The 57,358-nt window shown below is 63.0% G+C and carries 47 protein-coding genes and 3 pseudogenes (1 of these 50 cut by a window edge); 24 read left to right on the top strand and 26 right to left on the bottom strand.

What is annotated here, in order from left to right; translation table 11 throughout:
- The 5 genes from exoK to ACWTU8_RS12930 form a co-directional block, all read left to right on the top strand.
- Positions 1-281 carry the 3' portion of an endo-1,3-1,4-beta-glycanase ExoK gene (gene exoK / locus ACWTU8_RS12950; RefSeq protein ID WP_455849047.1) on the top strand. 589 nt of this gene lie to the left of the window's left edge, so only the last 281 of its 870 coding nucleotides appear in the window; the start codon falls outside the window, past its left edge; the stop codon is at positions 279-281.
- Positions 282-342: 61 nt separating this feature from the next.
- A complete protein-coding gene (locus ACWTU8_RS12945; protein ID WP_455848485.1) occupies positions 343-1,674 on the top strand; it encodes a UDP-glucose dehydrogenase family protein in 1,332 nt (443 codons plus the stop codon).
- A gap of 99 nt (positions 1,675-1,773) precedes the next feature.
- The gene (locus tag ACWTU8_RS12940) at positions 1,774-3,234 is read left to right on the top strand and encodes a GMC oxidoreductase (RefSeq protein WP_455848484.1); all 1,461 of its coding nucleotides are present in this window, start codon (positions 1,774-1,776) and stop codon (positions 3,232-3,234) included.
- Positions 3,231-3,680, top strand: coding sequence for a hypothetical protein (locus tag ACWTU8_RS12935; RefSeq protein WP_455848483.1), 450 nt, complete (start codon positions 3,231-3,233; stop codon positions 3,678-3,680). Before ACWTU8_RS12940 ends, ACWTU8_RS12935 begins: the two co-directional genes overlap by 4 nt.
- A gap of 62 nt (positions 3,681-3,742) precedes the next feature.
- On the top strand, positions 3,743-4,825 hold the full coding sequence (locus ACWTU8_RS12930) for a glycosyltransferase (RefSeq protein WP_455848482.1): 1,083 nt from the start codon (positions 3,743-3,745) through the stop codon (positions 4,823-4,825).
- A gap of 225 nt (positions 4,826-5,050) precedes the next feature.
- Here the strand turns inward: ACWTU8_RS12930 and ACWTU8_RS12925 are convergent, their stop codons facing one another.
- Positions 5,051-6,073, bottom strand: a complete 1,023-nt coding sequence (locus ACWTU8_RS12925; RefSeq protein ID WP_455848481.1) for a phosphoribosyltransferase — start codon at positions 6,071-6,073, stop codon at positions 5,051-5,053.
- Positions 6,074-6,111: 38 nt separating this feature from the next.
- Entirely contained in the window at positions 6,112-7,608 is a 1,497-nt protein-coding gene (locus tag ACWTU8_RS12920) for a lipopolysaccharide biosynthesis protein (protein ID WP_455848480.1), read from the bottom strand.
- Positions 7,609-7,798: 190 nt separating this feature from the next.
- On the opposite strand from ACWTU8_RS12920, the gene ACWTU8_RS12915 reads away from it, so the two are divergent.
- From ACWTU8_RS12915 to ACWTU8_RS12890, 6 genes are all read left to right on the top strand, one after another.
- Positions 7,799-8,971: a glycosyl transferase family 1 gene (locus ACWTU8_RS12915; RefSeq protein WP_455848479.1), complete on the top strand. Its 1,173-nt coding sequence runs from the start codon at positions 7,799-7,801 to the stop codon at positions 8,969-8,971.
- 25 nt (positions 8,972-8,996) lie between these two features.
- Positions 8,997-9,995 carry a glycosyltransferase family 2 protein gene (locus ACWTU8_RS12910; RefSeq protein ID WP_455848478.1) on the top strand — a complete coding sequence of 333 codons (999 nt, stop codon included), beginning with the start codon at positions 8,997-8,999 and terminating at the stop codon, positions 9,993-9,995.
- Positions 9,995-10,945 (top strand): glycosyltransferase, encoded by a 951-nt coding sequence (locus tag ACWTU8_RS12905; protein WP_455848477.1) that lies wholly within the window; start codon positions 9,995-9,997, stop codon positions 10,943-10,945. The genes ACWTU8_RS12910 and ACWTU8_RS12905 overlap by 1 nt, the downstream gene beginning before the upstream one ends.
- A complete protein-coding gene (locus ACWTU8_RS12900; RefSeq protein WP_029347698.1) occupies positions 10,935-11,903 on the top strand; it encodes a glycosyltransferase family 2 protein in 969 nt (322 codons plus the stop codon). The genes ACWTU8_RS12905 and ACWTU8_RS12900 overlap by 11 nt, the downstream gene beginning before the upstream one ends.
- A gap of 57 nt (positions 11,904-11,960) precedes the next feature.
- Entirely contained in the window at positions 11,961-12,857 is an 897-nt protein-coding gene (locus ACWTU8_RS12895) for a UTP--glucose-1-phosphate uridylyltransferase (RefSeq protein WP_127317314.1), read from the top strand.
- 269 nt (positions 12,858-13,126) lie between these two features.
- Positions 13,127-15,508, top strand: a complete 2,382-nt coding sequence (locus ACWTU8_RS12890; RefSeq protein WP_455848476.1) for a polysaccharide biosynthesis tyrosine autokinase — start codon at positions 13,127-13,129, stop codon at positions 15,506-15,508.
- Positions 15,509-15,809: 301 nt separating this feature from the next.
- Here the strand turns inward: ACWTU8_RS12890 and ACWTU8_RS12885 are convergent, their stop codons facing one another.
- Both ACWTU8_RS12885 and ACWTU8_RS12880 read right to left on the bottom strand, forming a co-directional pair.
- The gene (locus ACWTU8_RS12885; RefSeq protein WP_455848475.1) at positions 15,810-16,889 is read right to left on the bottom strand and encodes an acyltransferase family protein; all 1,080 of its coding nucleotides are present in this window, start codon (positions 16,887-16,889) and stop codon (positions 15,810-15,812) included.
- A gap of 100 nt (positions 16,890-16,989) precedes the next feature.
- Complete coding sequence (locus tag ACWTU8_RS12880) at positions 16,990-18,897, bottom strand: propionyl-CoA synthetase (RefSeq protein WP_455848474.1); 1,908 nt, start codon at positions 18,895-18,897, stop codon at positions 16,990-16,992.
- A gap of 215 nt (positions 18,898-19,112) precedes the next feature.
- Between ACWTU8_RS12880 and ACWTU8_RS12875 the strand changes: the two genes are divergently transcribed.
- Together ACWTU8_RS12875 and ACWTU8_RS12870 are read left to right on the top strand one after the other, a co-directional pair.
- The gene (locus ACWTU8_RS12875; protein WP_455849046.1) at positions 19,113-19,676 is read left to right on the top strand and encodes a DUF2259 domain-containing protein; all 564 of its coding nucleotides are present in this window, start codon (positions 19,113-19,115) and stop codon (positions 19,674-19,676) included.
- Positions 19,654-19,851, top strand: a complete 198-nt coding sequence (locus ACWTU8_RS12870) for a DUF2259 domain-containing protein (RefSeq protein WP_455848473.1) — start codon at positions 19,654-19,656, stop codon at positions 19,849-19,851. The genes ACWTU8_RS12875 and ACWTU8_RS12870 overlap by 23 nt, the downstream gene beginning before the upstream one ends.
- 371 nt (positions 19,852-20,222) lie before the next feature.
- Here the strand turns inward: ACWTU8_RS12870 and dhaK are convergent, their stop codons facing one another.
- The 13 genes and pseudogenes from dhaK to ACWTU8_RS12805 all read right to left on the bottom strand — a co-directional run bounded on the left by dhaK (position 20,223) and on the right by ACWTU8_RS12805 (position 31,193).
- Positions 20,223-21,209, bottom strand: a complete 987-nt coding sequence (gene dhaK / locus ACWTU8_RS12865) for a dihydroxyacetone kinase subunit DhaK (RefSeq protein WP_455848472.1) — start codon at positions 21,207-21,209, stop codon at positions 20,223-20,225.
- Between the two features lie 34 nt (positions 21,210-21,243).
- Positions 21,244-21,669 (bottom strand): hypothetical protein, encoded by a 426-nt coding sequence (locus ACWTU8_RS12860; protein WP_065006028.1) that lies wholly within the window; start codon positions 21,667-21,669, stop codon positions 21,244-21,246.
- An 8-nt stretch (positions 21,670-21,677) separates the two neighbouring features.
- Positions 21,678-23,264 carry a phosphoenolpyruvate--protein phosphotransferase gene (ptsP, locus tag ACWTU8_RS12855; protein ID WP_455848471.1) on the bottom strand — a complete coding sequence of 529 codons (1,587 nt, stop codon included), beginning with the start codon at positions 23,262-23,264 and terminating at the stop codon, positions 21,678-21,680.
- Positions 23,248-23,550 (bottom strand): HPr family phosphocarrier protein, encoded by a 303-nt coding sequence (locus ACWTU8_RS12850; RefSeq protein WP_095521149.1) that lies wholly within the window; start codon positions 23,548-23,550, stop codon positions 23,248-23,250. Before ACWTU8_RS12850 ends, ptsP begins: the two co-directional genes overlap by 17 nt.
- A gap of 21 nt (positions 23,551-23,571) precedes the next feature.
- Positions 23,572-23,961, bottom strand: coding sequence for a dihydroxyacetone kinase phosphoryl donor subunit DhaM (gene dhaM, locus ACWTU8_RS12845; protein ID WP_027151568.1), 390 nt, complete (start codon positions 23,959-23,961; stop codon positions 23,572-23,574).
- Complete coding sequence (gene dhaL / locus ACWTU8_RS12840) at positions 23,958-24,560, bottom strand: dihydroxyacetone kinase subunit DhaL (RefSeq protein WP_455849045.1); 603 nt, start codon at positions 24,558-24,560, stop codon at positions 23,958-23,960. The genes dhaM and dhaL overlap by 4 nt, the downstream gene beginning before the upstream one ends.
- Before the next feature lie 29 nt (positions 24,561-24,589).
- The gene (locus ACWTU8_RS12835; RefSeq protein ID WP_455848470.1) at positions 24,590-25,609 is read right to left on the bottom strand and encodes an ABC transporter ATP-binding protein; all 1,020 of its coding nucleotides are present in this window, start codon (positions 25,607-25,609) and stop codon (positions 24,590-24,592) included.
- Entirely contained in the window at positions 25,602-26,714 is a 1,113-nt protein-coding gene (locus ACWTU8_RS12830) for an ABC transporter ATP-binding protein (protein ID WP_455848469.1), read from the bottom strand. The genes ACWTU8_RS12835 and ACWTU8_RS12830 overlap by 8 nt, the downstream gene beginning before the upstream one ends.
- Positions 26,715-26,717: 3 nt before the next feature.
- Positions 26,718-26,924, bottom strand: coding sequence for a hypothetical protein (locus ACWTU8_RS12825; RefSeq protein ID WP_455848468.1), 207 nt, complete (start codon positions 26,922-26,924; stop codon positions 26,718-26,720).
- A complete protein-coding gene (locus tag ACWTU8_RS12820) occupies positions 26,921-27,871 on the bottom strand; it encodes a carbohydrate ABC transporter permease (protein WP_029347718.1) in 951 nt (316 codons plus the stop codon). The genes ACWTU8_RS12825 and ACWTU8_RS12820 overlap by 4 nt, the downstream gene beginning before the upstream one ends.
- Positions 27,868-28,815, bottom strand: a complete 948-nt coding sequence (locus ACWTU8_RS12815; RefSeq protein WP_455849044.1) for a carbohydrate ABC transporter permease — start codon at positions 28,813-28,815, stop codon at positions 27,868-27,870. The genes ACWTU8_RS12820 and ACWTU8_RS12815 overlap by 4 nt, the downstream gene beginning before the upstream one ends.
- Before the next feature lie 123 nt (positions 28,816-28,938).
- The gene (locus ACWTU8_RS12810) at positions 28,939-30,270 is read right to left on the bottom strand and encodes an ABC transporter substrate-binding protein (RefSeq protein ID WP_455848467.1); all 1,332 of its coding nucleotides are present in this window, start codon (positions 30,268-30,270) and stop codon (positions 28,939-28,941) included.
- Positions 30,271-30,504: 234 nt separating this feature from the next.
- A pseudogene (locus ACWTU8_RS12805) lies at positions 30,505-31,193 on the bottom strand (PIG-L deacetylase family protein).
- A gap of 402 nt (positions 31,194-31,595) precedes the next feature.
- Between ACWTU8_RS12805 and hrpB the strand changes: the two are divergent.
- From hrpB to nhaA, 4 genes are all read left to right on the top strand, one after another.
- Positions 31,596-34,175 (top strand): ATP-dependent helicase HrpB, encoded by a 2,580-nt coding sequence (gene hrpB, locus ACWTU8_RS12800; protein WP_455848466.1) that lies wholly within the window; start codon positions 31,596-31,598, stop codon positions 34,173-34,175.
- Positions 34,176-34,208: 33 nt separating this feature from the next.
- On the top strand, positions 34,209-35,534 hold the full coding sequence (locus tag ACWTU8_RS12795; RefSeq protein WP_455849043.1) for an ActS/PrrB/RegB family redox-sensitive histidine kinase: 1,326 nt from the start codon (positions 34,209-34,211) through the stop codon (positions 35,532-35,534).
- 64 nt (positions 35,535-35,598) lie between these two features.
- Positions 35,599-36,162 (top strand): ActR/PrrA/RegA family redox response regulator transcription factor, encoded by a 564-nt coding sequence (locus ACWTU8_RS12790; protein ID WP_082982096.1) that lies wholly within the window; start codon positions 35,599-35,601, stop codon positions 36,160-36,162.
- 208 nt (positions 36,163-36,370) lie between these two features.
- Positions 36,371-37,567, top strand: coding sequence for a Na+/H+ antiporter NhaA (gene nhaA / locus ACWTU8_RS12785; protein WP_455848465.1), 1,197 nt, complete (start codon positions 36,371-36,373; stop codon positions 37,565-37,567).
- A 134-nt stretch (positions 37,568-37,701) separates the two neighbouring features.
- Here nhaA and ACWTU8_RS12780 read toward each other — a convergent pair whose 3' ends face one another.
- Positions 37,702-38,202: an MmcB family DNA repair protein gene (locus ACWTU8_RS12780; protein WP_455848464.1), complete on the bottom strand. Its 501-nt coding sequence runs from the start codon at positions 38,200-38,202 to the stop codon at positions 37,702-37,704.
- Between the two features lie 172 nt (positions 38,203-38,374).
- Between ACWTU8_RS12780 and ACWTU8_RS12775 the strand changes: the two genes are divergently transcribed.
- Entirely contained in the window at positions 38,375-38,569 is a 195-nt protein-coding gene (locus ACWTU8_RS12775) for a DUF1059 domain-containing protein (RefSeq protein ID WP_455848463.1), read from the top strand.
- Between the two features lie 130 nt (positions 38,570-38,699).
- Here ACWTU8_RS12775 and ACWTU8_RS12770 read toward each other — a convergent pair.
- A pseudogene (locus ACWTU8_RS12770) lies at positions 38,700-38,932 on the bottom strand (hypothetical protein); the annotation flags it as partial.
- A 274-nt stretch (positions 38,933-39,206) separates the two neighbouring features.
- Between ACWTU8_RS12770 and ACWTU8_RS12765 the strand changes: the two are divergent.
- Positions 39,207-39,824, top strand: a complete 618-nt coding sequence (locus ACWTU8_RS12765) for a L,D-transpeptidase (RefSeq protein WP_455848462.1) — start codon at positions 39,207-39,209, stop codon at positions 39,822-39,824.
- Positions 39,825-40,021: 197 nt separating this feature from the next.
- Here the strand turns inward: ACWTU8_RS12765 and ACWTU8_RS12760 are convergent, their stop codons facing one another.
- The 3 genes from ACWTU8_RS12760 to trpS all read right to left on the bottom strand — a co-directional run bounded on the left by ACWTU8_RS12760 (position 40,022) and on the right by trpS (position 42,651).
- Positions 40,022-40,591, bottom strand: a complete 570-nt coding sequence (locus tag ACWTU8_RS12760) for a NifU family protein (protein ID WP_029347737.1) — start codon at positions 40,589-40,591, stop codon at positions 40,022-40,024.
- A 365-nt stretch (positions 40,592-40,956) separates the two neighbouring features.
- Entirely contained in the window at positions 40,957-41,448 is a 492-nt protein-coding gene (locus ACWTU8_RS12755; RefSeq protein WP_029347740.1) for a universal stress protein, read from the bottom strand.
- Between the two features lie 90 nt (positions 41,449-41,538).
- Complete coding sequence (gene trpS, locus ACWTU8_RS12750) at positions 41,539-42,651, bottom strand: tryptophan--tRNA ligase (RefSeq protein WP_455848461.1); 1,113 nt, start codon at positions 42,649-42,651, stop codon at positions 41,539-41,541.
- Between the two features lie 497 nt (positions 42,652-43,148).
- On the opposite strand from trpS, the gene ACWTU8_RS12745 reads away from it, so the two are divergent.
- Positions 43,149-43,394 carry a type II toxin-antitoxin system VapB family antitoxin gene (locus ACWTU8_RS12745; RefSeq protein WP_455848460.1) on the top strand — a complete coding sequence of 82 codons (246 nt, stop codon included), beginning with the start codon at positions 43,149-43,151 and terminating at the stop codon, positions 43,392-43,394.
- Here ACWTU8_RS12745 and murJ read toward each other — a convergent pair.
- Positions 43,391-45,004 carry a murein biosynthesis integral membrane protein MurJ gene (gene murJ / locus ACWTU8_RS12740; protein WP_455848459.1) on the bottom strand — a complete coding sequence of 538 codons (1,614 nt, stop codon included), beginning with the start codon at positions 45,002-45,004 and terminating at the stop codon, positions 43,391-43,393. The genes ACWTU8_RS12745 and murJ overlap by 4 nt on opposite strands.
- Before the next feature lie 46 nt (positions 45,005-45,050).
- Complete coding sequence (locus ACWTU8_RS12735; protein ID WP_455848458.1) at positions 45,051-47,852, bottom strand: [protein-PII] uridylyltransferase; 2,802 nt, start codon at positions 47,850-47,852, stop codon at positions 45,051-45,053.
- Between the two features lie 240 nt (positions 47,853-48,092).
- Between ACWTU8_RS12735 and ACWTU8_RS12730 the strand changes: the two genes are divergently transcribed.
- The 3 genes from ACWTU8_RS12730 to ACWTU8_RS12720 all read left to right on the top strand — a co-directional run bounded on the left by ACWTU8_RS12730 (position 48,093) and on the right by ACWTU8_RS12720 (position 51,967).
- On the top strand, positions 48,093-50,597 hold the full coding sequence (locus ACWTU8_RS12730; protein ID WP_455848457.1) for a heavy metal translocating P-type ATPase: 2,505 nt from the start codon (positions 48,093-48,095) through the stop codon (positions 50,595-50,597).
- Between the two features lie 43 nt (positions 50,598-50,640).
- Positions 50,641-51,042 carry a CopM family metallochaperone gene (gene copM / locus ACWTU8_RS12725; RefSeq protein ID WP_455848456.1) on the top strand — a complete coding sequence of 134 codons (402 nt, stop codon included), beginning with the start codon at positions 50,641-50,643 and terminating at the stop codon, positions 51,040-51,042.
- A gap of 79 nt (positions 51,043-51,121) precedes the next feature.
- Complete coding sequence (locus ACWTU8_RS12720) at positions 51,122-51,967, top strand: aldo/keto reductase (protein ID WP_455848455.1); 846 nt, start codon at positions 51,122-51,124, stop codon at positions 51,965-51,967.
- A 51-nt stretch (positions 51,968-52,018) separates the two neighbouring features.
- On the opposite strand, the gene mutS is transcribed toward ACWTU8_RS12720, so the two are convergent.
- Entirely contained in the window at positions 52,019-54,769 is a 2,751-nt protein-coding gene (mutS, locus tag ACWTU8_RS12715) for a DNA mismatch repair protein MutS (protein WP_455848454.1), read from the bottom strand.
- A 141-nt stretch (positions 54,770-54,910) separates the two neighbouring features.
- Between mutS and ACWTU8_RS12710 the strand changes: the two genes are divergently transcribed.
- Positions 54,911-57,190: an NADP-dependent malic enzyme gene (locus ACWTU8_RS12710; protein ID WP_455848453.1), complete on the top strand. Its 2,280-nt coding sequence runs from the start codon at positions 54,911-54,913 to the stop codon at positions 57,188-57,190.
- Positions 57,191-57,248: 58 nt separating this feature from the next.
- Here ACWTU8_RS12710 and ACWTU8_RS12705 read toward each other — a convergent pair.
- Positions 57,249-57,358, bottom strand: a pseudogene (locus ACWTU8_RS12705) (adenosine kinase); the annotation flags it as partial.

Genomic DNA, 57,358 nt, shown 5'->3' with positions numbered 1-57,358 from the left:
CCGACAAGGCTTTTAACGACTACGCCTTCGTCTGGGAGAAGGACCGGCTGCGCTGGTACGTCAACGGCCAACTGGTGAACACGATCACTGATCCGGCAAAGTTGCCCACTCATGCGCAAAAGATATTCTTCAGCCTCTGGGGCAGCGACACGATGAAGGAATGGCTGGGGCCGTTTTCGGATCCGGGTCGAAAACTCACCATGCAAGTGGACCGCGTCGCATTCACGGCGCTCGGCCAGCCATGCCAGTTTCCGGAATCGCTGGCATGCAGCATAAGGTAAAGACTAATCTGAACCGGCCGGACCGAAAGCGCTCCGAAGTCTTGAACAGGGATGAAACCAAATGAATTTGACGGTCTTTGGAATTGGCTATGTCGGTCTCGTGCAGGCGGCGGTGCTTGCCGAAGTCGGACACCAGGTGGTGTGCGTCGACATCGACGTGAAAAAGGTCGAGCGGCTCAATCAGGGCCTCATCCCGATTTTCGAGCCCGGGCTCGAAAACCTCGTCAAGGAGAACCACGCGGCCGGCCGCATCAAGTTCACCACCGATGCCGCGGCCGCCGTCAAGCATGGCCAGATACAGATGATCGCTGTCGGCACGCCTCCGGGCGAGGATGGTTCGGCCGACCTCAAATATGTGCTGGCCGTTGCCGAGGCCATCGGCCGGGAGATGGACGCGCCCAAGATCGTCGTCGGTAAGTCGACCGTGCCGGTCGGCACCTGCGAAAAGATAAAGGCCAGGATCGCCGCGACGCTGAAGGCGCGCGGCCGCGAGGATCTGGGTTTCGACGTCGCCTCCAACCCGGAATTCCTCAAGGAAGGCTCCGCGGTGGCCGACTGCATGAAGCCGGACCGCATCATCGTCGGCACCGACAGCGAGGATACCGAGGCAGTGATGCGCGAGCTTTACGCTCCGTTCAACCGCAACCACGAGAAGATGATCGTGATGGATGTGCGCAGCGCCGAGTTCACCAAATACGCGGCCAATTGCATGCTGGCGACCAAGATCAGCTTTATGAACGAAATGGCCAACCTGGCCGAGGAACTCGGCGCCGACATCGAGGAGGTCCGCAAGGGCATCGGCAGCGATCCGCGCATCGGCTACCACTTCATCTATCCGGGCCTCGGCTATGGCGGCTCATGCTTCCCCAAGGACGTGCGCGCCCTGATCAAGACCGCCGAAGGCGTCAAATTCGATGCCAAGCTGCTGCGCGCGGTCGAGGACCGCAACAACGAACAGAAGTCGGTCCTGTTCGACAAGGTGAACCGCTATTTCAAGGGCAATCTGAAGGGCAAGACCTTTGCGCTGTGGGGCCTCGCTTTCAAGCCCAATACCGACGACATGCGCGAGGCGCCGGCGCGTGTCTTGATGGAAGCGCTCTGGAAGGCCGGTGCCAAAGTGCAGGCTTACGATCCCGAGGCGATGCAGGAATGCCAGGCCATCTACGGACTGCGCGAGGATCTGCTTTTGTGCGGGACCAAGGAGGCAGCGCTGCGTGGCGCCGATGCGCTCATGATCGCCACCGAGTGGAAGAACTTCCAGGCGCCGTCGTTCGACGCGATGAAGGATGCGCTGATCACGCCGATCATCTTCGACGGCCGAAATCTCTACGACCCCAAGGTCATCGCTCGCTACGGCATCGAATATCACAGCATCGGCAGGATGGCGGCGTGAGATCATGCGGGAAAGGCCGGTGGCAAGGCCGGCTCGGACATCAGGAACGGTCACGAGGGCGCCGATGAACGCGCTCGTGTCAACAAGGGGTCTTATCTGATGGTGCTGGGCATCAGGCCGGAACAGATCGCCAACGAACATTTCGATGTTGTCGCTGTCGGTTCCGGTTTCGGTTCGGCCTTCTTCCTGCATGCGTTCGCCAAGCAGCGAAAGGCACGCATTCTGGTTCTGGAATGGGGCCGGCACAACACGCATGAATGGCAGCTCGAGCAGAACGTCAACACCGACATTGAGGACGAGACCACCTATAAAACCAACTCCGACAAGCCGTGGAACTACACCATCGGATTGGGTGGCGGAACGAATTGCTGGTTCGCGCAGACGCCGCGCTTTCATCCGAATGACTTCAGGCTGAAAAGCCTCTACGGCGTCGGCAACGACTGGCCGATCAGCTATGACGAGCTTGAGCCGTTCTACTGCGATGCAGAGGACGTCATGTCGATTTCAGGCGACCCCGACATGGCGGCGGTGATGCCGCGTTCCAGGCCGTTTCCCCAGCCGCCGCATCACATGTCGACGCCGGACCAGATGATGAAAGCGGCGCAGCCGGATCAGCATTTTGTCGTGCCGACAGCCAGGGCGCGCGTGCCGACCGCGCAGCGGTCTTCGTGCTGCGCCAACTTGCGATGCGGGTTATGCCCGGTCGACGCGAAATTCACCGCCAACAATGGCCTGATGCACGTCTTCGAGCATCCCGACGTTTCGGTCTGCCTTGGCGCTGAAGTGCGCCGGCTCGACCATGTCGGCGGATCTGTCCGTTCGGTCGCATTCGTGCATGGCGGCAAGGAATATTCGGTCAGCGGCGATCTTTTCATTCTGGGCGCCAATGCCATCCAGAGCCCGGCAATCATGTTGCGGTCCGGCCTGTCGGGCGAATTCGTCGGGCGCGGCCTGCACGAATCCTACGGATGGAATTTCGAAGCCTATCTCCACGGTGTCGACAATTTCGACGGAAGCACGATCACCACCGGCTTGAATTTCGGCCTTTATGACGGCCCTCACAGGGCGGGCCATGCGGCGGCGCTGGTCTATTTCGAAAACCGCTGGCAGCACGGGATGCGCCCCGAGAAGGGACGTGTCCGTCAGACGCTTCCTCTCATCATTGTCACCGAAGACCTGCTCGACCCGGAAAATCTCGTCGTTCTCGACGAGGATGAAAACGCCTTCGTCAGTTTCAAGGGAGTATCCGACTATGCCGTCAAGGGCATGGCGCAGGCGAAGGAGAACTTGGCGGCGCTTCTGGCTCCGCTGCCGGTCGAAGAAATTTTCGATCGCGGCATCCGGCCGACCGAGTCGCATGTCCAGGGCACGTTGAGGATGGGCTTGAGCCCGGCGGATTCGGTCGTAGACCAGGACATGATCCACCATCGGCTCAGGAATCTGGTTGTGGTCGGCTCGAGCACATATCCAAGCTGTTCCTGCGCCAATCCGAGCCTGACCGCGGCAGCCCTCTCCTTGCGGGCGGCGAGCCGGATAGCCGGAAAGGATATGGCCGGATGATCAAGGTTTCGCGACGCGCGGCACTGGCCATCATGGCTGGCGGAGTTGCTTCGACCGGCATCGCCTATGCCGCCGTTTCCTCGTTTTCGGACGAGGACCTGGTGCGCGTCACGCTCGAAAGATATTTCGGCAGGCTGAACATGCGCATCGAACATTTGCAGCAGTTCGTCCTGGAATTTCAGAAACGGAATCCCTGGATATTTCCAAACACAAAGCTGGGCGATGCGGTCACTCTGCTTGAGGAGCTGAAATTGGGCGCCGCACGCCGGTTTCTGCCCGAACAGAAAAAACAGGATCTGAGGCATTTCGACCGCTGGGTCATTGCCGAGTTCCATATGCTGACTGACTACGCCCGGCGCAGTTCGCCAACCGATCCGATCCGGTTCACCGGATGGCAGCCATGCACCAATCCGTTCGCCAATTTAGAGATGCAACAGGATGCCTGAGGCGGGTCGCAAACCATGCGCCATCGCCCGTAAACTTGAGAATGCGACAAGGAGCCGAAACCATGAAAGTGCTGTTTGCAGGCGGCAACGGTTACACGCCCCAGTTCAGTGGCGGTGTCCAGTCCAGCACCCATCATCTCGCCCAGCAGTTGCTCGAGCACGGGCATCAGGCTTCGGTGCTCGCCGCCCTGTTCGGCCAGGGTGTCTTTGGCTACAAGGCGCGCGCCAAGATGAAGCTTTTGAGGCAGCGCGCGGTCATCGACAGCTATCCGGGCTATCCAGTCGTGCGGGCCTGGTTTCCCTGGGAGGCGGCGGGTTTTGCGGTCGAAAAGCTGAGGCCGGATGTTGCCGTGGTCCAATGCCACAAGTCGGTTCCGATCGGCAAGGCGCTGCAGGCCGAAGGTGTGCCGCTGGTCGTCTATCTCAGGAATGTCGAGTTCCACGAATTGGGCGGGGATCTGCGCGAGCTGCATTCGGCGCTTTATATCGCCAATTCCGAGTTCACGGCGCGCACCTACAAGGCAAAATTCGACATCGATTCGACGGTCATACCGCCGACCATCAATCCCGCGCTCTACAGCACGCCGACGACAGGGGAGTTTGTCACGCTGATCAACCCCTATGAGGAAAAAGGTTTTGAGCTTGCGGTGCGCATCGCCGCCGCCTGTTCCGAAATCCCATTCCTGTTCGTCGAAAGCTGGAAGCTTGACGATGATCATCGGGCCAGGATCGAGCAGACGATCGCGCCCCTCGGCAACGTCACGCTGGAGAGCCGGACCAGCGATATGAAGACGGTCTACGGCCGCACGAAAATCCTGCTCGCTCCCAGCAAATGGGAAGAGGCCTGGGGCCGGGTGGCGTCGGAAGCCCATTGCAGCGGCATTCCCGTCGTCGGCTCGCGTCGTGGCGGCCTGCCCGAAGCGGTCGGCTCCGGTGGCGTGGTGCTGGATTACGACGCCCCACTGGCCGATTGGGTGGCAGTGGTCAGGCGTCTGTGGACCGACAGCCAGGAATATGGGCGGCTTTCGGCGGCGGCTCGTGAATTCTCCGAGCGCCCGGAACTCGATCCGGCGGGTCAGTTCGCGACCTTCTTCTCGATGCTCGACAGGGCGGCACGACAGCCTTCTTCGCGGCAAGCCGCCTAAAGCACTCGCAGGCAAACGTCTTCGTTTGGCGTCCGAAAAAAATACAATAAAACAAAGAGTTAGAGCGCGGTTTTGGTTCTACCAAAACGCAATGCGATCTAATGTAATGCATGTCGCGCAAACGTGCGCAGCGGTTTTGCGATAACTACATACATAAAACAAAGCTTAAAGCGCGTCGCATGAATCCGTTCGGACGCGACGCGTTTTAAGTCCCGAAGCCACAGTTTAAGCCGGTCGCTTGACCCGGCTCTTGAGCGTCTCGTAACCACGCTCGCCAAGCAGCGCGCGCGCAACGGTCTTGATCGCCGTTTTGCGCCCGTCAGGCGAACTGATCTCCCGCAATCTGCCGGGAAGGTTGCGCGCCGTCTGTCCAAGTGCCGGAAGCGACAACGTGTCGGGATAACTTAGCAGATGCGTTTCCACGCACAGCACCGGTTTACCGGAAAGCTTGGCGATCTTGAGCGCCTGCTGGTGCTCGCTCTCGATGAACAGGATGGCGTCGGATTTACGGTAGAAATCGGCTTTGAAGCTGCCATGCACGCCAAGCCGTTGCCGTTCCGCCTTGCTCGGCAGGTCAAGCATGATCAGCTTGTCGTATTCGATGCCGTGCTTTGCCAGCCATGCTTCGGTGAGCGCGCGATACTTCTCGAGCCGGCTGGTGACAAGCCAGCCGATCTTGCGGGTCGGGCCAAACAGAGGCAGTGCTTCGCTCAGGAATTTCTCATAAGCGGGGCCGTCGTCGTTTTCTGCTTCGGTTGGATCCAGGCAAAGCACGCCGTCAATGTCGACGCAGCATTGCGCGAGGAATTTGTGGTGCATGAAATTCCACTGGAACATCCTTGGATGCGGCACGACCTCGAGGACGAGGTCGGTTTCCTCGTACTCCGGCACCAGGCCGAACACTGCGGCAAACGTAAAGTCCGCCTTGATGCCGGCAGCCTCTATCCGGCTGCGTGCGTCGCGCATGGCGGCGCCGCCGCTGACGCTGTCGTCGATCACTAGGACCTTGTGCATGTCGGACGCCTGCCGGTCGAGCGCGGCGCGGCGTTTGGTGACCCCCGAAGTATAGATCTTTCCGGCCAGGAAACTGTCCAGATCGGTCATCGGGATGTTCGCCGTCAGGCTGAGCAGCGTGGCGGCGAGAATGCCGCTTCGCGGAACGCCGACCACCAGGTCGATATCGCGCGGCAACCGGTGAAGGTTCCTGACAATCGCATCGTTCATATCAGAGATCGATCGGTAGTGCATGGGATCAGACCTGGTCCTCGTATGGATGTCCGTGCAAGTTACTTCGCCTCGCTTGGTGCTGCCGCAGGCGCCCGTGCCGGCAGGAGCTTCAGGCCCTCCCGCAGCGCCTCGCGGCCGGAAGCAAACGCCAGCGCTGTCACGATGGTGATCATGTAGGACAGCGCCACCGCGCTCGCCATGGCGACGATGTGCTGTTGCGGCAGCAGCGGCTTGGCAAACCAGATCGCGGCAAGCGCCAGATGCGCGCCAAGCACGAAGGGCGTTGCCGCGCGAAGCATGTGGCTTGCCCGCAGCGGTCCGGTCTTGCCGATATAGAGCCACAGGAAAGGTGTTTTGAGATACTCGCTGATCGCATATGCGATCGCCACGCCCAGCGCGCCATAGGGAAGGCCGGCCAGGAAGGCCAGCACCGACGTCACCGCCGCTATGATGCCCCAGCGCATGAAATCGCCCGAGCGGCCCTGGCTGATGAAAAGCCATCCCGCCGGGTTGTTGAGCGGCTGCAGCAGCCCGGCAAAACCGAGCGCCAGGAAGATGCTGGAACTCTGCCGCCACTGCTCGCCGAGCACGAACGGTATCAGCACGTCGGACATGGCAGTGGCGAAGGCGACACCGGGAAGTGCAACCAGCAAGATCAGCGGCATGACGCGAAGATAGGCGCTGCGGTAGCGGTCCGGCTCGTCCTTCAGCCTGGAAAGAGCCGGCACCATGACCTTCGACAACGGATTGGTGATCTGGCTCAAGGGGAACAGAAGCAGCTTGTAGGCCCGGTCATAAAGCCCGAGCTGCGCTTCGCCCCAATATTTTCCGATCAGCACGTTGTCGAGATTGCGGGCAAAGAAATTGGTGAAATTGAACCCGGTGATGCCAGCGCCGAAATTGATCAGTTCGCTGATGCCGTCGACCTTGCGCGGCAGGCTGGGGCGCCATCGCGAGTTTGCCCAGAAGCAAAGCGTGGGCAGCACCGCTGCTGTCAGCGTGCCGGCAAAAAGCGCCCAGTAGGAACGGTCGATGAAAGTCCAGGCGATCGATACGACGAGGCCGGCGACGGCACTTGCGACGTCGATGAAGGCCAGGCGAGCGAACTGCATGCGGCGTGTCATCAGCGCCAGATGTTGGGCGCCCAGCCCATAGGCTATGATCTGCAACCCGAGTGCTGCCACCAGACCTGCCACCCGCGGTTCGCCGTAGAAAGCGGCGACCAGCGGTGCCGCGGCGGCAAGCACGCAAGCGAGCAATGCGCTGACCGCGACATTGACCCAGAAGAGGTAGTTGACCTCCTCATGCCTAATGCCGCTTTTCTGGATCGTCGCCTGGGTCAGCCCGAAGTCCTGGAACAGCGCGATGAAGGCAAGTACCGGCGCGCACATCGCCACCACACCGAAGTCCTGCGGCGACAGCAGTCGCGACAGGACGATAACGGAGACGATCTGCGTCGCAACCCGCACCGATTGCGCCAAAGCCGTGATGATAGCGCCGCGTCCGACCGATCTGCGGAGAGAGCCCTCTGGCGGGTCGAATGCATTGGCTTGCAAATTCAGGGTCCCTGATTTTTGTGCCGGTCCCGATGTTCCGACCCGCGCCCGATGCCAACATCAAACTACGGCAATAATTTTGCAGCGCAACAAAAAACGTTGATTTTTGCTACGCTGCACCAAAAATGTTGCGATGCAGCACGAGCTGTACTAGGATTCTTGTGGGCGGGCCAATAGCGGTCGAGTTTTCATGCTGCATGTCTTGTACTTGGTACACGACGTCTCCGACCCGGCAGTGCGCCGGCGGATCATAATGCTTAAGGCAGGCGGCGCCCAGGTCACACTGGCGGGCTTCCGTCGGACAGCAAGCCCGGTCGCCGACGTCGAAGGCTTGCGCCCGATCGACCTTGGCGCGACGCGCGACGGCCGATTCGCCCAGCGGCTGGCAGCAGTCACAAAGGCGGCGGTCTCGATCGGCTCGAAGCTCGGCTCAATGCCAAGACCGGACCTCATCATCGCGCGCAATCTGGAAATGCTCGCGCTTGCCCGGCGTGCCAGATCGGCGTTCCAGGCGACGGTGCCGATCGTCTACGAGTGCCTCGATATTCATCGCCTTGTGCTTCGCGACGACTCTTTGGGCAAGGCGATGCGCGGCGCGGAACGCTATCTGGCCAGGGATATAAAGCTGCTGGTGACCAGTTCGCCGGCGTTCATCGCCAATTATTTCAAGCCGTTTGGGCAGATTGCCGCGCCGGTCGAGCTGCTCGAGAACAAATATTTCGAGCCTGCCGCGGTTGCGCGGGATGATCGCATAGTGGCGGATGATCCCGTCGCTCCGCCTTGGCGGATCGGCTGGTTCGGTGCGCTCCGATGCCGCCGCTCCCTGGAGCTTCTGGCCGAATTTTCCCGACGGCTCGACGGTCGCTTCGAAATCATCCTCAGGGGCCGCCCGGCGCTTTCCGAATTTCCGGATTTTCACGGTTTTGTCGAAGCCGAGCCCTGGCTTTCGTTTGGCGGGCCCTATCGGAACCCCGAGGATATGGCCACGATCTACCGCGAGGTCCATTTCTCCTGGGCCATCGATTTTTTCGAGCAGGGGCTGAATTCCGAATGGCTGCTGCCCAACCGTCTCTACGAGGGCTGCCGCTTCGGCGCCGTGCCGATCTCGATGGCCAACACCGAAACCGGCCGGTTCCTCGACCGGCAGGGTATAGGCGTGCTTTTGCCTCAAGCCACGCCGGAGGCACTCGAAGCCGCCCTGGGGGATATGGACGAGCATCGTTTCGGGAAATTGCGGGCGCGTGTTCTTGCCCCCAATCCGCGAACCTGGAGCCATGATCGCAGCGATTGCCGGGCGCTCGTCGAAAAGCTTCGCGGGTTGACGGTTGTGCAGGGTCCGTATGCTGCCCAGGCACTGGCTTAGGATGGCTATCGATGGACATGGGCCGATGATGCCAACCGAAAAGCTTGCGCCCAGCCTGATCGTGATTCCGTGCCTGAACGAAGCGGCTCACATCGGTGCGCTTGTTCATGAGCTTCGACCGTCGGCCGAGAGGCTCGGTGCCCGGATTGTCGTTGCCGATGGCGGCAGCACGGACGGCACGAGGGCAATCGTCGAGGAGATTGCCGGGAAAGATCCGCGGATCATCCTTCTCCACAATGAAAAGCGCCTCCAGAGCGCGGCGATCAATCTCGCCGTTGCCAGTTACGGCGAGGGGGCTGAATATCTCATTCGCATCGACGCGCATGGCGGCTATCCCCCCGACTATTGCGATCGGCTGGTCGAGGAGGCGCTGGCCACCGGCGCCGATTCGGTCGTCGTCTCCATGCTGACCAGCGGCAGCGGCACGGTGCAGAAAGCGGTGGCGGCTGCACAGAATTCCAAGCTCGGCACGGGCGGCTCGAAGCACCGGCATCTCTCAGTGGGCGAGTGGGTCGATCACGGCCACCATGCGCTGATGCGGATATCGGCCTTCAAGGCGGTGGGCGGCTATGACGAGACGTTCAGCCACAACGAGGATGCGGAGTTCGACTATCGGCTCCGTCAGGCCGGTTACCGAATCTGGATGAGCGGCAAGACGCAAATGATCTATTACCCGCGCGCGTCGCTCGCCGGCCTGTATTTCCAGTATCTCGGCTATGGCCGCGGCCGCGCAAAGAACGTTCTCAAGCACCGCATGATACCGAAGGTCCGGCAGATGGTGCCGCTTCTGGTGTTCCCCGTTGTCCTTCTCTCTGCCTTTTTCTTCGTGCATTGGTTGGCGGTCGTGCCGCTTCTGGTGTGGGCGTCGGTTTGTCTCGGCTATGGCGTGTGGACTGCCATCAGCCAGCGCAATCCGGACAATGCGCTTGCTGGGATTTCGGCGATGGTCATGCATTTCGGCTGGTCCGTTGGCTTCTGGCTGCAACTGCTTGGACCGCGATCACAGAGTAGGAGGGTAGCGTGATGGGTGTGGCCGAAAAAAACCGCAGCATCGACATCTGCGTCTGCACGTTTCGGCGGCCGGAGCTTGCCGACACGCTTCGCTCCATAGCCGCCCTGGAGGTGCCTTCGGGATTCGACATCCGCGTCATCGTCGCCGACAATGATGACGGGCCGACGGCCGAGTTGCTGGTGGCGACGCTGGCGGAGACGTTGAAGCTGCCGATTAGCTATCGTCATTGCCCGGCGCGCAACATCTCGATCGCCCGCAACGCCTGCCTCGACGCCAGCATGGCGGATTTCGTCGCCTTCCTCGACGATGACGAAACGGCATCGTCCAGATGGCTCGCCGAACTGGTTGCGACGGCGGAAGTGAGTGGCGCTGCCGCCGTGCTCGGACCGGTGCGGGCGCGCTATCGGCCGGATGCGCCCGCCTGGATGCGCCGCGGCGATTTTCACTCCACCCTGCCGGTCTGGGTGGGCGGCGAGATCCGCACCGGCTACACCTGCAACGTCCTGCTCAGGATGGGTGCCGACAGCCTCCGCGGCCGGCGGTTCAGCCTGGCGCGTGGCCAGACCGGCGGCGAGGACACCGAATTCTTCGACCATATGGTCAAGGCCGGCGGTCGCATCGCCTTTTCGCCGCAAGCCTGGGTCGATGAAGTGGTGCCGCGCGCCAGGGCCGCATTCGACTGGCTCCGCCGCCGCCGGTTCCGCGTCGGGCAGACGCATGGGCACCTCCTGGGGCGCGACGCGAGTGGCCTCGCGCTGGTCAGGCAAGTCGGCCTCGCCTCGGCAAAGGCGGTCTACTGTTTCGCATTGGCAATACCGGTCGCCATCAATCCCGTGCGCAGGAACCGCAGCGTGCTTCGGGGCATCATGCATATCGGCGTCGTGAGCGGTCTCGTCGGTGTGCGTGAAATCCGCCAATACGGCCTGCCATCGCCGCAGGAAGGGGGCAAGCGTGCAGCCTGACGTCACCTTTGTCATTGCCGCCTACAATGCGGAGCTGACCATCGAGCGGGCGATCGCCAGCGCCATCGCCCAGCGCGATGTCAGCGTTGAGGTGATCGTCGTCGACGATCAGTCGCGCGACCGGACGCTCGATCTGGCGCGATCCTACCCCGAGGATATCGTGCGCGTCGTCGCCCTTGCACAGAACCGTGGTCCCGGCGGCGCCAGGAATGCCGGCCTTGAGCTTGCCCGCGGCCGGTGGGTCGCGGTCCTCGATTCCGATGACGCGATCTATCCCGGGCGGATCTGCACCATGATCGACCGCGCGGAGAAAGCGGGCGCCGAGATCGCGGTCGACAATCTCCAGGTCGTTCGCGAGGACGGCGTTGCCGAAGAGACGATGTTCCCGGCCGACTATCTCGAGGGCTTAAGTGAAATCTCGCTAGCGGACTATATCGCCGGCAATGTGGTCTTCGAATCCAGGTTCAATCTCGGCTATCTCAAGCCGATCTTCCAGCGACGCTTCCTGAACGAAAACGGGCTTCGCTATGACGAAGGCCTGATCATCGGCGAAGATTACATCCTGCTGGCCAGTGCTCTGGCCAAGGGCGGCAAATGTGTGGTCGAGCCGACGACCGGCTACGTCTACCATATCCGGACCGGCTCCATTTCCCGCGTGCTCGAACTTCATCACGTCGAGGCGATGCGCAAGGCCGATCTCGCCTTCGCCAGAACCCATTCGATGGACGCCAAGGCCGAGGCCGCTTTCGCAAGGCGCACACGCAGCCTGCGCAAGGCGGCGTCGTTCCTGTCGCTAGTCCAGCACATCAAGGCGCGGTCCCCGCTCAAGGCGGTGTGGACGGCGCTCAGCGATCCGGCGGCCGTTCGGCATATGAGCATGCCGATCGCCGTTCGGCTGCGAAGGGTGGCGGCACAATTTGCCGTGGGTGCGGGGGAGGTGAAAGGTGCAGGCAGGTGAAAACAGTTTTCGCGGCCTGCGACAGGTTGAAGTCGATCTCCTCAGAAGGAATATCCAATGAAAAAAGTCAGGAAGGCAGTCATACCGGTAGCGGGGCTTGGAACGCGATTCCTGCCGGCGACCAAGTCGATGCCGAAGGAAATGCTGCCGGTCGTCGACAGGCCTGTCGTGCAATATGCGGTGGACGAGGCGTTCGAAGCCGGCATCGAGCACATTGTCTTCGTGACGGGCCGCAACAAGGCAGTCATAGAGGATTATTTCGACCTGCATCCAGAATTGATCGGGACTTTGGAGCAGACCGGCAAGACGGCGCAGCTTCAGGCGCTCGAAAGCCTGCTTCCCGTGGCTGGTGCGACGAGCTTCATCCGGCAGCAGTCGCCGCAAGGTCTCGGCCATGCGGTATGGTGCGCCCGGGAAGTCATCGGCGATGAACCTTTCGCATTGCTGTTGCCGGACATGGTGTCCTTCGGCGGGCGTGGATGTCTCGCTGAAATTGCCGACCTCTATGCACAGACCGGCGGAAACGTCATCGCCGTCGAGCGCTGCGATCCGACCGAGACCAGCAAATACGGCATTGTCGGCTGCGGCGCCGATGTCGGCTCGGGCTTCGAGGTCACCGCCATGGTCGAAAAGCCGGCTCCAGCCAATGCGCCGTCGAATTACTACATCAACGGCCGCTACATCCTGCAGCCTGAGATATTCGCGTTGCTCGGCAATCAGCAGCGCGGCGCCGGCAACGAAATCCAGCTGACCGACGCCATGGTTCGCCTTGCGCAGAGCCAGGCTTTCTTTGCCCAGCCCTTCAACGGCCGGATGTTCGACTGCGGCTCGAAGGAAGGGTTCATCCAAGCCAATATCGCCTTCGCGCTGGCGCGTGACGACATGAAGGGGCCAATCTTCGAGATGCTTGAGGAGTTTGTCCGGTCGCATGAGCGCCGGGTGGAAGCCGCATAATGCTCATTTTTTGGGAGCATTAGCATATGGACGGTGACGCAAGACATGCCGATGCGCTTGGCGGCCCGGGTTTCGCGTTGTCTGGCATGAAGCTTGCGTCGTATATGTGCTGATGCTCCCGATCTTGCTTCAGCGCCTGCAAACGAGAGCATCGGACCCAAAAGTAGAGGCGGTTTTGGGAAATCCGATGCTCAAACAAGAGATAGAGCGGCGGCACAGGTCGACTTGAGGGACCGCCGCTCTAGATGCAAAGTAGAATTGGACCGAAGATGAATTATGCCAATTTTCCTCTCGACAAGAGGAAACCATTGCCGAGTTCGGATGCAGTCAGCGCCGACGACTTCATCGATGTCGAGCGCTTGCTCAGCATGGCAGCAAGGCAGGCAAAGGTGGTTGCGGCATGCGCTGCCATCGGTCTTTTTCTGGGCGTGCTCTATTTGCAGACCACGCCTCCCACCTACATGGCGACCAGCCGCGTGCTTATCGACGAAGGATTGAATAAGGTCGTTGACGAGGTGTCGGCGGCGTCGGTCAGCATGCAGACCGATTCCGCCATTCTGAGCCAGATCGAAATTCTTCACTCGGCGAGGTTGGCGGCGGTGGTCGTCGACAAGCAGAAGCTCGATCAGAACGACGCTTTCTTGTATCCTCCCACATCGGCCGTTTCGAAGGCGGCCGGCTTTGTACGCGGCGTGATCCGGTACTTCCGTCCCAGCCCCGCCGTGGGCACCACCGACGTCACCCAGCTTGATCCGGCGACGCGTGACGCGATGATTGCCTCGTCACGCCGCGATTACGCGATCCTCAAACTGCAAAACGAAGTGCAGGCCGAGCGCATCGGCCGAAGCTATGTGATCTCCATCGCTTATCAAGCGACGGATCCCGCACTTGCGACCGCGATCACCAAAGCCTACGCGGACGCCTACCTCGCGGATCAGCTCGATGCGAGCTTCGATGCGACCGAGCGCGCGGCGGTCTGGCTGCAAGGCCGGCTGACGGAGCTTCGTGAAAGTTCCCAGGCAGCGTCGCTCGCCGTCGAGAAGTTCAGGGCCGAACACGGATTGGCCGTCGACGACGGCCAGTTGATCAGCGACAAGCAACTGTCGGACCTCAATGGCCAGCTCATTGAGGCGCAGGCCGATACCGCCCGCGCCAGCGCCCGCTACCAGCAATACAAGTCGATCGTCGAAAGCGGTTCGGACAACGCATTCAGGGATGCCGCCATATCCGCCGACCAGCCAAGCAACTCGATCATTTCAACGCTCAAGACCCGCTATCTCACTGTCGCCAAGCGGCAGCAGGATATCGAAGCCAATTTCGGGGCTGAGCATCCCCAGGCGGTCGCACTTGCCAAGGAAAAGGCCGACATATCAGCGCAGATTTTCGGCGAGCTGAAGCAGTTGACCGAAAGCTACCGCAACGAATACGAAGTTGCTCTCGCGCGCGAGACGGCGCTCCGCGCAAATGTCGCGTTAGCGGCGGGCAAGAGTTCCATCGACAACCAGTCGCAGGTCAAGCTGCGCGAATTCGAGCAGAAGGCGACGGCGCTCTCGACGCTCTATCAGACGTTCCTTGGCCGCTACGAAGAAGCCTCCCAGCAGCAATCCTTCCCGGTTGGCAAGATCCGCGTCATCTCGGAGGCGACGCTGCCGCAGTCCGCGGCAACCCCGCGCACGTCCATAGTGCTGGGACTTTCGCTTGTGCTTGGCGTGATGATGGGGGCCGCGGTTGGTGGCCTGAATGAATTCAGGGAGCGGTTCTTCAGGACCGGCGAAGACGTTCGCGATCGCGTCGGCCTCAAATTCCTCGGCTACCTGCCGATCATTGGCAGCAAGGTCGCCAAGGACGACAAGCGCGATGATGGTCAGGCAGACGTCAAAACTGCCCAATCACCGTCGGCTGCTGAAAGACGCGCGCGCATGCGGGTGAGCATAGACGCCCCGGCATCGATGTTTTCCGAAACGCTTCGCAGCGCCAAGATTGCCTTCGACGTCGTGATGGAAGGGCAAGGCAGCCGGGTCATTGGCGTGATCTCGGTTCTTCCCGGTGAGGGCAAGTCGACCGTGGCGGCGAATCTGGCAGGACTGCTTGCTGCCAACGGGTCGAAAACCCTGCTGGTGGACGGCGATCTGCGCAACCCCGGCCTCAGCCGCAGCCTTGGCATGGAGGCCGAGCAGGGCCTGATGGAAGCGGTGGTGAGCGGGCAGACCTGGCAGTCCGTCGGCAAGATCGACCGGCAGACCAAGCTGGCGATCGTCCCGGCTGTGCCGCGCGGTCATTTCTCGCACACGAGTGAGCTTCTGTCGTCGGCCGGGATGCGGCGTTTCATCGACAATGCCAAGGAGACCTTCGAGTACGTCATCGTCGATCTGCCGCCGCTCGGCCCGGTGGTCGATGCCAAGGCCTTTGCTCCGCTTGCCGACGGTTTCGTGCTCGTAACCGAGTGGGGGCGCACGCCGCGTGCGATGGTGCAATCCATACTGAGTTCGGAACCCTATATCGCCAACAAGATCGTCGGCGTCGTCTTGAACAAGGTCGATTTGAAGAAGCTGGCGAAGTATGGATCGATCGGCGGCTCGGAAAAATTCTTCGACAGATATTCGTCCTACTATCTGGAAAAGTCGGAAGCGCGGACGAAAGCAAACACCTGAGGCCGGTCTATAGGAAACGGATATTGAGCAGATCGTCGTCGTCCTGCGCGGCGAGGCCGATACCGGGGCCCGCGTGAGCGAACACGGATGTCCCTCGAACAGACCATGACGGGCAGCCTGCGCACCAGCCGATAAGGTCGGCGGGGAATGATGTCTCTTAGGTGCGGTCGATCTCCTCGCTTGACGCGTAGAGGTCGCCGAGCCGCGACGGGTCGCGCAAAAAGCGTGCGCACTATGCTTCGCACCGCACATTCCACCGCAGGACGTTTGCAGCCAGGAACCGGCGTGACACGCTGGCGCGTTACGCCGCCTTGAGACGGTATCGGAAGACGGTGTGGTCGAGCAGAAGCCGGATTCGCGGTTCGGCCTCGATCGCAATCAGCCAGCTCGCGGCGATCATGGTCGCGCCGACGATGACCACCGAAAGCAGGTATGGCACTCCCGCACGCATCAGGGCGCCGAGAATGGCCGCGCCGACGACATCATGGATCAGATAGAGAGGATAGGTCATCAGGCCGATCCGGCGCCAGCCGCGCCAGGACAGGTCGAGCCGCAACGACCATGCCATCAGGGCGATGGCAACTAGGAAGAAGACGATCGGTGGCGCATAAGGCATCTGCTGTTCGACCTTCACCGTGTGAACATCGACCGAACTGGCGATTTGCAGGACGCAGCCGGCCAGAAACAGCGCGCAGAGGACAAGACGGAACGGCGTCACCGCCTTGAATCGCATCAGCCAGATCATGACGCCCGTCGCAAAGAAGCATCCGTGATGCACCAGCAGCAGGGCTAACCAACGCGTCTCGGCAAAGTCCGACCAGTCGAGCGGATAATACAGGCACCAGAAGAGCGTGCTGACCATGCCGATCACGATGGCCACGACCTCCATCAGATGGAAGCGGCCCAGCCACAGCAAGGTCCAGACGACGGCGTAAAAGGCGATCTCGATGCCGAGCGTCCAATAGACGCTGTCGACCCAGGGGGAGTAGGGAGCGAACAATGCCGTGCGAACGAGCCGGGTCACGGCATCCGTCGGCCAGCTGAGCCCGACGAGGAGCAGCACCGCCGCGGTGACCGGCGCGCAGATCCAGACCGCCGGCGCCAGCCGCCTCACCCTTGCCTCGAAAAACCGCAAGGCGGTCGAGTTTTCGGCGCTGAAGGCGATGACGAAGCCGCTGATGACGAAAAAAACTTGTACGCCGACCCATCCGGAGCCGAGCATCTCCAGTTCCGGATGCGGCGGGATGCCGCCGGTGGCCCGTGCCGAAACGCCGGCGGGAAAGGCCCACACCCAGTAACCATAGTGGTAGAACATCACGAGGACTGCGGCGAGAAATCGAAGTATGTCGACGCCGCCAAATGTGGTTTTTTGCTGAGCCATGCCGTATCGTCGGTGGGCGCCCCGACAAAACTGTATGGCGATTTGCTGCATCGCACAATAGCCAATTGGCTACCGGCGCGCTGTCGATGGTCCGATGTCTTCACAGGCCGATTCCGCGTCCCTTTAGCGCCGCGGTGATTTCATCGAGAATGACCGGGTCGTCGATGGTCGCCGGCATCGTCCATTCTTCCTTGTCGGCAATCTTCTGCATGGTGCCGCGCAGGATTTTGCCGGAGCGCGTCTTTGGCAGGCGCTTGATCGTCACCACCGTTTTGAAGGCGGCGACCGGGCCGATCCGCTCGCGCACCAGCGTGACCACCTCGGTCTCAATAGTGCCGGTGTCACGCGCGACACCCGCATTTAGCACAACGAAGCCGAGCGGAACCTGGCCCTTCATCGCGTCGGCGATGCCGATAACAGCGCATTCGGCAACGTCTGGATGCGCGGCCAGCACCTCCTCCATGGCGCCGGTCGAAAGTCGGTGGCCGGCGACATTGATGATGTCGTCGGTTCGGGCCATGACGAACAAATAGCCGTCCTCGTCCATCATGCCGGCATCCGCCGTCTTGTAAAAGCCGGGGAATTCGTCGAGATAGGCTTGGCGAAACCGGTCATCAGCATTCCACAGCGTCGGCAGGCAGCCGGCCGGCAGCGGCAGCTTGACCACGACATTGCCCAACGTGCCGCGCGGCACTTCGTGGCCGGCATCGTCGAGCACACGGATGTCGTAGCCGGGCATCGGCACCCCGGGCGAGCCGTATTTCACCGGCAGCAGGCCCAATCCGGCTGGGTTGATCGTCATCGGCGAGCCGGTCTCGGTCTGCCACCAATGGTCGATCACCGGCACGCTCAGTTTCTGCTCCGCCCATTTGATGGTTTCCGGATCGGCGCGCTCGCCGGCGAGGAACAGCGTGCGGAATTTCGACAGGTCGTATTTCGGAACGAATTCGCCCTTTGGGTCCTCTCCCTTGATGGCGCGGAAGGCCGTCGGCGCGGTGAACAGCGCGACCACGCCATGCTCTGATATCACCCGCCAGTAGGTGCCGGCGTCGGGCGTGCCGACCGGCTTGCCCTCGAACAGGATGGTCGTGCAGCCATGCAGCAGCGGGCCGTAGACGATGTAGGAATGGCCGACCACCCAGCCGACGTCGGAAGCCGCCCAGAACACCTCGCCCGGCTTGACGCCGAACTCGTTCTCCATCGACCATTTCAGCGCAACCATGTGGCCGCCATTGTCGCGCACGATGCCCTTGGGCTGGCCGGTCGTTCCGGACGTGTAGATGATGTAGAGCGGATCGGTGGCGAGCACTGGAACGCAGTCGACATTGGCGCCTGCGGCCCGCTCACGGGCGACGGCGTCGGCATAGTCGATGTCGTGGTTTTCCTTGAGCTCGCAGCGCAGCTGGTCGCGCTGGAGGATGAGGCAGGCCTCGGGCTTGTGCCGCGACATCTCGATCGCCTTGTCGAGCAGCGGCTTGTAGGCGACGATGCGCCCGGGTTCCAGGCCGCAAGAGGCGGAAATGATCAGCTTCGGCCTGGCATCGTCGATGCGCGTGGCGAGCTCGTGCGAGGCAAAGCCGCCGAAGACGACCGAATGCACGGCGCCGATGCGGGCGCAGGCAAGCATGGCAAACGCCGCTTCCGGCACCATCGGCATATAGATGATGACCCGATCGCCTTTCTGGACGCCGCGGTTCTTCAGCACCGACGTCAGCGCGACCACCTCGCGTTTCAGTTCGGCATAGGTGAATTTCCTGATCGTGCCGGAAATCGCGCTGTCATGGATCAGCGCGATCTGATCGGTGCGGCCACCCGCCACGTGGCGGTCGACGGCGTTGAAGCAGGTGTTGCAGGAGGCGCCGCCAAACCAGCGCCCGTAGACGCCGGCATTCGGATCGAAGACCGTGTCGAACGGTGTGAACCAGTCGATGTCTTTGGCCGCATTCGCCCAGAATTTTTCCGGGTCGCGTTTCCAGCCGTCATAGACCTCGTGGTAGCGTGACGCCATCCGACTTCCTCCCCAGGAATGTCTGCTGTCTTTGAATAGCGTATGCTGTTTTTGCAAGCATATGCAATTTCGTCTTTTGGCGTTCTCGCCTTGGTCGCAAATACCCGGCACGATGGTCTCGGGTCATAATTGGGGTGTGGGGTCATAATTGGGGGCAAGGCGCAATGAAGTTGCGATGCAAGTTTGGATCTGCCGTATTGGCGGCGATGCTGTTGATGGTCGCTTCCGCCGCCCAGGCCGGCGATGCGGCGGCACGGCGCATTATCGGCTTTTCGCCGGATGGTACCTACTTCGCCTTCGAACAGTACGGCACGCTCGACGCCGGTGCTTCGAATTCGGGCTGGTCGGAGATCGACATCATCGACACCCGCACCGATGAGTTCGTCGGTGGTAAGCCGATCCGCATCGTCGACGAAACCGAGGAGGCGACGCTCACTCTCGATCAGGCGAGGGCACGGGCTGCCGCGCAGGCGGCGCCGATCCTCGCCCAATATGCCATAGCGGCGCGCGGCGAGCGGACGGCCTTTGACAGGTTCACCTTTCCGGACGACATGGTCGCTTACCAAGACATTGCGCGCCTCGAGCAGGTCTCGCAGAAATGGCTTTCGCCGACCTATGACGAGCTCGGCATCTCGATCATCCAGCTCGACCAGATACTTGCCGACAGCACGATGGATTGCTCGTCGAGTTTCGACGAGCAGCAAGGCGCCACGGCCGGCAAGGCGTTCGGTTTCCGCCTGACGCTGCAGGCACACGATGCCGTTCCAACTGCTGCATGAGGACAAGACCGTGCCCGGCTCGAGGAATTGCCCGACCTCCTACAGCCTGTCGGAATCCTATGCATTCACCCCGGACGGCAAACCCGCAGTGCTTGCCGTGCTCGTGCAACGCTTCAGCCAGGGATTTGAAGGACTGGACCGCCGCTTTATCGCCGTGACCGGCCAGCTGCGTTGAAAAGCGCTGCTTGCGCTCAAATACGGTTCTAAAGCGGCAGCGCCGCGAGCATGAGGCCGACACCGCCGGCGATCAGCAAGGCAGCGGCCAGCGCCTTTCTGTGACGTTCGAAACCCGTCGGCGCTCGATCCCAATTGTAACGCATGTTCTGCCCTCCCAAAACCGCCGCATTCCTAACCTTACCGAAGGCAAACAAAGCAACATTGTGCCTAACTTCACCACACTGGCCTGATAATGCTCGGGATGGCGCATGACAGTTTTGTCACCGACTGCTGTTGGGAGTCCTTGCGAAGGCCCACTTCGCAGACTGAAGCGGGCTTTGCTTTTTGACCTCCACTTTTGTTGTAAGTGGCAGCGAGGTGTTGGAGGTTCTACATCCCCCAGCGCAGCGCAGCCGTATGCACCGGTGCGTCCCACAATGCGGTCGTCTCGTCGTCGACCATGGTCAGCGTGATCGAGCAGCCGGCCATGTCGAGCGATGTCACATAGGACCCGACCAGTGAGCGAGTGACCGTCACGCCGTTGTTCCCGAAGATTTTCCGGGCGCTGTTGTACATCAGATAGAGCTCCATCAGCGGCGTGCCGCCGAAGCCGTTGACGAAAAGCAGCGCCGGGCCTTTCGCCCTGTCGCGCAGATCGCCCAGGATTGCCGCGCAGATCTCCTCGGCGATGGCATCGGCGCTCTTCAACGTGTCGCGGCGGCGGCCGGGCTCGCCATGAATGCCGACGCCGAACTCCATCTCTTCGTCGCCGATATCGAAGGTCGGCTTGCCGGCCGCCGGTACGGTGCAGCTGGTCAGCGCAACGCCCATAGACCGCGTTGCGGTATTGACGCGTTCGCCAAGCGCCTTCAACGGCTTCAGTGCCATGCCTTGCTCGGCTGCGGCGCCGACGATCTTCTCGACCACCAGGGTGCCGGCAACGCCGCGCCGGCCGGTGGTGTAGGAGGAGTTCTCGACCGCGACGTCGTCATTGGTCACCACTTGCATGACCCCCTCCGACATTTCGGCGGCCATCTCGAAATTCATCACATCCCCCTCGTAGTTCTTGACGATAAACAGGCAACCGGCGCCGGTGTTGACCGCCTCTGCAGCCGCCAGCATCTGGTCCGGCGTCGGCGAGGTGAACACCTGACCGGGGCAGGCGGCGTCCAGCATTCCATGGCCGACCAGCCCGCCATGCAGCGGTTCGTGGCCAGAGCCGCCGCCGGAAATCAGCGCCACCTTGCCGGGCTTGAGCGCCTTGCGGCGAACGAATTTGTGATCGTCGCCCAGCACCAGTATGTCGGAGTGCGCGGCGACGAAGCCGTCCAGGCTTTCGGCCAGCACCGTGTCGACCGAATTCAGAAATTTCTTCATGACCGTCCTTCCGAAAGGGCCAGGCGTGGCGCGACTATGTCCCGCCCTTGCCGGCGATGCTGGTGATTTTCTGGATGAAATCGTTGACCGCCCGGTCGAGCGCTGCATTCTGCTTGTCGTCGCCGAAATCGGGAACGATCAGCGAGACATGCCGCGTCTTGCGCATGCCTGATGCCACCGACATTTTTCCGGGATGCGCCTGATGGTAGGCGGCAAGAAAATGGTCGCGTTCGGCCGGGCTGAAATGGCAGACGGAGAAAATAGCCGGCAAATGTTTCGACGGGATCGGGATCGAATAGGCCGGGCTGGAAATCTGCGTGACGAAGCTGCGGTGCTTGCCAAGCGCATCGGCCAAGCGCTGGCGCATGCCGGACGGACGTTGGTCGAGGACCTGCGACAGGATCATCTTATAGGCGCGGATCGCCTCTTCGGAGCCGGGTTCGGGTGTCTTCTCGGCCATGCCCGCGCCTAGATCGACACGTCCGCAATGGCCGCCTTGGCCATTGCGAGTTGGGCGGGAACCACGGAAAGGTCACGCAGGCCGGCCTCGATCAGCGCCGGGATCGCCGCCGGATCGCCGCCGGCGTCGCCGCACAAGCTGACCGGAATCTTTTGCGCGCGGCCGAACGCTGCAACCGAGGCGATCAGCCGAAGCACGGCCGGATGCCTGATCGAATTGAGATGCGCAACCGAAGCGTTGTCGCGCGCCGCCGCCATCACATACTGGGTCAGGTCGTTCGAGCCGATCGACAAGAAAGCGACCTCGGCAAAAGCCTCGGGAGCGATCGCCACCGATGGCACCTCGACCATGATGCCGAGCGGCGGCATTTTTTGCGCGACGCCGCGCGCGGCAAGCGCGGCCTTCTCTTCCGCGAACAGGGCGGCGGCACGCTGATATTCGTCCACAACGGCGATCATCGGGAACATCACCTTGAGATTGCCATGAATGGCGGCGCGCAGCAGCGCCCGGATCTGTACCCGAAAAACCTCCGGCCTTGCCAGCGATAGCCTGATGCCGCGCAGGCCGAGAAAAGGATTGCCCTCCTCGACGGTGAAGCCCGGCACCGGCTTGTCGCCGCCGGCGTCGACGGTACGAATTGTCACCGGTCTGTCTTCAGCCCATTCGAGCACTTTGCGGTAGGCTCGATATTGCGTTTCCTCATCCGGCAGCGTCTTGCCGAACAGGAATTCGGTCCGCATCAGCCCGACACCGTCGCAGGTCGAGACATCGATGCTGTCGACATCGGACGGATCGGCGATGTTGACCTGCACCCGCACCGCCGTGCCGGCTTTCGTCACTGCCGGCCGGGTCAAAAAAGTTTCCGCCCGGTCGCGACGTGCCGCGAAAGAGGACGATTTTCGCCGGAACGCCTCGACCTCTGCCCTTGATGGCGCCAATATGATGCCGCCATGCTCGGCATCAAGCAGGGCGACGCCGGCAAGATGAGCCGGCGAAGCACCGAGCCCCACGATCATCGGCACGCCGCGCGAGCGCGCCAGCATGGCGACATGGCTGGCGGCACTGCCCGCTTTCAGCGCAATGCCGCCGCCGGAACTCCAGTCGGTTTCGAGAAAGCGCGTCGGCGCGATGTCCTCGCCATAGAAGATGGCTCCTGCCGGCGCCGCAGCCTCGCTCTCTTCGGTCAGTGCACGCAGCACCTGGTCGCGTATGTCGCGCATGTCGGCGGCGCGCGCCCGGAAATAGTCCTGATCGGACGTCTCGTAGCCCACAATTTCGGCGTCGAGCGCCTGCCGCCATGCCGTATCGGCCGGCTGGCCGACGGCAATCGCGGCAAAGGCCGGGCCGGTCAGTGCACCGTCCTCCAGCATGGCGAGCTGGAATTCGAGAATTTCGGCTGCATCGCCCTCGGTCGCTTCGACGAGCGTGGCAAGTCGGCCTGTCGCTGCCTTGATTGCCGTTTCGAGCGCGAGCCTCTCGTCAGCGGCGGTCGCTTTACGGTTATAGCGCGCGACAACCGGATCGAGGTTGAACAGCGGCCCTTCGGCATAGCCGGCCGAAGCCGAAATCCCCTTCAGCCTAAGCGGTTCGGGCATGGTCCACGCCCTCGTCGAAGTCGCGTCGCACCAGCTCGACCAGCGCGCCGACCGCCTCGCCGGCGCCGTCACCCCTCGCTCGGATATGCAGCACCGTGCCTTTCGGCGCCTTGGCCGCCATCACCTTGACGATGCTCTTGGCGTCGAACCAAGGCCCGTTGGCGGCGAGCGCCACTTCGACTTCGGCTGAAAATGTCTTGGCGAGCTTGGTAAACTTCACCGAAGGGCGCGCATGCAGGCCGACCTCATGGGTGATCAGAACTGTGGCTTCGGCGGATGCGGACATGCTGTCAAAATTCCTGTTCATTCACGATGGCGACAATTCGTGTGCCGTCGCCACCACTTCCCTGAGCGAGGCGCCGCCGGACGCCTCCGTCGCCGCCATCACCGCGCCTTCGACGATCGGCGCATTGCAGACGATGATCTTGTGCGCGCGCGGCTCGCCGATCATCTCGACCGCCATCTCGCTGTTGGTCTCAGCGCCGCCAAGATCGACAAGTATGGCGACACCCGCCTCCGACCAGGCCTTGTCGATGGCGCCCATGATCGCCTCGACATTGGTTCCCAGCCCGCCATGGCCGTTTCCGCCGCACCATGCAAGCGGCACTTCGTCGCCGACCATCTGGCGCACCATATCGGCCGTGCCTTCGGCGACCAGCGGTGAATGCGATACGATGACGATGCCGACATTGCTCATGCTTGCCCCTCGATGCTTTCGATGACGGCCCGCACCAAAAGCGCGACCGAGCGCCCGCCGGCATCCATATGGCCGATCGAGCGGTCGCCGAGAAACGAGGCGCGTCCGCGCAAGGCTTTCATCGGCACGGTGGCAGCGGCCGCATAGTCCGCGACATCGGCGATTTCCGCCCCGGTTTTTCCCTGCAGCAGGGCGTCATGCACCGGCTTCAGCACGTCGAGCATGGTCTTTTGCCCGACCTGCGACTTGCCCCTGGCTGCCACCGCCTCGATTGCCTTACCGAGAGCCGCCGCCAGATTGGCGTGATCCGGCTCAGCGGAAATCTCCTTGCCGAGCTCCATGAACAGCGTCCCGAACAGCGGTCCCGACGCCCCGCCGACCGTCATCACCAGCTTGGTGCCGATCGCCTTCAGCGCCTCCGGCAATGGCTTTGCCGCGAACGCCTCGGCCTCAGCCCGCACCGCCTCAAAGCCGCGCTTCATATTGAGCCCATGGTCGCCGTCGCCGATCGCCTGGTCGAGCGCGGTCAGCTCGTCCGCGTGAGCTGCAATCGTGTCGGCGGTGGCTGGTATCAGCGTCTTCAGGTCAACCTTGTCCATCGTCCCAGTCTTGTCCAGCGTCCCAGGGCTCATCGGTTTGCAATCCTGTTGCCGGCCTGGTCGAAGAACAGCGGCGCCCGGTAACGAATAGCCACCCTGTCGCCTTTTTCCAATTGCGTGTCGGGGTCGGTCAGCGTCACCAGCTTTTTGCTTCCCACCGTCACATGCAGGTGATTCTGGTCGCCCAGATGTTCGACCCAGTCAACAACGCCGTCGGCGGGGCCGTTCGATGCCTTGCCGATCGACAGATGTTCTGTACGCGCACCGATCGTCTTGGTTCCCGCCGGCATGTCGCCATCGGGCAGCAGGCCGGTCGGCAACAGATTGATCGCCGGCTGGCCGAGCCTTGCGGCGACATGAAGGTTTGCCGGCTCGGAATAGATCGTCCGCGGCGTGCCGATCTGCACCAGAACGCCATCGGCGAGAATCCCGATCCGATCGGCCATCGTCATCGCTTCGATCTGGTCGTGCGTGACATAAAGCATGGTAGCGCCGACCTCGGCCTGAATGCGCTTCAGCTCAAGCCGGAGGTCGGCGCGCAGCTTGGCATCGAGCGACGACAGCGGCTCGTCCATCAGGTAGATCGAGGGCTTGCGCACTAGGGCGCGTCCGATGGCGACGCGCTGCATCTCGCCGCCGGAAAGTTTGGTGGAGCGGTTGGAGAGCTTGTGGTGGATACGCACCATCTTGGCCACATCCTCGACGCGGCGGCGCACCGCGTCCTCGCTCAGCCGCCGCGCCGGCGAGCGCAGCGGAAAGGCCAGGTTGTCGTAGACCGACAGATGCGGATAGAGCGAATATTGCTGGAAGACGAAGGCGGTGTCGCGCTCGGCCGGCGACAACATTGTCGCATCACGGCCGCCGATATGGATTGAGCCCGTATCCGGCCGTTCCAATCCTGCGACAAGCCGGAGCGTCGTCGTCTTGCCGGCCCCAGTCGGGCCGAGCAGCACGACGAATTCGCCATCGGCGACGTGCAGATCGAGAGTGTCTACGGCGACATGGTCGCCGAAGGCTTTTGTCACGCCTTTGATGTGCACGTCAGCCATGATGCGCTTTTCCTTGGGAGGCCCCGTCATGGATTGCGGTTCGCACCGCGCGGCCGGATCCCTTCTCGAACAGCGACAGCCGTGCGCTGCTCAGCGCCAGGCCGACATGGTCGCCCGCATTGAGCCGGATTTCGGCCGGCACCCGCGCCTTGATGATGCCGCCTGATGTCTCCACCGCAACGATCTGCGTGGTGCCGAGATATTCGGTGCCATAGATGGCGCCGCGCAGCTTCGAACCGTCGTCGAAGCGGATGTGTTCCGGCCGGATGCCGAGCGCCATGTCGATCGACGCGATATCCTCGCGCACCTCCGGCACTGCCACCTTGGCGCCTTGCACCACAATCTCCCTGGCGCCCTTTGAAAGCCCGCCGCCAAAGCCGAGAAAATTCATCGGCGGCGAGCCGATGAAATCGGCGACGAACATCGTCGCCGGCCGATCGTAGATTTCGCGTGGCGTGCCGAATTGTTCGATGACGCCGTGGTTCATCACTGCGATCTTGTCGGCCATCGACATCGCTTCCATCTGGTCATGCGTGACGTAGACGGTGGTGGCATGGATGCGGTTGTGCAGTTCGCGCAGCTCATGGACCATGAGATCGCGGAATTCGGTGTCGAGCGTGCCGAGCGGCTCGTCCATCAGGAAGCATTTTGGCCGCCGCACGATGGCGCGGCCGAGCGCCACGCGCTGGCGGTCGCCGCCGGCAAGGCCAGAGACTGATTTGTTGAGCAGATGGTCGATGCGCAACAGCTTCGCCGTCTCCTCGACGCGCTGGCGGATTTCGATGCCTGGCATGCCTTGCGCCAGCAGCGGGAAGCCGATGTTCCTACGCACATTCATATGCGGATAGAGCGCGAACAGCTGGAAGACGAAGGCGATGTCGCGCTCGCGGGCACGCCGCATGGTGACGTCCTCGCCGCCAAGCAGGATCTTGCCGCCGGTCGGCAATTCCAGGCCGGCGATCATGCGCAAGGTCGTCGTCTTGCCGCAACCCGACGGCCCCAGCATGACGAAGAACTCGCCATCTCTAACGACGAAGCTGGAATCCTGCACGGCGACGAAATCGCCGAATGCCTTTCTCAGATGCTCGACCCTGATCTCCGCCATCGTCTACTCCGGAAATTTCGAGACGATTATGAACATCGCCGTGCCGGCCAGCATGGTGATGAACGAATAAGTATAGAGCGACAGCGCGAAGGGCTGGAACAACATCAGGAAGCCAATGGCTATGATCACCGTCGCGATATTCTCCATCAGGCCGCGCCTCGCCCATGCCGGCCAGCGCGACTTGCGTTTTGCGGATTGGGTCAGGCTCATTTGCGCACCGCGCCGAAGGTGATACCACGCAGCAACTGCTTGCGGAGCAGGATGGTGAACACCAGGATCGGCACCAGGAAGATCGTCGTGCCCGCGGCGACGGCCGGCCAGTCCTGGCCGCCTTCGCCGATGATGGTCGGGATAAAGGGCGGTGCGGTCTGCGCCGTGCCCGAGGTCAGCAGTGCGGCGAACGCATACTCGTTCCAGGCGAAGATCAGGCAGAAGATTGCCGTCGCGGCAATGCCGGTGGTCGCCTGCGGCAGCACGGTGCGCCAGAAGGCCTGCAGCCGCGTATAGCCGTCGATCATCGCCGCTTCTTCGTATTCGCGCGGGATCTCGTCGATGAAGCCCTTGAGCAGCCACACGGCCAGCGACACGTTGACCGCCGTGTAGAGCAGGATCATGCCGAGTGCGGTGTCCGACAGGCCGAGCTCGCGGTACATCAGGTAGATGGGAATAGCGACCGCGATCGGCGGCATCATCCGCGTCGACAGGATGAAGAACAGCAGATCGTCGGCCAACGGCACCTTGAAGCGCGAGAAGCCATAGGCCGACATTGTGCCGAGGAACACCGCGCAGAAGGTCGAGCCGAAGGCGATGATCAGCGAGTTTATGAAGCGCGGCATGAAGTTGGACGGCCCGGCGATCACCATGTTGCGCTTGCGCACTGTCTCGTCGCAGACGCCCGTCGCCGGTCCCAGCGAGTTGATGTATTCCGGTGTCTGCCGGGTGCGGGTCGAGAACAGATTGCAGTAGCCCTCGAGGCTCGGCTGGAACAGGATCTTCGGCGGATAGGCGATCGAATCCGGCGGCGTCTTGAAGCTGGTGGCGAAGATCCACAGCAGCGGCACGATCGAGATCAGCGCGTAAAGCACGATGATCGTGCCGGCGACGCGCTTCGACGTGGCCGAGGGTGCGACGACTGAATGGGCTGACGTCAGGCTCATCTCTGCTTCACCTTGTTGAGCGCCTTGACGTAGATATTGGCCAGCCCGAACACCGCGACGAACAGGATGATGGCGAAGGCTGAGGAATAACCCGTCCGCCAGCTTTCGAAGGCCTGCCGCTTCAGCGTGATCGAGGCGACTTCGGTGGTCGAGCCCGGTCCGCCGCCGGTGAGCAGGTTGACCATGTCGAACATCTTGAAGTTCTCGATGCCCCGGAACAGCACCGCCAGCATGATAAAGGGCAGCGCCATCGGCAGCGTGATCGACCAGAACTGCCGCCAGTTGGAGGCGCGGTCGACCTCGGCCGCCTCATAGATGTATTCGGGGATCGAGCGCAGCCCGGCGAGACAGATCAGCATCACGTAAGGCGTCCACATCCAGGTGTCGACGATGACGATCGACCACGGCGCCAGCGACACGTTGGAGAGCATGCCGATCTGCGTTGCCGGAATGCCGGTGACGAACGAGACGGCATAGGCGAACAGACCGATCTGCGGCTCGTAGAGGAAGCGCCAGAAATTGCCGACAACTGCCGGCGACAGCATCATCGGCACGAGAATGATGGTCGTCCAGAAGGCGTGGCCGCGAAACTTCCGGTCTAGCAGCCAAGCCAGCGTGAAGCCGATCAGCGTCTGCAGCAGGATGGTCCAGAACACGAAATGCGCCGTCGTCTGCATGGCGATCCAGATGTCCTGGTCACCGAGGATGCGTTTGTAATTGGCAAGGCCGACGTTCCTGACCACCTCGTTGGGGCGATTGGCGCGGTAATTGGTGAAGGAGAGATAGATCGCCCAAAACAGCGGGAAGATGTTGATGGCGAGCAGCAACAGGATCGTTGGCGAGATGAACAGCCAGGCGAGGCCCTTGTCGCTGATGCCCCGGACCTTGCGGGCCAACGGCTCAGGCGTAGCCCGGGCAACGCTGTCCGCAGTCCGATTGAGCATGGTCAGTCCCGCTTCGGTCACTTGGTCGTCTCGACAATGGAATTTATCTGAACTGTGTCCCGTGCCAAGGGCGGCACGGGACACGCGGCATGGCTCGGGAGGAGCCGATTACATCTGCCCCAACTACATCTTGCCATCGTCCTGGAAGACCTCGGTCCAGTCCTTGACCAGGCCGTCGAGCGCATCCTTGGCCGACCCCTGGCCGGCGACGACATAGTCATGGAAGCGCTTCTGCGACGCCTGCAGCAGCGGCGCATAGCTGGGCTCTGCCCAAAAATCCTTCACGATGGCCATGGAGTCGAGGAAGGTCTGAGCATAGGGCTGACTGGCCGGGAAGCCTGGGTCTTTGACGACCGCGTTGAGGCAGGAAAAGCCACCGAGCGACCACCATTTGGCCTGCACGTCCTTGTTGGCGAACCACTTGATGTATTTGAGCGCGGCCTCCTGCTTGTCCGAGTAGGACACCACCGAAATGCCCTGGCCGCCGAGCTGGGCGAATTGATCGCCGTCGGGTCCCTTGGGATTGGCGAAATAGCCGATCTTGTCGCCGCCGACATTCTCGTCTTTCTGCAGGCCGGGCCAGGTAAAGGCGAAGTTCATGTGCATCGCCACCTGGCCGGATTTGAAGGCGTCGACGCCTTCCCCCATGTAGCTGTTCGAGGCCCCGGGAGGCGTGCAGCAGTCATAGAGCGCCTTGTAAAACTCCAGGCCCTTCACCGATCTTTCGGAGTTGACGAAGCCGTCCATCTCGTAGGGCTTGTCGGGATTCTCATATTTGAAGCCGAAGCTGTAGAGCACGTCCATGGCACCCATGGTGATGCCTTCGGAGCCGCGCTCGGTATAGATCGATGCGCCATAGACGGTCTTGCCGTCGATCTCGCGCTTCTGGAAGAACTCGGCGATCTGCTTCAGCTGGTCGAAGGTCGTCGGTGCAGCGAGATCCCAGCCGTACTTTTCCTTGAATTCCTTCTGCAGTTCCGGCTTGGAGAACCAGTCCTTGCGATAGGTCCAGCCGACGACATCGCCCATGGCCGGCAGCGCCCAGTAGTTCGGCGAGTTCTTCGGCCATTCCGAATACCCGACGACGGTCGCCGGGACGAAGTCGTCCATGCTGATCTTCTCCTTGTCGAAGAAGTCGTTCAGCTTGACGTAATGGCCGTTCTCGGCAGAGCCGCCGATCCATTGGCTGTCGCCGATGATCAGGTCGCACAGCTTGCCCTTGGAATTCAACTCGTTGAGGAAGCGGTCGGCATAGTTGGTCCAAGGCACGAATTCGAATTTCATGCCGATGCCGGTTTCCTTGGTAAAATCCTTGGACAATTCGACAAGCGCGTTGGCCGGGTCCCAAGCTGCCCAGCAAAGCGTCAGATCTTCAGCCTGCGCGACGTTCGAAACGGCGGTCGACGCAAGCATCGCCGAGGCCAGTCCCAACGTCAGTTTCAAGGTCGATTTCATGCCTTCCTCCCATTTACGAAACGCGTCCGGATGACGGTTTCAAAAACCTCAACCCCCCTCCTCAGGGGTCCAAACATGGCGACGCGGTTGAGCGTCGGGTGTTTAGTAATTTGTTTAGTGATGCAGTTTTTACTAAACAAGGCAAGCGAATTCGTCGCTGCGCTGCAGCATGGCGCATGGGTCGCTTGGTTCAGGAAAGGCGGATGTCAGATCGTCCGGCGCGCGGGCGCCGGATCATTTGACCGTTTTGGTGCTCACCGTCACCGGCCGGATCACTGGGGCCGGCGGCAGCAGGGCGCGGATATCGGCGAAGGGGAAGATCGGTTCGAAGCGGAAGGCCTCAGCGAAGGAACCGGTCCGCCATTGCACTGGCCGGCGCGAAACGCGTTCTGCGTGCGCGCCGCATCGACGAAACGTTCGGGGTCCTGCGACTGGTGCGCCCGGATCGCCATCGCCTTGAGCTCGAAATGACCGGAGATATCGACATAATGCGTCGGCGAAAAGCCGGTGCCACCGAGCGTATCGGCATGCAGCACCGGGACAGTGAAGGATGCCGCGATGTGCAGGCCATCCGACAGCGCACGGTGGTCGCCATGATAGTCGTTCGGCGCATGGGTGATCGCCAGATCTGGCTTCACGTCGCCAATCAGCGCCTTCAGCGCCGCGATCAGCGCGGCATCGGCAACCAGCGCGCCATCCGGAAAGCCGAGGAAGTGCGGTGTCGCGCCAAGCAGGTCCGCCGCCACAGCCGCTTCCTCGCGGCGGGCGCGGGCGAGTAATTCCGGATCGCCCTTCCCGCCCTTGGCGCCATCCGTGGCTATCGCAAAAACCAATTCTGCGCCTTGTGCGGCATAGGCCGCCATCGTACCGAACATGAAGATCTCGATATCGTCCGGATGCGCACCGAGCGCCAGTATCTTCACTCTGCATTCTCCCTGGAACTGGAATAACGTGGACGAACGGAATTCTGCTCGCCCAGCTCCCCTATGCAAGCTGTTCATGCAACGATGCCGTTGTCAAAAGCCTGGGCGGATCGCGCCGACGCATTATTCGCAGATACTCGGGCCAGTGATCCTGGGCGCGTTCTCCAGAAATATCCAGATCTTCTGTCACCAGATCTTCTGTCGCTTGTCGGCCTCGCCGTCATTGGCGGCTTCGGCCTTTTGACGATGGTGCGCGAGGATGTGAGGCTCGGCACGTGCGCTGGAACCCGTTCTCGCGGACCCGGCTTTGAGTTGGCCCGCCCCCGGTTGCGCGGCGGCCGCCACCGCTGATATGCGGGCGCTGCGGATCCGCCGCAATTGGATGGATGCATCCTTGGAACAATGACCAGAAAACCCTTGCCGGAGCTTCCGGTCTCCGCCGTGCTGCCGGCGCTCAGCGGAGCGCTCGGCCAAGGCAACAGCGCCGTGCTGGTGGCGCCGCCCGGCGCCGGCAAGACGACGCTGGTGCCGCTGGCGCTGCTCGACGCGCCATGGCTCGGCACGGGAAAGATCATTCTGCTCGAGCCGCGCCGGCTCGCCGCCCGCGCTGCCGCCCGCCGCATGGCCGAACTGCTCGGCGAGGAACCCGGCGAAACAGTCGGCTACGCCATGCGCATGGAAAACCGCACTTCTGCGAGGACCAAAATCCTCGTCGTGACAGAAGGCGTGCTGTCGCGGATGATCCTCGACGATCCGGAGTTGCCCGGTGTCTCGGCGGTATTCTTCGACGAGTTCCATGAGCGTTCGCTCGACGGCGATTTCGGGCTGGCGCTGGCGCTCGACGTGCAAGGTGCGCTGAGGCCCGAGCTGCGATTGCTGGTCATGTCGGCGACGCTTGACGGCGGGCGCGTCTCGCGGCTGCTTTCCGGCGCCCCGGTGATCGAGAGCGAAGGCCGCGCCTTTCCCGTCGACATCCGCTACGACGAGCGGCCGGCCGGCATCGCCATCGAAGACGCCATGGCCAAGGCGATCCGCACGGCCCTTGCCGATGAGAGCGGCAGCGTGCTCGCTTTCCTGCCCGGCCAGCGCGAGATCGAGCGCACCGCCGAGCGGCTGCAAGGCCGCGTCAGTGCCGACACCGATATCGTGCCGCTCTACGGCATGCTCGACAACAAGGCGCAGGACGCCGCGATCAAGCCGGCGCCGTCCGGCCGCCGCAAGGTGGTGCTGGCGACCTCGATCGCCGAGACCTCGATCACCATCGACGGCGTGCGCGTTGTCATCGATTCCGGCCTGTCGCGCCTGCCGCGCTACGAACCGGCCAGCGGCCTGACGCGGCTGGAGACGGTGCGGGTCAGCAAAGCCTCGGCCGACCAGCGCGCCGGCCGCGCCGGGCGCACGCAGCCAGGCGTCGCCATCCGGCTGTGGCGGGCAGAGCAGACGGCGGCGCTTCCCGCCTTCACCCCGCCGGAAATCCTCGAAGCCGATCTGTCGGGGTTGATGCTCGATTGCGCCGCCTTCGGTGTCGTCGACCCGGTGAGCCTTTCGTTCCTCGATCCGCCGCCGGCCCCAGCACTCAACGAGGCAAGGTCGCTGCTTCGTGCGCTCGACGCCATCGACGAGGCAGGGCGCCTGACGGAATCGGGTGCTGCGATGCGCAGGCTGGCGCTGCCGGTGCGGCTGGCCCACATGGTCGCCGACGCGGCAAAGACCGGCCAGGCGTTCGAAGCGGCCATGCTCGCCGTGCTGCTCACCGAGCGTGGCCTTGGCGGCGATGGCGCCGACCTCGAACGGCGGCTGATGCGGTTCCGATCCGAAAGATCGCCGCGCGCCACCGCCGCGCGGCAGCTCGCCGAGCGATTGGCGAAACAGGCCTCAGCCTCCCCCTCGAGGGGAGGGTCGGCGAGCGAGTTGAGCGCAGCGAAGCGAGGGAGGCGGGGTGGGATCGCCGATGGCGTGCCCGATCCGACCCCACCCCGCTCCGCTTCGCGGATCGACCCTCCCCTCGAGGGGGTGGGTAGGGTCGGCGCGCTCCTCATCCATGCCTGGCCGGATCGCGTCGCCAAGGCGCGCGGCGGGCGCGGCCGTTTCGTGCTGGCCAACGGTTCGGGCGCCATGCTCGACGCCGCCGACCCGCTGGCGGGCGCGGCCTGGCTCGTCGTCGCCGATCTGCAGGGCAAGGCGCAGAACGCCCGCATCACGGCAGCAGCGGCGATAGATGAGACCGACATTCGCGCTACGCTTGCGCAAAAAATCGAGACAAGCCGCGAAACCAGCTTCGACCGCGACAGGCGCGCGGTACGCGTGCGCGAAACCGTTCGCCTCGGCGCCATCACGCTGTCCGAACGTATGCTGCCGCCGCCGGCCGGCACTGAGGCGGATCGCGCCATCCTCGACGCCTTGCGCCAACACGGGCTGTCGCTTTTGCCGTGGGGCAAGGAGGCTGAAACGCTGCGTCAACGGCTCGGCTGGCTGCATCGCGGCCTCGGCCCGCCCTGGCCCGATGTTTCCGACGCCGCGCTCGACGATAGCCTCGACGACTGGCTGCTGCCGTATCTCTCCGGCGCGGCGTCCTTTGCGGCGATCGATCCGGGCGTGCTTTCGGCCGGCCTTATGGCATTGGTGCCGCACGATCTCCAGCGCAGGATCGAGGCACTGGCGCCGACCCATTTCGACGCTCCGTCCGGCAGCCGCGTGCCGATCCGCTATGATGGCGAGTGGCCGGTGCTGGCGATCCGCGTCCAGGAGTTGTTCGGTCTCGACCGGCATCCCGCGATCGCCAATGGCACCGTGCCGCTGACGCTCGAGCTTTTATCGCCGGCGCACCGGCCGATCCAGACGACCCGCGACCTGCCCGGTTTCTGGCGCGGCTCCTGGGCCGATGTGCGGGCCGACATGCGTGGTCGTTACCCAAAGCACGTCTGGCCGGAGAACCCGCTTCTCGCCACAGCCACCAGCCGCGCCAAACCGCGGGGGACCTAGCCTTTACCCTTTTCCGGCTATAAATCCTTGGCCATGATAAACATCCTGCGGGCGCCCGACTTCCAGCAAAGCCAGCGGCTGCGCCTTAACACGCTGATCAGGCTGCGCTGGCTTGCCATCGTGGGCCAGAGCCTGGCGGTTATCGTCGTTGCCTATGGGCTGAAGTTCCCGCTGCCCGTCAGTCCCTGCTTCGCGCTGATCGCCTGTTCTGCCTGGATGAACCTGTTGCTGACCTTCCGCTATCCGGCGGCGCATCGGCTGACCCCGCTGCCGGCTTTCGCTATCCTGACCATCGACAGCCTGCAGCTTGCCGGCCTGCTCTACCTGACGGGCGGCCTCACCAATCCGTTTTCAGTGCTGGTCACCGTGCCCGTGGTCATCTCGGCGACGTCGCTGCCGCTGCGCCTGACCGCCATCCTCGGCGCGCTGGTGATGGTGGCGGCGAGCCTGCTGGTGTTCTTCCATCTGCCGCTGCCCTGGTACGAGGGCGCGCCGCTGGAGATGCCGTTCATTTATGTCGCCGGCATGTGGATGGCGGTGTTTTCCTCGATCGCCTTCACCGCGATCTATGCCTTCCGCGTCGCCGAGGAAGCCCGGCTGCTCGCCAACGCGCTTGCCGCCACCGAGCTGGTGCTGCAGCGCGAGCAGCATTTGTCGGCACTGGACGGTCTTGCCGCCGCCGCCGCGCATGAGCTGGGCACGCCGCTTGCCACCATCACGCTTGTCGCCAAGGAGATGGAGAAGGCGCTCCGCAACGATCCGAAATACGGCGAGGACGTGACGCTGCTGCGCTCGCAGAGTGAGCGTTGCCGCGAAATCCTCAAGCGCCTGACCAGCCTGTCTTCCGAGGGCGAGGCGCATCTCTCCCGCATGCCGCTAACTTCGCTGGTCGAGGAGATGACGGCCCCGCACCGCGATTTCGGCATCTCGATCAAGCTTCGCCCTGGCGAGCGCATCGGCCCCGAACCGGTCGGGCGGCGCAATCCCGGCGTCATCTACGGCCTCGGCAATCTGGTCGAGAATGCCGTCGACTTTGCCCGTAAGAGCGTCACCGTGCGCTGGAGCTGGAACGAGGCCGCCGTCACCTTCTCGATCACCGACGACGGACCGGGTTTCCCTCCCGAAATCATCGACCGCATCGGCGAGCCCTATATGTCGACGCGCCAGGGCACCGAGGCTGGCGGCGGCCTCGGACTGGGGCTTTTCATCGCCAAGACCTTGCTTGAACGCTCGGGGGCCACGCTCGATTTCCGCAATTCCAACGAACCGGGCGAGGGCGCCGTCGTGCAGATATCGTGGCCGCGCAGCGTCTTCCTCAACCCTGAATCGGCTTCGGCCACCATGTTTGACACGGCTTGAATTGGACAATAGCGCTCCAAAACTATATCTGCGTAAAAATCGGGCAGCAGGAATTTAGAAGACGATGAACGGCGACGAAACGATTGGCGCAATGGTTGAAGGCGAGGACACCTCGCTGCTGATCGTCGACGACGACAAGCCGTTCCTCACGCGCCTTGCCCGCGCCATGGAAACCAGGGGTTTCGTGGTCGAAACCGCCGAGAGCGTCGAGGAGGCGGTGGCCAAGGCGCGCGCCAACCCGCCCGCCTATGCCGTGGTCGACATGCGGCTCGCCGACGGCAACGGTCTCGACGTCGTTGCCGCCATCCGCGAGAAGCGCGACGACGCCCGCGCCATCATCCTCACCGGCTACGGCAACATCGCCACCGCAGTGACGGCGGTGAAGCTGGGGGCCATCGACTACCTGTCGAAGCCGGCCGATGCCGACGACATTTTCGCCGCACTCACCCGCACGGCGGGCGAACGCGCCGCGCCGCCTGAAAACCCGATGTCGGCCGACCGCGTGCGCTGGGAGCACATCCAGCGCGTCTACGAAATGTGCGACCGCAACGTCTCCGAGACCGCGCGCCGGCTCAATATGCACCGCCGCACGCTGCAGCGGATACTGGCCAAGCGCGCGCCGCGCTGACGCCTGACCGAACCGAAGGTTCGTGTCGGCGAATGGCGGAATCGGTTTTCGCTGGGGATCACGCGCAAACTCAAAGTGCTACAGCGTGCTTTGCGCGCCCCAAAGGACACGCAGCGCTATAGAGGCTTGCGCCGCCATTGGCGGTTACGCATCATCGCATCGGGTGATGTTGGCCCTGCCGGCGGGTAGACGACGCGAGGGAGACGACATGCAGGACCAGAAGCAACGGCCGGTCTCCATTTTTCGCGAATTCCTCGACAGCGAGGCGGCAGGCGGCATCGTCCTGATGGCAGCCGCGGCACTGGCCCTGATCGTCGCCAATTCGCCGCTGGCCGAAGCCTATTTCGACGCCCTTCACGCCTATCTCGGACCGCTCAGCGTATCGCACTGGATCAATGACGGCCTGATGGCCGTGTTCTTCCTGCTGGTCGGCCTGGAGATCAAGCGCGAGATGCTGGATGGCCAGCTCTCGACCTGGCCACGGCGCGCCCTTCCTGGCATCGCCGCCGCCGGCGGCATGCTGGTGCCGGCACTTGTCTACGTCGCCATCAACCGCGACAACCCGGCCGCTCTGTCCGGCTGGGCGATCCCGACCGCCACTGACATCGCGTTTGCGCTCGGCGTGCTGTCGCTGCTCGGCAGCCGCGTGCCGGGGTCGCTGAAGGTATTCCTCACCGCGCTCGCCATCATCGACGACCTCGGCGCGGTCATCATCATCGCGGTGTTCTACACGACCGGCCTGTCGCTCGCCTATCTCGGCGCCGCCTTCGCGGTCATCGCTCTGCTGATCGTGCTCAACCGCATGAAGGTGCTGACGCTGGTGCCCTACATCCTGCTCGGTGTCGTCCTGTGGGTGCTGGTGCTGAAATCGGGCGTCCATGCCACGCTCGCCGGCGTGGCGCTGGCCCTGACCATACCTTTAAAAGTCTCACCCGGCATCAGCCATGATCTCGACCATTCGCCGCTGTACCGGCTCGAGCACGGCCTGCACAGAATAGTGCCGTTCGTCGTCATCCCGATCTTCGGCTTCGCCAATGCCGGCGTTTCGCTCGCCGGCCTGAGCGCAGCCGCCCTGGTCGAGCCGCTGACGCTGGGAGTCGCCGCCGGCCTCGTCGCCGGCAAGCTGGTCGGCGTGTTCGGTTCTTCCGCGCTTGCCATCCGGCTCGGCTTCGCCGACCTGCCGGTCAATGCCGGCTGGCTGCACATGATCGGCATGTCGCTGCTCTGCGGCATCGGCTTCACCATGAGCCTGTTCATCGGCCTGCTCGCCTTCGCCAGCAATGTCGAGCTGCAGGACGCGGTGAAAGTCGGCATCCTCGCCGGATCCTTCATCGCCGCGATCCTCGGCGCCGCCGTGCTGCTGGTCGCGCCGGCGGCGAATGGGGCGGACGAGGAAGAAGAGTAGAGACGGTTTGCAGCTCTTGGGTTCCTCGCCCCTGCGAAGCGGGGGAGAGGTGGCCCGGCGAAGCCGGGACGGAGAGGGGGCGCGACATCCGCGAAGTCAGAGCCGGTGAGGGACAGGCGCCCGACGTTGAAACCCTACTCACTCTCCCCATCCAGCGCCGGCACCGAGACGCCGGCGAGTTCCGCCGCGAGCAGCCGCGATGCACCGGCCCGCGCGATCCTCAGCATCAGCGCCTTGCGTGTCGCCGCCGCCATGCGGTGCTCGGGCGCATCGCGCAGGATTTCGGCGCCATAGCCGTCGGAAAGGATAAAACCGCATTCCTCGGGAAAGATCTCCGAGGGCACGCCGGGATGCGTGGCGAAGAAGAAGCGGTCCGAATGCAGCCGGTAGTCCGGCCATTTGCGGTCGACCCTGAAATCCTCGATCGAGGATTTGATCTCGATGATCCAGATGTCACCCTGCCGGGTCAGCGCGACGAGGTCGGCGCGACGCCCGGTCGCCAGTGACAGTTCGGGCAGCACATGCGCGCCCATCTCCTTGAGCAGCCGCTGCACGCCACGCCGCACGAGCATGGCGCGCTCCGACTGACGGCCGTCGATAAGGGGGTTGAAAAAGATAGGCGAGATGATTGGCATGGGAGCACCATGCCAGACTTTGTTCACGGTTTGAACCCGTTTTCTTCAGGCGATTATCTGTCTGACAACCCAACGGCTGTAATAGCATTGGTCGAGCGCTAAAAGGTTCGCCCTTCCACAAGGCGGGCGCTCTGAATCCAGGCCATTTCGTGCTATCCTGCCGAAGGGAGGAATGAGCCATGGCCTACACATATCGTTGCAGGACTATCCCGGCAATGAAGCCTGCCCGGCCTCGTTCACAGCCGCGACCGAAGAAGAGGCGATGAAGCATGTCGAATTGCACGGCAAGCTCGCCCACGGGGAAGACCCGTCGCAGTGGTCGCCGGAAGACCGTCAGCAGGTCAAAAAGCTAATTCGCAATTCGTAGCCGACCCGGAAGGCGAGTCGCACTACCCAGCCGTATGGAAATGGCCCCCGTATAGGAACTTGCCACGCGAGGACTCGTTAACCGATTCGAGTCAAGAGGCTGGTATGGCTTTTCACGGCAAATCACTTTACGATCCCGTTGAACCTCGGGGGAGGCGGCCGGCCGCGATCTCGCGCACGTCATGGCTGGCGCGGCTGCGGTCCCGGTAGAGCACCATCAGCTGGCGGCAGTCGTCGATCGAAAAGCCGAGATTGCGCGCGCGGCGCAGGAAAGTCAGCCGGTGGATGTCGTCGCCGCAATAGTCGCGTAGCCGTTGCCGGCGCGCTGCGGCCGGATCAGGCCGATCTGCTCATAGTAGCGAATGGTCTTGGCCGGCAGGCCGGAACGCTGGGCGGCATCTCCGACATTCATGATGAGTTCCTTGACTTGCGGCGGCTTGGCGGGCCGCCCCATTGAATTTCCTACATAATCTTATGATCGCCGTTGCCGAAAAGCCACAGTTGAGGACTTACCGGCATGTAAGCCCCTGCATATAGGCATCGCGCGCTTGGCAAGCAAAGCAAATGCCAGCATGAATGATGGCGACAAAGCGGCCGTCTCGAGCCGCTCTATTTCGGGCGGGGCATCGGACCTTTTCATGCGCATGAAGTCATTCGCGATCGTCGCCGCACTTGCGCTGTCGATGGCTATTGCTGGTTGCAGCACCATCGGCTCGCAGATATTCACCAACAACTATGGCCCGATGACCGATGCGGGCTATCAACTGCCGCGCATTCCGATCGAAAAGGTGCCGTTCAAGTATCGCCGGCAGGTCGTTAGCTACGCCACCGATGAAAAGCCGGGCACCATCGTCGTCGATACGCAGAACAAGTTTCTCTATTATGTCATGGGCGGCGGCGAGGCGATGCGTTACGGGATCGGCGTCGGCCGCGAGGGTTTTGAATGGCGCGGCACCGCCCGTATCGCGCTGAAGCGCGAATGGCCGACCTGGACGCCGCCTTCGGCGATGATCAAGCGCCAGCCGGAGCTCGCCAAGTTTGCCGGCGGCATGGAGCCGGGATTGACCAACCCACTCGGCGCGCGCGCCCTGTATCTGTTCAACAAGGGCGGCGATTCGGGCTACCGGCTGCATGGCAGCCCGGAGTGGAACTCGATCGGCAAGGCGATGTCGTCGGGCTGCATCCGGCTGATGAATCAAGACATTATCGACCTTTACGACCGCACCTCGGTCGGCGCTAAAGTGATAGTCTTGTAAAAACTTTCATACGCGGACCGTCTAGGCAACAAATGGACGTCGCAGAACAGAAAACCGGGCACTTTGGCCCGGTTTTTTGTTATCGGGCCAGAACAATCGCTTCAGACAAAAGACGTTGTCGATCCTGGCGGCGCAAACCCGAAGCGATTGCCCTGGCTATCGCGCGAAGGCGGATTGGCGTTCTTTGAGCCGGGTCTCTAAGAGACCTGTTCGACCTGCTGCACCTCCGGCACAAAATGCCGGAGCAGGTTCTGGATGCCGTGCTTCAGCGTCGCCGTCGATGACGGGCAGCCGGCGCAGGCGCCCTTCATGTGCAGGAACACGGTGCCGTTCTCGAAGCCGCGGAAGGTGATGTCGCCACCGTCCTGGGCGACGGCCGGGCGCACCCGCGTGTCGAGCAGTTCCTTGATGGTGATGACCAATTCCTCGTCGGCCTTGTCGTAGAATTCGCCGGTCTGGCTGGTCTCGGCAGCGGGGCCGGCCTTGGCCATCACCGGCGCGCCGGACATGAAGTGCTCCATGATGGCGCCAAGGATCGCCGGCTTCAGATGCTGCCAGTCGGGCCCGTCCTTGGTCACGGTGATGAAATCATAGCCGAAGAAGACGCCGGTGACGCCGGGGATCTCGAACAGCCGGCCGGCCAGCGGCGAAGCCGTAGCGGCGCTGTCGGCATCGCGGAAATCGGCGGTGCCTTCGACAAGCACTTCCTTGCCGGGCAGGAACTTCAATGTCGCCGGGTTTGGCGTCGATTCGGTCTGGATGAACATGGATGTCTCCGTGCCCATTCGGGCAGATAGTTTGGAATAATTCTAAATAGGCCTTATCGGCGGGACATTCAAGCGAAAGGCATCGCCGGAACGGCCGCCCGAGAGAATGAATTTTCTTCTGCAGCACCGCGCGTCCTTATTGGACGTGCAGGGCTGCAGCACTTCGATTTTTGCGCTGGCCAGGGATTTTGCGCTTAGGGTGTTGAAGATTCAGGTCAGGCCGCGTCGGAGTCGAAGATGGGCGCGAAGCGACCAGACTGGGTGGCTTCCGAGGACCGGAGCGGAGCGTACTCTTGGGTACGTGAGCACCGGAAGCGCAGGAAACCGCCATCCGCAGTCCAGCATCACCTGAATATCAACATACCTTAGGCCAGGCTGTCGATCTCTTCGTCCGACAGGTTCTGCGGCACCACCGTCACCGGGATGGGAAAGGCGGCGCCCTTGCCGGCGACCGCGCCGACCAATGGCCCCGGGCCCTCTTTACCGGCGCCGGCCGCCAGCACGAGGATGGCGATATCCTGGTCTTCCTCGATCAATTTGTGGATCTCTTCCGTCGGCTTGCCTTCGCGCACCACCAGTTCCGGCTCGATGCCAAGCTTTTGGCGCACCTTGTTGGCGTACGCATCAAGCGCCGCCCGCGCGGTGGCGGTGGCCTCCTCGCGCATGATCTTCTCGACACCCAGCCAATGCTGGAAATCGTCCGGTTCGATCACATAGAGCAGCACCAGCACGCCGCTGGTGCTCTGCGCGCGCTTCGAGGCGTAGGCGACGGCCCGCTCGCATTCGGGCGTGTCGTCGATGATCGCCAGGAATTTGCGGCGATGGCCGGCTTCGCGGCTGAGGCGTTTGGAGACCATATTCACCCTGTTCGATGGTTTCGGTCGCAATCTGCCACCGCCACAGCCCGGCCGCAAGCGACTGGCGGGTGCAGCGATGTTGGGTGCAGATCAGCCTTGCAGCAGGCCGATGATGTCGCGCACGGTCTTCATCGTCGCTTCGGCCAGTGTGCCGGCGCGTTCGCCGCCATCCCTCAGCACCGCGTCGACATATGCGCGGTCGTCGGAAATGCGGCGCATCTCGCCGGCGACCGGCGCCAGCTTTTCCACGGCAAGGTCGGCCAGCGCCGGCTTGAACACCGAAAACTGCTGGCCGCCGAACTCTTTCAGCACCGCCTCCTTCGATATCTCGGCCAGACCCGCATAGATGCCGACCAGGTTTTCGGCTTCCGGCCGGCCGGCAAGGCCGTCCAATTCACTTGGCAATGGCTCGGGGTCAGTCTTGGCCTTGCGGATCTTCTTCGAGATGCTGTCGGCATCGTCGGTCAAATTGATGCGCGATAGATCCGACGGGTCCGACTTCGACATCTTCTTGGAGCCGTCGCGCAGCGACATGATGCGCGCCGCCGGTCCGCCGATGATCGGCTCGGTCAGCGGGAAAAAACCGTTCACCGTCTCCTCGCCGACCTTCATCTCGACGCCGACGCCAATGCCGGCGATGCGGTCCGAAAAGTCGTTGTTGAATTTTTGCGCGATGTCGCGTGTCAGCTCCAGATGCTGCTTCTGGTCATCGCCGACCGGCACGTGGGTGGCGCGGTAGACGAGGATGTCGGCCGCCATCAGGCTCGGATAGGCAAGCAGCCCGAGCGATGCATTCTCGCGGTCCTTGCCGGCCTTGTCCTTGAACTGCGTCATCCGGTTCATCCAGCCGATGCGGGCCACGCAGTTGAAGATCCAGGCAAGCTCGGCGTGCTGCATGACCCGCGACTGGTTGAAGACGATGTGCTTCTTCGGGTCGATGCCGGAGGCGAGAAACGCCGCGGTGATCGAGCGTGTCTGGTCCTTGAGATCGTCATGGACAAGCTGCGCGGTCAGCGAATGCAGGTCGACGACGCAATAGATGCAATCGGAGGTGTCCTGCAGGGCGACGAATTTCTTGATGGCGCCGAGATAGTTGCCGAGATGCAGATTGCCGGTCGGCTGGACGCCGGAAAAGACAAGTGGCTTGAAGGCAGACTGATTGAACGAAGGCTGATTGAAGGCGGGCTGATTGGAGTCAGTCATGGTGTTTCCCTGGCTTGTGGAGGGCCGTTTCGCACGCGGCGAAAGTCTTTCGACGGCGCGCTTATGGACGAGAGCGGGGAGCGGATCAAGAGGTTGTCGGCTAGCACGGCGGGGCAAATCGCTTCGGGCCAGATTGCTTGTTCCATACTGTTTGAGGCATCGCGCTTGTTGCGCTTGTCGCTCGGCTTGACAGGCCGACGCTGCCCCTCATTGTCCTGCCGGACATTTCTCCCCGTAAAGAGACGGGGAGAAAGACGCCGTCATCCCCGCTTTCACCGGTCGCTAACGTTGCAGGAAGGCCGCCGGCATTGCGGCCAGCTACTTTCTCCCCGTAAAACGGGGAGAAATGCCCGGCAGGGCAATGAGGGGCGGCGCCGACAGCGACAATTGGGCCACGGCTTGTTTCAAGCGATTGCCTGGCCAACGTCGTGGGAAAGCAGCGGTGTTCCGTGTATGATAGTGGAACGAATTCCGCCGTACCGTCCGATGAGAACGGGATGACCATCACCATCAACAACGAGCAGGCGGACAGGTTGACGCGAGCCTTCGCCAAGGTCGAAGGCGTCGGCATCACCGAGGCGATTGTGATTGCCATGCGTGAAGCTCTGGAGCGCCGGCGCAATCGTGAGACGCCGCTGGAAACGGCGGCACGGCTTCGGGCCGAGTTCGGGATTGAGCTTAGCGAGCAAGCGCGCAACCCGCTGCCGCGCTCGGTCTATGACCAACTGTCCTGTGAAGACTAATGCTTGTCGACAGAGCCGCTATCGTTCGGCTCATTGACAGGCGGCGATCCCTTCCGCCTGACATTGCGCCGAATCATGCCGAAATCGGCGCCGCCGGTGGCGAAGGCGGTGACGAAATAAAGCAACGCTCCGCCGGCAACCAGCGCGAGAAGCGTCGTAGCCTTGACGACCAGCGGTGAGCCCGAGGCCAGTTGGGCGGCAAACCAGCGCTCGGCAAAATAGAGCGCCGCCCCCATCACCGCCGCCGACAGCACCAGCCGTGGGATGCGTCTCATGAGTGGTACGTCGCGGCCCCAGTGACCGCGCCGGATCAGCACGCCGAGCAGCATCAGCGCATTGACCCAGCCGGCGACGGCCGAGGCGACGGCGATGCCCGGCGCGCCCATCTGCGGAAACAGCGTCAGCGCGGTGGTGATGTTCACCGCCACCGAGATGGCGGCGAAGATCATCGGCGTGCGCGTGTCTTCGCGGGCGAAATAGCCGGGCGTGAACGCCTTGATCAGCACAAAAGCTGGCAAACCCAAGCCGAAGATCGCCAGGATTGCCGCCACGATTGGCGTCGAGTTGTTGGCGGCAAATGCCCCGCGTTCGTAGACCAGCCCCACGATCGGCTCCGACATGACCAGCAGTGCCGCCGCCGCCGGCAACGTCAGGAACAAGGTGAACTCCACCGACCGGTTCTGCAGATTGGCCGCTTCGATCAGATTGCCTGACTTCAGCGCCCGCGACAGCTCGGGCAGAAGCACGATGGCGACGGCGACGCCGACGACGCCGAGCGGCAGCTGGTAGATACGGTCGGCATAGGCGAGCGACGACACCGCACTGTCCTGCGCCGAGGCGATCGCGGTGCCGATCAGCTGGTTGATCTGAGTGATGCCGCCGGTGATTGCCGCCGGCAGCGCCAGGATCAGCAGCCGCTTGACATTGGGTGTCATCTTTGGCCTGCGGAAACCGATCGAGATGCCGGCATGGCGCACCGCCACCCAAACGATCGCCAGTTGCACCAGCCCCGCCGCCAGCACGCCCCAGGCCAACGCGAAGCCGACGGTGCGCGCGTCCGATCCCTTGTGCCAGGAATAGGCGAGCACGCCGATCAGGATGATGTTGAGGAACACTGGCGCCACCGCGGCGGCGAAATAGCGGCGCAGCGAATTCAGCATGCCGGCCATCATGGCGCCGAGCGACATGCAGATCAGGTAGGGAAACATGATGGTCGCAAGCCGGACCGTCATCTCGAACTTTCCCGGCGTGTCGGCAAAGCCCGGCGCCACCAGGTAGCGCACGATCAGCGGCATCGCCAGTTCCATGGCCATCGTCAGCGCCAGCAGCGCCGTGAACAGCACGCCGAACACCTCTTCCGAAAAGCGCTTGGCGCCATCGGTGCCGTGGGTCTCGATTTCCTTGGCGAACAGCGGCACGAAGGCGGCATTGAAGGCGCCTTCGGCAAACAGCCGGCGAAAGGTATTGGGAAACTGGAACGCAGCGTTGAAGGCGTCGGCAATCGGCCCGGTGCCGAGTGCGGCCGCCATCAGCATCTCGCGGCCGAAGCCGAGGGCACGGCTCATCAGCGTGCCGGAAGCGACCGTCGCGAACTTTTTGACAAGGCTCATGCGTCTGGAGACTGCCTGCAGGATTGGGACAAATAAATGGTGGTTGTCACTCGGCCGCGGCCTTGCCCTTGCCGCCGCGCTCCGGCACGGTGCCTTCGAGAACTGTGACCAGCCTGTTTTGGATGGCGGCCATGCGCGTCAGGCTGTCGATCTTCTGGCCGGTGAGATCGGTGACATAGAAGGTATCGATGACCTTTTCGCCGAAGGTGGTGATGTGTGCCGACGCGATGTCGAGCGACAGGTCGGACAACGCCCCGGTGATCTCGGACAGCAGGCCCGGCCGATCCAACCCCTCGACCTCGATCACCGAGAACCGGTTCGAAAGCGTGTTGCGGATTTCAGCGCGCGGCGGGATGCGGAAGACCTTGGCGCCGCGCCGCGGCTTGGTGCGCTTCTCGATCATCTCCGGCAGCCAGCTCTTGCCCGACAGGACATCCTCGATCAGGCGGCCGACGCGCCCGGCGCGGCGGCGTTCGTCTTCGTCGCGGTCGAATTCCCTCGAGATCAGGATGGTGTCCAGCGCGCGGCCATCGGCGGTGGTGAAGATCTGCGCGTCGACAATGTTGCCGCCGGCCGCCACACATGCCCCGGCAATGACCGAAAGCAGGCGGGGATGGTCCTGCGCCAGCACGGTGATCTCGGTCACCGCCTCGAACTGATGGGTCTTGATCATCGTGGCGAGCTTCTTGCCCGCCGCATCCGCCTCGCGGATGAATTCGGCGTGGCGAAGCTGGTCGGCGAGATCGACCGTCAGCAGATAGTTCTCGTAGTGCAGGCCGACATAGCGCTTGCGGGCTTTTTCGGACCAATCGGCAAGCGCTTCGGCCAGCCGCTCGCGTGCCGCCGCCGTTCGCTCGGCGCGCGACACTTCCGAAAATCCCCCGGTCAACAGCAATTCGGTCTCATAGTAGAGCGTGCGCAGCAATTGGCCTTTCCAGCCGTTCCAGACGCCCGGCCCGACGCCTCTGATATCGCAGACGGTGAGGATGAGCAGCAGCTTCAGCCGTTCGACCGACTGCACGATCGCGGCGAAATCCTCGATTGTCTTGCGGTCGTTGAGATCGCGGGTCTGTGCCGTCATCGACATGACGAGGTGGTTCTCGACCAGCCAGGCAACTGTTTCGGTGTCGGCCGCCGACAGCCCCATATGCGGGCAGATGCGCCGCGCGATCCGGGCCCCCACCTCGGAATGGTCCTCGGGCCGTCCCTTGGCGATGTCGTGCAAAAGCACCGCGACGTAGAGCGCCTCGCGGCTTTTCTTCAGCCCCGGCATCAGCGTGTGGGCGAGCGGGTGGATCTTTTCACCGTCGCCACGCTCGATCTCGGCCAACACGCCGATACAGCGGATCAGGTGCTCGTCCACCGTATAGTGGTGGTACATCGAGAACTGCATCATGGCGACGATCTTGCCGAAATCCGGGATCAGCTTTGCCAGCAGTCCCGCCTCGTTCATGCGCCTGAGATTGAGTTCGGCATTGCGGTCCGATGTCAATATGTCGAGGAACAGCCGGTTGGCTTCCTCGTCGCGCCTGAGCGCCTTGCCGACGAGGCCGAGCGAACGGGTCAGCAGCTTCAGCGCATCGGGGTGAAATTCCAGCCCGTGCTTGTCGGCGAACCAGAACAGCCTCAAGAGATTGACCGGATCGCGCTCGAACACCAGGTCGTCGGCGACGTTGATGCGATGGTTGTCGATAATGAAATCGGACGTGCCGGCAAGCTTGCGCTTACGGCGCGAGAAGGTGAGGAAGATGCGGTTGAAGCCCGGCACATGCTTGGCCTGCTCTTCCTCGAGTGCAGCGCAGAAGATGCGGGTGAGATCCCCGACATCCTTGGCGACGAGGAAGTAATGCTTCATGAAGCGCTCGACCGCCGACAGGCCCGGATGTGTGGTGTAGCCCAGCCGCTCGGCGATCTCGCGCTGGATGTCGAAATGCAGCCGTTCCTCGGCTTTGCCGGTGAGGAAATGCATGTGGCAGCGCACCGCCCACAGGAAATCCTCGGCCTTCTGGAACTCCCGGTATTCGGTGCCGGTGAAGACGCCCTTGTCGACCAGCTCCTCGCCTGTGCGCACCCGGTAGAAATACTTGCCGATCCAGAACAGCGTCTGCAGGTCGCGCAGGCCGCCTTTGCCGTCCTTGACGTTTGGTTCGACCAGGTAGCGGCTTTCGCCGGCCTTGGCATGGCGCTCGTCGCGTTCGGCAAGCTTGGCCTGTACATATTCGGGCCCGGTCGTGCGCACCACCTCGCGGTCGAAACGCTGCAAGAGCTCGTCATAGAGCTTCTGCTCGCCCCACAGGAAACGCGCTTCCAGGATCGAGGTGCGGATGGTGATGTCGGTGCGCGACAGCCGCAGGCATTCGTCGATGTTGCGGGTGGCGTGGCCGACCTTCAGCCCCAGATCCCAAAGTATGTAGAGCATGTGTTCGACGATCTGCTCGCCCCATGGCGTCTGCTTGTAGGGCAGCAGGAAGAGGAGATCGATGTCGGATCCCGGCGCCAGCGTGCCGCGGCCATAGCCGCCGACTGCGACGACGGCCATGCGTTCGGCCGATGACGGGTTTTTGACGCGATAGACATGGGTGGCGGCGAAATCGTAGAGCGCGCGGATGATCTCGTCCATGAGATGCGACAGCCGGGCGGCGCAGGCGGTGCCACTGCCGTCGTCCATTAGCATGCGTTCGGCGATGCTGCGGCCAGTGGTCAGCCTGCCCTTGAGAAGCTGGAGAACACCGGCGCGCGCAGCCTTGCCGGAGCCGTCGCCTGCCGTGGCCGCGGTCAGCGCCGTCATCTCGCAGCGCAAGGCTTGGCTGTCGATCAGTTCATCGAGCTTTAGAGAGATTCTTGCCATAAGTGCCGTTCGGCCTCGCCGTTTTGGCGGCGTCTATAGCGCGTTTTCGCGGCGCTGGGTATGGGGCGGACGGACACGCTCTCCACGGAGTCGTCGATGGCATGCGGCGGCGGCTGGATGCGGGATTGTCCGCCGGCGGTTTGGCGCGCCTCGGCAAGAAAAACAGAAATTGGTCCTTGACCTTCCAGTCACTGGAAGCACTACCTCCGTTTCAGAACCGAGACACAGGGGCATTTCCGCATGACGCATTCCGACCATGACCATCACGCCCATAGCGGCTGCTGCGCGGCAAAAGCTGTTCCGTCCGTCGCCGACGCCGTCATTCGCGATGCGGTCTGCGGCATGACCGTCGATCCGGCCGCCGGCAAGCCGACAGCCGAGCATGGCGGCCATCTCTATCATTTCTGCAGCGAGCGCTGCCGTTCGAAATTCACGGCCGAGCCGGAAAAGTACCTTAGCGCCACCGACCCGGTCTGCGGCATGCGTGTCCACCGTGCCGCCGCGAAGCACTTTTCCCGGCATGAAGGCCAGGGCTTCTATTTTTGTTCGGCCGGCTGCAAGGTGAAATTCGAGGCGGAGCCGGCAAAGTATCTTGGCGACAAGCCAGAGCCGCAGGCGATGCCGAAAGGCACGCAATACACCTGTCCGATGCATCCCGAAATCGTCCGCAACAAGCCGGGCGCATGCCCGATCTGCGGCATGGCGCTGGAGCCGATGGGCGTGCCGACCGGCGATGAGGGGCCGAACCCGGAACTGGTCGACTTCACGAGGCGGTTCTGGGTGAGCGCCGTGTTGTCGGTGCCATTGCTGATATTCGCCATGGCGCCAATGCTCGGCGTGACGTTTAGCGCCTTCATCAAGGATTCGGCGAAGATCTGGGTGGAATTGGCGCTGGCCAGCCCGGTTGTGCTGTGGGCGGCATTCCCTTTCTTCCATCGTGGCTGGGATTCGGTTCTCAACCGCAGCCCCAACATGTGGACGCTGATTTCGCTCGGCGTTGGTGCGGCCTATCTCTACAGCGTCGTCGCCGCGCTGTTCCCGGATATTTTTCCGCACCAGTTCCGGGGTCATGAGGGCACGGTGCCGGTCTATTTCGAGGCGGCCGCCGTCATCGTGGCGCTGGTTTTCCTCGGCCAGGTGCTGGAGTTGCGCGCCCGTGAGAAAACCGGCTCGGCGATCCGCGCGCTGCTCGACCTCGCGCCGAAGACCGCGCGGCTGATCGGCGAGGACGGTTCCGAAAACGACGTGCCGCTCGACACGGTCAAGGCCGGCGATCGCCTGCGCATCCGCCCCGGCGATGCCGTGCCGGTCGACGGCATCGTGCTGGAAGGCCGCTCTTCCATTGACGAATCGATGCTGTCAGGCGAGCCGCTGCCGGTCGAAAAGACCGAAGGCGACCCGCTCACCGGCGGCACGCTCAACAAGAACGGTTCGCTGATCATGCGCGCCGAGAGGATCGGCGCCGAAACCACGCTGGCGCGGATCGTCGAGCTCGTCGCCAAGGCGCAGCGTTCGCGCGCGCCGATCCAGGGTCTGGCCGACCGCGTCTCCTTCTATTTCGTCCCGGCCGTCGTGGTGGTTGCGATCGTTGCGTTCATCGCCTGGGCGATCTTCGGGCCGCAACCCAGCCTGGTCTTTGCCATCGTCTCTGCGGTCTCGGTGCTGATCATCGCCTGTCCTTGCGCGCTAGGGCTTGCCACGCCTATGTCGATCATGACCGCCACGGGGCGCGGCGCGCATGCCGGCGTGCTGATCAAGCATGCCGAGGCGCTCGAACGCTTTGCTTCGGTCGACACGCTGATCGTCGACAAGACCGGCACATTGACCGAAGGCCGGCCGAGATTGACCGACCTCGTCACGGCCGAAGGCATAACGCAGGATGATCTGCTGGCATTTGCCGCCGGCCTCGAAAAAGGCTCGGAGCATCCGCTGGCCGAGGCGATCGTCGAAGGCGCCCGTGAACGCGGGGTAAAGATTCCCGACGTCGGCGGTTTCGACGCGGTGACCGGCAAGGGCGTTTCCGGCACGGTGTCGGGAAAGAACGTCGCGCTCGGCAACGCCGCGATGATGGCCGATCTCGGCATCGATATCGCATCCATCTCGACCAGCGCCGAAGCGCTGCAGGCCCAAGGCAAGACCGCGATGTTCGTCGCCGTCAGCAAGAAACTGGCCGGCATCGTCGCCGTCGCCGACCCGATCAAGGCAACGACATCAGAAGCGATCAAGGCGCTGCACGACCGCGGCCTCAAGATCATCATGGCGACCGGCGATAACGAACGCACGGCGAAAGCCATCGCCAGCAAACTCGGCATCGACGAGGTGCGTGCCGGCCTGCTGCCGGAACAGAAGAGTGCGCTGGTCGAGGAGTTGCGCGCCAGGGGCGCCGGCGTCGCCATGGCCGGCGACGGCGTCAACGACGCGCCGGCGCTGGCCGCCGCCGATGTCGGCATCGCCATGGGCACCGGCGCCGATGTAGCGGTCGAAAGCGCTGGGATCACGCTGGTCAAGGGCGATCTCAACGGCATCGTCCGGGCCCGCACGCTCGCCCAGGCGACGATCCGCAACATCCGCCAGAACCTGTTCTTCGCCTTCCTCTACAACGTGCTTGGCGTGCCGGTTGCCGCCGGCGTGCTCTATCCGCTCACCGGCACGCTATTGTCGCCGATGATTGCGGCAGCGGCGATGAGCCTGTCCTCGGTTTCGGTCATCACCAACGCGTTGCGGCTCAGGACGTTGAGACTCTGAGCCAAGCCTCCAGATAGAAATTCGTTCAAAAAGGAGATCATGAATGACCTTGGCCAAGAAGATCGTGCTGCTGCTGATGGCGGCCGGAATGCTGCTTGCCGTTTTCCTCGAAAGCATTCCGTCGCAAGCCCAGGAGATGAAACACGACAAGGGGGCGCACGACATGGGCGCGATGGGCGCGCAAAGCCCCTCGACCGACGGGTACAAGGCGGCGATGGACAAGATGCACACCGCCATGATGGCGATCGAACCTTCCGGCAATACCGATGTCGATTTCGCCCGCGGCATGATCCCGCATCATCAGGCCGCAATCGACAAGGCCAAGATCGAGCTTGCCAATGGCAAGGATCCGGAAATGCGGAAAATGGCCGAAGCGGTGATCGCGGCGCAGGAAGCCGAGATCAAGCAGATGCAGGATTGGCTGGCCGCCCATCCGGTGGAGTAGCACCAGGCAGCTCGCGGGAAATCCGGGGTGGATTTCTCCCGGAGGGTGTGCTGCCATCGGGCGTCGACTGGAGCGCGCCATGCCATCAACGATAAGAACCACCACATTGCCCTCGGGCGAAGCCCTTCCCGTGCTGGGTCAAGGCACGTGGAGGATGGGCGAGGATTTCAGCCGCCATGCCGATGAGGTCAACGCGCTGAAGCTCGGGCTCGATCTCGGCATGACGCTGATCGACACCGCCGAAATGTATGCCAGCGGCGGGGCCGAGGAGGTGGTGGCGGATGCCATTGCCGGGCGCCGCGACGAGGTGTTCCTGGTCTCCAAGGTGCTGCCGTCCAACGCCTCGCGCATCGGCGTTCCGGCGGCCTGCGACAGAAGCCTCAGGCATCTGCGCACCGACCGTATCGATCTCTATCTGCTGCACTGGCCCGGCAGCCTGCCTCTGGCGGAAACGGTCGAGGCCTTCGACGCGTTGAAAAAGGCCGGCAAGATCCGCCACTGGGGCGTCAGCAATTTCGACACCCATGAGATGGACGAACTGGTCAGCCTGCCGGCCGGCGACAGCGTCCAGACCAACCAGATCCTCTACAATCTGTCCCAGCGCGGCCCCGAATTCGACCTTGCGCCCTGGAGCCGGCAACGCGGCATTCCGCTGATGGCCTATTCGCCGGTCGATCAGGGCGTATTGGCGCGCAATACCACGCTCGAAGCCATCGCCGCCCGCCACAATGCCACGGCGGCTCAGTTGGCGCTGGCCTGGCTGATGGCACAGGACGGCGTCATCGCCATCCCAAAGGCCGGCAGGCAAGAGCATGTCCGCCAGAATGTCGCTGCGTTGGACATCGAGCTCACCTCGGAAGATTCCGCAGAAATCGACCGTACCTTCCCGCCACCGACCCGCAAGCGCGGGCTGCAGATGATTTGAGGTGGCGCAGGACCTAGGGTCGCGTTCCCTGCGCTATCGTACGAAGCCTGACTACTTCCCCGCCATTCCCTTCAGCCGATAAAGCGCTTCCAGCGCCTCCCTCGGCGTCATCTCGTCGGGATTGATCTCCCCTAGCGCCGCGCTTAGTCCATCGCTCCTTGCCGGCTTCGGCGCCTCTCGTTTCACCGCCACCGAAAACAGCGGCAGATCGTCGACCAGCCGGTTTGCCTTGCCTGAAACCTCGCCCGCTTCCAGCTGGTGCAGCACTTCCCTGGCCCGCCCGACCACCGCTTCCGGCAGGCCGGCCAGACGCGCCACCTGCACGCCGTAGGAGCGGTCGGCGGCACCCTTGCCGACCTCGTGCAGGAAGACCACGTCGCCCTCCCATTCCTTGACCCGCATGGTGACGTTGTGCAGCCGAGCGAGTTTGCTGGCCAGCGCCGTCATCTCGTGGAAGTGGGTGGCGAAGATCGCCCGGCAACGGTTCTTCTCGTGCAGATACTCGACCGCCGCCCAGGCGATCGACAGGCCGTCGAAGGTAGCTGTGCCGCGGCCGATCTCGTCCAGGATCACCAGCGCGCGTTCGCCGGCCTGGTTGAGGATCGCCGCCGTTTCGACCATCTCGACCATGAAGGTCGAGCGGCCGCGCGCCAGATCGTCCGAGGCCCCGACACGTGAAAACAGCCGGTCGACGACGCCGATATGGGCTGATGCCGCCGGCACGAAGGAGCCGGTCTGGGCGAGGATGGCGATCAGCGCGTTCTGCCTGAGGAAGGTCGATTTGCCGCCCATATTGGGGCCGGTCAGCAGCCAGATCGCGCCGTTCTTGGCATCGCCTTCCGGCGATAGATCGCAATCATTGGCGACGAACGATCCTTCGCCCGAACGCCGCAGAGACTGTTCCACCACCGGATGTCGTCCGCCAGAAATTGCGAAGGCGAGGCTGGCGTCCACCACGGGCCGGCACCAGGCTTCGCTTTCGGAAAGCAGCGCAATTGCCGCCGACACGTCGAGCACGGCAAGCGCTTCTGCGCCGCCGCGAATCTTGTCCGCCTGGCCGACCGCTTCCGCCGTTAGCCTGTCGAAGGCGGCAAGCTCGATCGCCAGCGCCCGGTCGGCGGCATTGGCGATCTTCGATTCCAGCTCGGCGAGTTCGGTCGTGGTGAAGCGCATGGCATTGGCCATGGTCTGACGATGGATGAAGCGCGCCTTCGCTCCATCGCTGCTCGTCATGATCGCATGGTGGTTGGCGGTGACTTCGATATAATAGCCAAGCACATTGTTGTGCCGGATTTTCAGCGAGCGGATGCCGGTTTCGTCGATCAGAGAGCGCTCCAGCCCGGCAATCACCTTGCGCGATTCATCCCGCAGTGCCCGCATTTCGTCGAGCTCAACGTGGTAGCCGCTGCGGACGAAGCCGCCGTCGCGCTTGAGCAGCGGCAGCTCGTCACTGAGCGCCTGCGTCAGATGCTCGGCCAGCGGACGTGGCAGCGCCTCGATCGCCGCCAGCGCCGCCGCCAGTTCTTGCGGAAGGGCGGTCGCCCCGAACAGTTCGGCAATAGTGCCGGCAGCCTCGAACCCGGCACGCAGCGCGCCGAGATCGCGCGGGCCGCCGCGGTTGAGCGCCAGCCGCGACAGGGCGCGAGGCATGTCGGCGACGCTCTTCAGGCTCGCCCGCACCGCCTGGCACAGTCGTGTCTCCGACCGGAAGAACGACACCGAATCCAACCTTGCACCAATTGCTGCCGGATCGGTCAGCGGCGCCATCAGCCGGTCGGCGAGCAGTCGCGCCCCACCGCCGGTCACCGTGCGGTCGATCGCCTTGAACAGCGAGCCCTCGCGGCTGCCGGAAAGGGTGCGCAGCAGCTCCAGATTGGCGCGTGTCGCCGGATCGATGAACAGCGTCGAACCCTGCTCCTCGCGCTCGGGCCGCGACAGCGGCGGCCGCTCGGCCTTCTGCGTTTTTTCGACATAAGCGATAGCGCCTGAGATCGCCGATAGCTCGGCGCGGGAAAACGTGCCGAAACTGTCCGGCGTCGCCACCTCGAAGAAACGGGCGATGCGCCCGGCGGCTGATGCTGAGTCGAACAGGCTCGGCGGCTGCGGATTGGCGACCCGGCCGAGCACGTCGAATACCGGTTTCAGCTCGGGATCGTAAAACACCGGCTCGGCGACAATCAGCTCGCGCGGGTCGACGCGAAAGACATCGGCGAGCAGCCGGTCTGCGGTGGTCTCGGCAACGCGGAAGGCGCCGGTCGAGATCTCGATCCAGGCCAGCGCAAAACTTCCTTGGTTTCCTGTCGCGCTGCCGCGCTCCCCGCCTCTTGGCTCGGCCCCGCCCTTGACCCGGCCAAGCGCCATCAAAAAGCTCGATTCCGACGGCGCCAGCAACTTGTCCTCGGTGATGGTGCCGGGCGTCACCAACCGCACCACGTCGCGGCGCACCACCGACTTTCCGCCGCGTTTCTTCGCCTCGGCCGGATCCTCGATCTGCTCGCAGACGGCGACGCGGAACCCTTGTCCGATCAGCTTCTGCAGGTAGTCGTCGGCGGCATGCACCGGCACGCCGCACATCGGGATGTCGAGGCCCTGGTGCTTGCCGCGCTTGGTCAGGACGATGCCGAGCGCCCGGCTCGCCTTCTCGGCGTCGTCGAAGAACAGCTCGTAGAAATCGCCCATGCGGTAGAACAGCAGCGAATCCGGGTTCGCCGCCTTGATCTCGATATACTGCTCCATCATCGGCGTCGCCGGCGCAAAGGCCGGCGTAGCGCTGTCGCTGCGAATGGGCGTTTCGTCGTTCAAGAAGCTGCTTCCAAAATTCCCGAGCTATCTGCTTGGCGGTTTACAGCGGCGAAGTGTAGCCTTAATCCCGAACGTTCCACAAAAGAAAGCATTGCGCCCGTCTCGACGAGGTGCTGCACGGGTGAGGAAATCGAAAGCATCATGGCCAGGAAAACCGAAAACCCCGGGCCCTCCGTCAGTGCGCAGGAGGCGCTGGAATTCCACGCCATGGGCCGTCCCGGCAAGCTGGAGATCGTCGCCACCAAGCCGATGGCCACCCAGCGCGACTTGAGCCTCGCCTATTCGCCGGGTGTCGCGGTTCCGGTCCTCGCCATCGCCGAGGATCCCAGCCGCGCATTCGACTATACGGCGCGCGGCAATATGGTCGCGGTCATTTCCAACGGGACCGCCATCCTCGGCCTCGGCAATCTCGGCGCGCTGGCCGCCAAGCCGGTGATGGAAGGCAAGGCGGTGCTGTTCAAGCGCTTCGCCGATGTCGATTCCATCGATCTCGAGGTCGACACCGAGGATGCCGACGAGTTCATCAACTGCGTGCGCTTCCTCGGGCCCTCCTTCGGCGGCATCAACCTGGAAGACATCAAGGCGCCGGAATGCTTCATCATCGAGCAGCGGCTGCGCGAACTGATGGACATACCGGTCTTCCACGACGACCAGCACGGCACCGCCATCATCTCGGCCGCCGGCCTGATCAACGCGCTGGAAATCACCGGCCGCGACATGAAGACCACGAAAATGGTCTGCAATGGCGCGGGTGCGGCTGGCATCGCCTGCATCGAGCTGATGAAGGCAATGGGCTTTGCGCCTGAAAACATCATTCTGTGCGACACCAAAGGCGTCGTCTTCCAGGGCCGCACAGAAGGCATGAACCAGTGGAAGTCGGCGCACGCCGTCAAGACCGACGCGCGCTCGCTAGCCGAGGCGCTGGACGGCGCCGACGTGTTTCTCGGCCTGTCCGCCAAGGGCGCACTGACCACCAAGATGGTGCAGTCGATGGCCGAGAAGCCGATCATTTTCGCCATGGCCAATCCCGATCCGGAGATCACGCCGGAGGAAGTCGCCGAAATCCGCACCGATGCCATCATGGCCACCGGGCGTTCGGACTATCCGAACCAGGTCAACAACGTGCTCGGCTTCCCCTACATCTTCCGCGGCGCGCTGGACGTGCGGGCGACCACCATCAACGACGACATGAAGATTGCCGCGGCGCGGGCGCTGGCCGAACTGGCGCGCAAGGATGTGCCCGACGACGTCGCCGCCGCCTACCAGGGCATGCGGCCGAAATTCGGCCCCAATTACATCATCCCGGTGCCGTTCGATCCGCGCCTGATCTCGGCCATTCCGATCGCGGTTGCCAAGGCAGCGATGGAGTCCGGCGTCGCGCGCAAGCCGATCCTCGACCTCGACCGTTACGCGCAGGAGCTCTCCGCCCGCCGCGATCCGATCGCCTCGACCCTGCAGCGCATCTACGACCGCGTGCGCCGCCAGCCCAAGCGCATCGTTTTCGCCGAGGGCGAGGAGGAGCAGGTGATGCGCGCCGCCGTCTCCTATGTGAACCAGCGGCTCGGCACCGCCATCCTGCTCGGCCGCGACGACATCATCAAGGAGAACGCCAGGAACGCCGGCATCGAGCTGAACAAGCAAGGCATCGAGATCATCAATGCGCGGCTGTCGCGCCGCAATGGCGTCTACACCGACTATCTCTACGAGCGCATGCAGCGCAAGGGCTTCTTGTTTCGCGACTGCCAGCGCCTGATCAACAACGACCGCAACCATTTCGCCGCCTGCATGGTGGCACTGGGTGATGCCGAAGGCATCGTCACCGGCGTCACCCGCAACTACTCGACGGCGCTCGACGACATCCGCCGTGTCATCGACGCCAAGCCCGGCCACCGCGTCATTGGCGTTTCGATCGTGCTGGCGCGGGGCCGAACCGTGATCGTCGCCGATACCGCCGTGCACGACATGCCCAATGCCGAACAGATCGCCGACATCGCCGAGGAAGCCGCCGGCTTTGCCCGCCGCATGGGTTATGAACCAAGGCTCGCCATGCTCGCCTATTCCACCTTCGGCCATCCGCAGGGTGAGCGCTCAGAGCGCGTCCAGGAAGCGGTGCGCATCCTCGACAAGCGGCGCGTCGATTTCGAGTATGACGGCGAGATGGCCGCCGACGTGGCGCTCAATGCGCGCGCCATGGCGCAATACCCGTTCATCCGGCTGACCGGCCCTGCCAATGTGCTGATCATGCCGGCCTTCCACTCGGCCTCGATCTCGACCAAGATGCTGCAGGAACTCGGCGGCTCGACGGTCATCGGCCCGCTGCTGGTCGGATTGGACAAGCCGGTTCAGATCGTCTCGCTCAACGCCAAGGACAGCGACATCGTCAACATGGCGGCGATCGCGGCGTATACGGCGGGGGCGTGAGGAACGGACGTCTCTGCCTTCTCCCATAAGGGAGAGAAGGAAGAGACGACGTCGAGCCCTACAGCAGCCCTGCCTGCTCAGCCTCGTGGCGCAAATTCTGCCGCGGCCTTGGCCCGATCTGCTGGATGACCAGTCCGGCCGCCAGCGAGCCGAGGTCGCCGCAATCCT

It is taken from the genome of Mesorhizobium sp. BHbdii, assembly GCF_053848045.1.
This window is presented reverse-complemented; position numbering and strand designations above follow the sequence as displayed.

What these genes read in the sequence shown, in the direction of transcription:
- ACWTU8_RS12945 (WP_455848485.1), top strand. Translation starts at nt 343, where the DNA reads ATGAATTTGACGGTCTTTGGAATTGGCTATGTCGGTCTCGTGCAGGCG.
- ACWTU8_RS12940 (WP_455848484.1), top strand. Translation starts at nt 1,774, where the DNA reads ATGGTGCTGGGCATCAGGCCGGAACAGATCGCCAACGAACATTTCGAT.
- ACWTU8_RS12935 (WP_455848483.1), top strand. Translation starts at nt 3,231, where the DNA reads ATGATCAAGGTTTCGCGACGCGCGGCACTGGCCATCATGGCTGGCGGA.
- ACWTU8_RS12930 (WP_455848482.1), top strand. Translation starts at nt 3,743, where the DNA reads ATGAAAGTGCTGTTTGCAGGCGGCAACGGTTACACGCCCCAGTTCAGT.
- ACWTU8_RS12925 (WP_455848481.1), bottom strand. Translation starts at nt 6,073, where the DNA reads ATGCACTACCGATCGATCTCTGATATGAACGATGCGATTGTCAGGAAC.
- ACWTU8_RS12915 (WP_455848479.1), top strand. Translation starts at nt 7,799, where the DNA reads ATGCTGCATGTCTTGTACTTGGTACACGACGTCTCCGACCCGGCAGTG.
- ACWTU8_RS12910 (WP_455848478.1), top strand. Translation starts at nt 8,997, where the DNA reads ATGATGCCAACCGAAAAGCTTGCGCCCAGCCTGATCGTGATTCCGTGC.
- ACWTU8_RS12905 (WP_455848477.1), top strand. Translation starts at nt 9,995, where the DNA reads ATGGGTGTGGCCGAAAAAAACCGCAGCATCGACATCTGCGTCTGCACG.
- ACWTU8_RS12895 (WP_127317314.1), top strand. Translation starts at nt 11,961, where the DNA reads ATGAAAAAAGTCAGGAAGGCAGTCATACCGGTAGCGGGGCTTGGAACG.
- ACWTU8_RS12890 (WP_455848476.1), top strand. Translation starts at nt 13,127, where the DNA reads ATGAATTATGCCAATTTTCCTCTCGACAAGAGGAAACCATTGCCGAGT.
- ACWTU8_RS12885 (WP_455848475.1), bottom strand. Translation starts at nt 16,889, where the DNA reads ATGGCTCAGCAAAAAACCACATTTGGCGGCGTCGACATACTTCGATTT.
- ACWTU8_RS12880 (WP_455848474.1), bottom strand. Translation starts at nt 18,897, where the DNA reads ATGGCGTCACGCTACCACGAGGTCTATGACGGCTGGAAACGCGACCCG.
- ACWTU8_RS12875 (WP_455849046.1), top strand. Translation starts at nt 19,113, where the DNA reads ATGGTCGCTTCCGCCGCCCAGGCCGGCGATGCGGCGGCACGGCGCATT.
- ACWTU8_RS12870 (WP_455848473.1), top strand. Translation starts at nt 19,654, where the DNA reads ATGCCGTTCCAACTGCTGCATGAGGACAAGACCGTGCCCGGCTCGAGG.
- dhaK (WP_455848472.1), bottom strand. Translation starts at nt 21,209, where the DNA reads ATGAAGAAATTTCTGAATTCGGTCGACACGGTGCTGGCCGAAAGCCTG.
- ACWTU8_RS12860 (WP_065006028.1), bottom strand. Translation starts at nt 21,669, where the DNA reads ATGGCCGAGAAGACACCCGAACCCGGCTCCGAAGAGGCGATCCGCGCC.
- ptsP (WP_455848471.1), bottom strand. Translation starts at nt 23,264, where the DNA reads ATGCCCGAACCGCTTAGGCTGAAGGGGATTTCGGCTTCGGCCGGCTAT.
- ACWTU8_RS12850 (WP_095521149.1), bottom strand. Translation starts at nt 23,550, where the DNA reads ATGTCCGCATCCGCCGAAGCCACAGTTCTGATCACCCATGAGGTCGGC.
- dhaM (WP_027151568.1), bottom strand. Translation starts at nt 23,961, where the DNA reads ATGAGCAATGTCGGCATCGTCATCGTATCGCATTCACCGCTGGTCGCC.
- dhaL (WP_455849045.1), bottom strand. Translation starts at nt 24,560, where the DNA reads ATGGACAAGGTTGACCTGAAGACGCTGATACCAGCCACCGCCGACACG.
- ACWTU8_RS12835 (WP_455848470.1), bottom strand. Translation starts at nt 25,609, where the DNA reads ATGGCTGACGTGCACATCAAAGGCGTGACAAAAGCCTTCGGCGACCAT.
- ACWTU8_RS12830 (WP_455848469.1), bottom strand. Translation starts at nt 26,714, where the DNA reads ATGGCGGAGATCAGGGTCGAGCATCTGAGAAAGGCATTCGGCGATTTC.
- ACWTU8_RS12825 (WP_455848468.1), bottom strand. Translation starts at nt 26,924, where the DNA reads ATGAGCCTGACCCAATCCGCAAAACGCAAGTCGCGCTGGCCGGCATGG.
- ACWTU8_RS12820 (WP_029347718.1), bottom strand. Translation starts at nt 27,871, where the DNA reads ATGAGCCTGACGTCAGCCCATTCAGTCGTCGCACCCTCGGCCACGTCG.
- ACWTU8_RS12815 (WP_455849044.1), bottom strand. Translation starts at nt 28,815, where the DNA reads ATGCTCAATCGGACTGCGGACAGCGTTGCCCGGGCTACGCCTGAGCCG.
- ACWTU8_RS12810 (WP_455848467.1), bottom strand. Translation starts at nt 30,270, where the DNA reads ATGAAATCGACCTTGAAACTGACGTTGGGACTGGCCTCGGCGATGCTT.
- hrpB (WP_455848466.1), top strand. Translation starts at nt 31,596, where the DNA reads ATGACCAGAAAACCCTTGCCGGAGCTTCCGGTCTCCGCCGTGCTGCCG.
- ACWTU8_RS12795 (WP_455849043.1), top strand. Translation starts at nt 34,209, where the DNA reads ATGATAAACATCCTGCGGGCGCCCGACTTCCAGCAAAGCCAGCGGCTG.
- ACWTU8_RS12790 (WP_082982096.1), top strand. Translation starts at nt 35,599, where the DNA reads ATGAACGGCGACGAAACGATTGGCGCAATGGTTGAAGGCGAGGACACC.
- nhaA (WP_455848465.1), top strand. Translation starts at nt 36,371, where the DNA reads ATGCAGGACCAGAAGCAACGGCCGGTCTCCATTTTTCGCGAATTCCTC.
- ACWTU8_RS12780 (WP_455848464.1), bottom strand. Translation starts at nt 38,202, where the DNA reads ATGCCAATCATCTCGCCTATCTTTTTCAACCCCCTTATCGACGGCCGT.
- ACWTU8_RS12775 (WP_455848463.1), top strand. Translation starts at nt 38,375, where the DNA reads ATGAGCCATGGCCTACACATATCGTTGCAGGACTATCCCGGCAATGAA.
- ACWTU8_RS12765 (WP_455848462.1), top strand. Translation starts at nt 39,207, where the DNA reads ATGCGCATGAAGTCATTCGCGATCGTCGCCGCACTTGCGCTGTCGATG.
- ACWTU8_RS12760 (WP_029347737.1), bottom strand. Translation starts at nt 40,591, where the DNA reads ATGTTCATCCAGACCGAATCGACGCCAAACCCGGCGACATTGAAGTTC.
- ACWTU8_RS12755 (WP_029347740.1), bottom strand. Translation starts at nt 41,448, where the DNA reads ATGGTCTCCAAACGCCTCAGCCGCGAAGCCGGCCATCGCCGCAAATTC.
- trpS (WP_455848461.1), bottom strand. Translation starts at nt 42,651, where the DNA reads ATGACTGACTCCAATCAGCCCGCCTTCAATCAGCCTTCGTTCAATCAG.
- ACWTU8_RS12745 (WP_455848460.1), top strand. Translation starts at nt 43,149, where the DNA reads ATGACCATCACCATCAACAACGAGCAGGCGGACAGGTTGACGCGAGCC.
- murJ (WP_455848459.1), bottom strand. Translation starts at nt 45,004, where the DNA reads ATGAGCCTTGTCAAAAAGTTCGCGACGGTCGCTTCCGGCACGCTGATG.
- ACWTU8_RS12735 (WP_455848458.1), bottom strand. Translation starts at nt 47,852, where the DNA reads ATGGCAAGAATCTCTCTAAAGCTCGATGAACTGATCGACAGCCAAGCC.
- ACWTU8_RS12730 (WP_455848457.1), top strand. Translation starts at nt 48,093, where the DNA reads ATGACGCATTCCGACCATGACCATCACGCCCATAGCGGCTGCTGCGCG.
- copM (WP_455848456.1), top strand. Translation starts at nt 50,641, where the DNA reads ATGACCTTGGCCAAGAAGATCGTGCTGCTGCTGATGGCGGCCGGAATG.
- ACWTU8_RS12720 (WP_455848455.1), top strand. Translation starts at nt 51,122, where the DNA reads ATGCCATCAACGATAAGAACCACCACATTGCCCTCGGGCGAAGCCCTT.
- ACWTU8_RS12710 (WP_455848453.1), top strand. Translation starts at nt 54,911, where the DNA reads ATGGCCAGGAAAACCGAAAACCCCGGGCCCTCCGTCAGTGCGCAGGAG.